Origin of the sequence: Sinisalibacter lacisalsi (assembly GCF_014640115.1) — a bacterium.
Classification (GTDB): Bacteria; Pseudomonadota; Alphaproteobacteria; order Rhodobacterales; family Rhodobacteraceae; genus Sinisalibacter; species Sinisalibacter lacisalsi.
The window spans coordinates 111,954-167,385 of sequence record NZ_BMGI01000005.1 but is presented as its reverse complement, the minus strand read 5'-3'; the positions used below and the strand labels follow the sequence as shown (position 1 = coordinate 167,385).

54 protein-coding genes (2 of these 54 only partly in view) are annotated in these 55,432 nt (G+C 68.5%); 34 read left to right on the top strand and 20 right to left on the bottom strand.

Annotated elements, in window-relative coordinates; genetic code table 11:
* From IEW01_RS14800 to hypB, 18 genes are all read left to right on the top strand, one after another.
* Window positions 1-118, top strand: partial view of a V-type ATP synthase subunit F gene (locus IEW01_RS14800; RefSeq protein ID WP_188529121.1) — the 3' portion only. The gene continues 179 nt to the left of window position 1, outside the view; the window shows 118 of its 297 coding nt (coding positions 180-297); the start codon falls outside the window, past its left edge; its stop codon occupies window positions 116-118.
* Between the two features lies 1 nt (window position 119).
* Window positions 120-749, top strand: a complete 630-nt coding sequence (locus IEW01_RS14795) for a hypothetical protein (protein WP_188529119.1) — start codon at window positions 120-122, stop codon at window positions 747-749.
* Complete coding sequence (locus IEW01_RS14790; RefSeq protein WP_188529117.1) at window positions 746-2,464, top strand: V-type ATP synthase subunit A; 1,719 nt, start codon at window positions 746-748, stop codon at window positions 2,462-2,464. Before IEW01_RS14795 ends, IEW01_RS14790 begins: the two co-directional genes overlap by 4 nt.
* Window positions 2,454-3,872 carry a V-type ATP synthase subunit B gene (locus IEW01_RS14785; RefSeq protein WP_188529115.1) on the top strand — a complete coding sequence of 473 codons (1,419 nt, stop codon included), beginning with the start codon at window positions 2,454-2,456 and terminating at the stop codon, window positions 3,870-3,872. Before IEW01_RS14790 ends, IEW01_RS14785 begins: the two co-directional genes overlap by 11 nt.
* On the top strand, window positions 3,865-4,467 hold the full coding sequence (locus tag IEW01_RS14780; RefSeq protein WP_188529113.1) for a V-type ATP synthase subunit D: 603 nt from the start codon (window positions 3,865-3,867) through the stop codon (window positions 4,465-4,467). Before IEW01_RS14785 ends, IEW01_RS14780 begins: the two co-directional genes overlap by 8 nt.
* Before the next feature lie 60 nt (window positions 4,468-4,527).
* Window positions 4,528-5,052 carry a methyl-accepting chemotaxis protein gene (locus IEW01_RS14775; RefSeq protein ID WP_229738295.1) on the top strand — a complete coding sequence of 175 codons (525 nt, stop codon included), beginning with the start codon at window positions 4,528-4,530 and terminating at the stop codon, window positions 5,050-5,052.
* A gap of 306 nt (window positions 5,053-5,358) precedes the next feature.
* On the top strand, window positions 5,359-6,507 hold the full coding sequence (locus IEW01_RS14770) for an efflux RND transporter periplasmic adaptor subunit (RefSeq protein WP_188529109.1): 1,149 nt from the start codon (window positions 5,359-5,361) through the stop codon (window positions 6,505-6,507).
* An 18-nt stretch (window positions 6,508-6,525) separates the two neighbouring features.
* Window positions 6,526-10,566, top strand: coding sequence for an efflux RND transporter permease subunit (locus IEW01_RS14765; RefSeq protein ID WP_188529106.1), 4,041 nt, complete (start codon window positions 6,526-6,528; stop codon window positions 10,564-10,566).
* Window positions 10,559-11,071: a hypothetical protein gene (locus IEW01_RS14760; RefSeq protein ID WP_188529098.1), complete on the top strand. Its 513-nt coding sequence runs from the start codon at window positions 10,559-10,561 to the stop codon at window positions 11,069-11,071. Before IEW01_RS14765 ends, IEW01_RS14760 begins: the two co-directional genes overlap by 8 nt.
* Window positions 11,068-11,778, top strand: a complete 711-nt coding sequence (locus tag IEW01_RS14755) for a hypothetical protein (protein WP_188529096.1) — start codon at window positions 11,068-11,070, stop codon at window positions 11,776-11,778. The genes IEW01_RS14760 and IEW01_RS14755 overlap by 4 nt, the downstream gene beginning before the upstream one ends.
* A gap of 109 nt (window positions 11,779-11,887) precedes the next feature.
* Window positions 11,888-12,418, top strand: coding sequence for a hypothetical protein (locus IEW01_RS17805; protein ID WP_188529580.1), 531 nt, complete (start codon window positions 11,888-11,890; stop codon window positions 12,416-12,418).
* A gap of 94 nt (window positions 12,419-12,512) precedes the next feature.
* Window positions 12,513-13,286 carry a hypothetical protein gene (locus tag IEW01_RS14745; protein WP_188529094.1) on the top strand — a complete coding sequence of 258 codons (774 nt, stop codon included), beginning with the start codon at window positions 12,513-12,515 and terminating at the stop codon, window positions 13,284-13,286.
* A gap of 14 nt (window positions 13,287-13,300) precedes the next feature.
* A complete protein-coding gene (locus IEW01_RS14740; RefSeq protein ID WP_188529092.1) occupies window positions 13,301-13,915 on the top strand; it encodes a nucleotide-binding protein in 615 nt (204 codons plus the stop codon).
* A gap of 32 nt (window positions 13,916-13,947) precedes the next feature.
* A complete protein-coding gene (locus IEW01_RS17790) occupies window positions 13,948-14,592 on the top strand; it encodes a hypothetical protein (RefSeq protein WP_188529090.1) in 645 nt (214 codons plus the stop codon).
* Between the two features lie 22 nt (window positions 14,593-14,614).
* Window positions 14,615-16,138 (top strand): dynamin family protein, encoded by a 1,524-nt coding sequence (locus IEW01_RS14730; RefSeq protein ID WP_188529088.1) that lies wholly within the window; start codon window positions 14,615-14,617, stop codon window positions 16,136-16,138.
* Entirely contained in the window at window positions 16,131-16,700 is a 570-nt protein-coding gene (locus tag IEW01_RS14725) for a hypothetical protein (RefSeq protein ID WP_188529086.1), read from the top strand. Before IEW01_RS14730 ends, IEW01_RS14725 begins: the two co-directional genes overlap by 8 nt.
* A 64-nt stretch (window positions 16,701-16,764) precedes the next feature.
* Window positions 16,765-17,763 (top strand): hypothetical protein, encoded by a 999-nt coding sequence (locus IEW01_RS14720; RefSeq protein ID WP_188529084.1) that lies wholly within the window; start codon window positions 16,765-16,767, stop codon window positions 17,761-17,763.
* A 96-nt stretch (window positions 17,764-17,859) separates the two neighbouring features.
* On the top strand, window positions 17,860-18,702 hold the full coding sequence (hypB, locus tag IEW01_RS14715) for a hydrogenase nickel incorporation protein HypB (RefSeq protein WP_188529082.1): 843 nt from the start codon (window positions 17,860-17,862) through the stop codon (window positions 18,700-18,702).
* Window positions 18,703-18,709: 7 nt separating this feature from the next.
* Here hypB and IEW01_RS14710 read toward each other — a convergent pair whose 3' ends face one another.
* Both IEW01_RS14710 and IEW01_RS14705 read right to left on the bottom strand, forming a co-directional pair.
* On the bottom strand, window positions 18,710-19,015 hold the full coding sequence (locus IEW01_RS14710) for a hypothetical protein (protein WP_188529080.1): 306 nt from the start codon (window positions 19,013-19,015) through the stop codon (window positions 18,710-18,712).
* Window positions 19,016-19,135: 120 nt separating this feature from the next.
* Window positions 19,136-19,600 (bottom strand): MarR family winged helix-turn-helix transcriptional regulator, encoded by a 465-nt coding sequence (locus tag IEW01_RS14705; protein WP_229738293.1) that lies wholly within the window; start codon window positions 19,598-19,600, stop codon window positions 19,136-19,138.
* A 103-nt stretch (window positions 19,601-19,703) separates the two neighbouring features.
* Here IEW01_RS14705 and IEW01_RS14700 point away from each other — a divergent pair, with 103 nt between their 5' ends.
* From IEW01_RS14700 to IEW01_RS14685, 4 genes are all read left to right on the top strand, one after another.
* Entirely contained in the window at window positions 19,704-20,735 is a 1,032-nt protein-coding gene (locus IEW01_RS14700) for a cupin domain-containing protein (protein ID WP_188529078.1), read from the top strand.
* Complete coding sequence (locus IEW01_RS14695) at window positions 20,732-21,430, top strand: fumarylacetoacetate hydrolase family protein (protein ID WP_188529076.1); 699 nt, start codon at window positions 20,732-20,734, stop codon at window positions 21,428-21,430. The genes IEW01_RS14700 and IEW01_RS14695 overlap by 4 nt, the downstream gene beginning before the upstream one ends.
* 97 nt (window positions 21,431-21,527) lie before the next feature.
* Window positions 21,528-22,742: a 3-hydroxybenzoate 6-monooxygenase gene (locus IEW01_RS14690; RefSeq protein WP_188529074.1), complete on the top strand. Its 1,215-nt coding sequence runs from the start codon at window positions 21,528-21,530 to the stop codon at window positions 22,740-22,742.
* 95 nt (window positions 22,743-22,837) lie between these two features.
* Window positions 22,838-24,688, top strand: a complete 1,851-nt coding sequence (locus tag IEW01_RS14685) for a phospholipase D-like domain-containing protein (RefSeq protein WP_188529072.1) — start codon at window positions 22,838-22,840, stop codon at window positions 24,686-24,688.
* Window positions 24,689-24,710: 22 nt separating this feature from the next.
* Here IEW01_RS14685 and topA read toward each other — a convergent pair whose 3' ends face one another.
* The 4 genes from topA to tldD form a co-directional block, all read right to left on the bottom strand.
* Entirely contained in the window at window positions 24,711-27,242 is a 2,532-nt protein-coding gene (topA, locus tag IEW01_RS14680; RefSeq protein WP_188529070.1) for a type I DNA topoisomerase, read from the bottom strand.
* A 115-nt stretch (window positions 27,243-27,357) separates the two neighbouring features.
* Window positions 27,358-28,101 (bottom strand): DUF4344 domain-containing metallopeptidase, encoded by a 744-nt coding sequence (locus IEW01_RS14675; RefSeq protein WP_188529068.1) that lies wholly within the window; start codon window positions 28,099-28,101, stop codon window positions 27,358-27,360.
* A 168-nt stretch (window positions 28,102-28,269) separates the two neighbouring features.
* Entirely contained in the window at window positions 28,270-29,421 is a 1,152-nt protein-coding gene (dprA, locus tag IEW01_RS14670) for a DNA-processing protein DprA (RefSeq protein WP_498049903.1), read from the bottom strand.
* A gap of 107 nt (window positions 29,422-29,528) precedes the next feature.
* On the bottom strand, window positions 29,529-30,956 hold the full coding sequence (tldD, locus tag IEW01_RS14665; RefSeq protein ID WP_188529064.1) for a metalloprotease TldD: 1,428 nt from the start codon (window positions 30,954-30,956) through the stop codon (window positions 29,529-29,531).
* 187 nt (window positions 30,957-31,143) lie between these two features.
* On the opposite strand from tldD, the gene coxB reads away from it, so the two are divergent.
* The 11 genes from coxB to IEW01_RS14610 all read left to right on the top strand — a co-directional run bounded on the left by coxB (window position 31,144) and on the right by IEW01_RS14610 (window position 41,172).
* Window positions 31,144-31,992, top strand: coding sequence for a cytochrome c oxidase subunit II (gene coxB, locus IEW01_RS14660; protein ID WP_188529062.1), 849 nt, complete (start codon window positions 31,144-31,146; stop codon window positions 31,990-31,992).
* Between the two features lie 43 nt (window positions 31,993-32,035).
* The gene (gene cyoE / locus IEW01_RS14655; protein ID WP_188529060.1) at window positions 32,036-32,980 is read left to right on the top strand and encodes a heme o synthase; all 945 of its coding nucleotides are present in this window, start codon (window positions 32,036-32,038) and stop codon (window positions 32,978-32,980) included.
* 1 nt (window position 32,981) lies between these two features.
* A complete protein-coding gene (locus tag IEW01_RS14650) occupies window positions 32,982-33,158 on the top strand; it encodes a cytochrome c oxidase system small membrane protein (RefSeq protein ID WP_188529058.1) in 177 nt (58 codons plus the stop codon).
* Window positions 33,155-33,736, top strand: coding sequence for a cytochrome c oxidase assembly protein (locus IEW01_RS14645; protein WP_188529056.1), 582 nt, complete (start codon window positions 33,155-33,157; stop codon window positions 33,734-33,736). The genes IEW01_RS14650 and IEW01_RS14645 overlap by 4 nt, the downstream gene beginning before the upstream one ends.
* A 75-nt stretch (window positions 33,737-33,811) precedes the next feature.
* Window positions 33,812-34,612, top strand: a complete 801-nt coding sequence (locus IEW01_RS14640) for a cytochrome c oxidase subunit 3 (RefSeq protein ID WP_188529055.1) — start codon at window positions 33,812-33,814, stop codon at window positions 34,610-34,612.
* A gap of 82 nt (window positions 34,613-34,694) precedes the next feature.
* Window positions 34,695-35,363 (top strand): SURF1 family protein, encoded by a 669-nt coding sequence (locus IEW01_RS14635; protein WP_188529053.1) that lies wholly within the window; start codon window positions 34,695-34,697, stop codon window positions 35,361-35,363.
* Between the two features lie 149 nt (window positions 35,364-35,512).
* The gene (gene thrC / locus IEW01_RS14630; RefSeq protein WP_188529051.1) at window positions 35,513-36,898 is read left to right on the top strand and encodes a threonine synthase; all 1,386 of its coding nucleotides are present in this window, start codon (window positions 35,513-35,515) and stop codon (window positions 36,896-36,898) included.
* On the top strand, window positions 36,895-38,154 hold the full coding sequence (locus IEW01_RS14625) for a M16 family metallopeptidase (protein WP_188529049.1): 1,260 nt from the start codon (window positions 36,895-36,897) through the stop codon (window positions 38,152-38,154). Before thrC ends, IEW01_RS14625 begins: the two co-directional genes overlap by 4 nt.
* On the top strand, window positions 38,154-38,738 hold the full coding sequence (locus tag IEW01_RS14620) for a GNAT family N-acetyltransferase (RefSeq protein ID WP_188529047.1): 585 nt from the start codon (window positions 38,154-38,156) through the stop codon (window positions 38,736-38,738). Before IEW01_RS14625 ends, IEW01_RS14620 begins: the two co-directional genes overlap by 1 nt.
* A 161-nt stretch (window positions 38,739-38,899) precedes the next feature.
* Window positions 38,900-39,709, top strand: a complete 810-nt coding sequence (locus tag IEW01_RS14615) for an MBL fold metallo-hydrolase (protein WP_188529045.1) — start codon at window positions 38,900-38,902, stop codon at window positions 39,707-39,709.
* 38 nt (window positions 39,710-39,747) lie between these two features.
* Window positions 39,748-41,172 carry an FAD-binding oxidoreductase gene (locus IEW01_RS14610; protein ID WP_188529043.1) on the top strand — a complete coding sequence of 475 codons (1,425 nt, stop codon included), beginning with the start codon at window positions 39,748-39,750 and terminating at the stop codon, window positions 41,170-41,172.
* A 160-nt stretch (window positions 41,173-41,332) separates the two neighbouring features.
* Here the strand turns inward: IEW01_RS14610 and IEW01_RS14605 are convergent, their stop codons facing one another.
* From IEW01_RS14605 to IEW01_RS14565, 9 genes are all read right to left on the bottom strand, one after another.
* Entirely contained in the window at window positions 41,333-41,887 is a 555-nt protein-coding gene (locus IEW01_RS14605; protein WP_188529041.1) for a DUF2231 domain-containing protein, read from the bottom strand.
* 2 nt (window positions 41,888-41,889) lie between these two features.
* Window positions 41,890-43,209 carry an ethylbenzene dehydrogenase-related protein gene (locus IEW01_RS14600; RefSeq protein WP_229738291.1) on the bottom strand — a complete coding sequence of 440 codons (1,320 nt, stop codon included), beginning with the start codon at window positions 43,207-43,209 and terminating at the stop codon, window positions 41,890-41,892.
* A gap of 441 nt (window positions 43,210-43,650) precedes the next feature.
* On the bottom strand, window positions 43,651-44,091 hold the full coding sequence (locus IEW01_RS14595; RefSeq protein WP_188529037.1) for a VOC family protein: 441 nt from the start codon (window positions 44,089-44,091) through the stop codon (window positions 43,651-43,653).
* 192 nt (window positions 44,092-44,283) lie between these two features.
* Window positions 44,284-45,627 carry a TrkH family potassium uptake protein gene (locus IEW01_RS14590; RefSeq protein ID WP_188529035.1) on the bottom strand — a complete coding sequence of 448 codons (1,344 nt, stop codon included), beginning with the start codon at window positions 45,625-45,627 and terminating at the stop codon, window positions 44,284-44,286.
* 18 nt (window positions 45,628-45,645) lie between these two features.
* Window positions 45,646-46,308 carry a potassium channel family protein gene (locus IEW01_RS14585; RefSeq protein WP_188529033.1) on the bottom strand — a complete coding sequence of 221 codons (663 nt, stop codon included), beginning with the start codon at window positions 46,306-46,308 and terminating at the stop codon, window positions 45,646-45,648.
* Window positions 46,309-46,547: 239 nt separating this feature from the next.
* Complete coding sequence (locus tag IEW01_RS14580) at window positions 46,548-47,078, bottom strand: adenine phosphoribosyltransferase (RefSeq protein WP_188529031.1); 531 nt, start codon at window positions 47,076-47,078, stop codon at window positions 46,548-46,550.
* A 93-nt stretch (window positions 47,079-47,171) separates the two neighbouring features.
* Window positions 47,172-47,840 (bottom strand): DUF2927 domain-containing protein, encoded by a 669-nt coding sequence (locus IEW01_RS14575; protein WP_188529029.1) that lies wholly within the window; start codon window positions 47,838-47,840, stop codon window positions 47,172-47,174.
* Window positions 47,837-48,700, bottom strand: a complete 864-nt coding sequence (locus IEW01_RS14570; protein ID WP_188529027.1) for an S-methyl-5'-thioadenosine phosphorylase — start codon at window positions 48,698-48,700, stop codon at window positions 47,837-47,839. The genes IEW01_RS14575 and IEW01_RS14570 overlap by 4 nt, the downstream gene beginning before the upstream one ends.
* A 159-nt stretch (window positions 48,701-48,859) precedes the next feature.
* Window positions 48,860-49,465 carry a flavin reductase family protein gene (locus IEW01_RS14565; protein ID WP_188529025.1) on the bottom strand — a complete coding sequence of 202 codons (606 nt, stop codon included), beginning with the start codon at window positions 49,463-49,465 and terminating at the stop codon, window positions 48,860-48,862.
* Window positions 49,466-49,702: 237 nt separating this feature from the next.
* Between IEW01_RS14565 and IEW01_RS14560 the strand changes: the two genes are divergently transcribed.
* Entirely contained in the window at window positions 49,703-50,194 is a 492-nt protein-coding gene (locus tag IEW01_RS14560; RefSeq protein ID WP_188529023.1) for a GNAT family N-acetyltransferase, read from the top strand.
* Here the strand turns inward: IEW01_RS14560 and IEW01_RS14555 are convergent.
* The 5 genes from IEW01_RS14555 to IEW01_RS14535 form a co-directional block, all read right to left on the bottom strand.
* Complete coding sequence (locus IEW01_RS14555) at window positions 50,181-50,408, bottom strand: hypothetical protein (protein ID WP_188529021.1); 228 nt, start codon at window positions 50,406-50,408, stop codon at window positions 50,181-50,183. The two genes, IEW01_RS14560 and IEW01_RS14555, sit on opposite strands and share 14 nt — an antisense overlap.
* A gap of 70 nt (window positions 50,409-50,478) precedes the next feature.
* The gene (gene ptsP, locus IEW01_RS14550; protein ID WP_188529019.1) at window positions 50,479-52,737 is read right to left on the bottom strand and encodes a phosphoenolpyruvate--protein phosphotransferase; all 2,259 of its coding nucleotides are present in this window, start codon (window positions 52,735-52,737) and stop codon (window positions 50,479-50,481) included.
* A 9-nt stretch (window positions 52,738-52,746) separates the two neighbouring features.
* A complete protein-coding gene (locus IEW01_RS14545; RefSeq protein ID WP_188529017.1) occupies window positions 52,747-53,985 on the bottom strand; it encodes an aspartate kinase in 1,239 nt (412 codons plus the stop codon).
* A 73-nt stretch (window positions 53,986-54,058) separates the two neighbouring features.
* Window positions 54,059-54,958 (bottom strand): glycosyltransferase, encoded by a 900-nt coding sequence (locus IEW01_RS14540; protein ID WP_188529015.1) that lies wholly within the window; start codon window positions 54,956-54,958, stop codon window positions 54,059-54,061.
* A 68-nt stretch (window positions 54,959-55,026) separates the two neighbouring features.
* A protein-coding gene (locus IEW01_RS14535) for a DUF1178 family protein (RefSeq protein WP_188529013.1) crosses the window boundary here: on the bottom strand, window positions 55,027-55,432 show its 3' portion. It continues 23 nt past the right edge of the window; 406 of the gene's 429 nt are visible here — the last part of the coding sequence; its start codon lies off the right edge, out of view; it ends in the stop codon at window positions 55,027-55,029.

Here is a 55,432-nt window from a genome sequence, read left to right as displayed (position 1 = left end):
GCGCGTATTGGAGGCCGGACCGGCGCCGCTGCTCGCGCTGGTGCCGGATGCGCAGGGGCAGGCGGGGGTGCCCGACATGGAGGCCGAGGTGCGCCGCGCCCTCGGGATCGAGGTGTGAGATGGACGACGTGAACGGGCCCGACCGGGCCGAGGCGCTGATCGCGCGGATCGAGGCGGAGACCGAGGCGGAACTGGCCCGGATCCGGGCCGAGGCCGAGGCCGAGGCGGCGGCGGAGATCAAGGCCGCCCATGCTCAGGCCCGCGCCCGGGTGCAGGCGGAGATCGCCGGGCTCAGGCGCACCCGGTCCGAGGCCCTGCGGTTCGAGGCCGCCCGGCTCGACACCGCCCGCCGCCAGTTGCGCGGGCGCGAGGCGCGCGCCGAGATCGAGGCCGGGCTGCCCGCGCTCGAAGCTGCGCTCGCCGCGCTCTGGGGCGAGGCGGAAACGCGGATCGGTTGGGCCCGCGCGGCGCTGCGGCTGGCCGTGGCGCGGCTCGGGCCGGGGGACTGGACCGTGGCGCATCCCGGCGACCTGACGCCGGGCGAGATCGACAGGCTCGCAGGCGAGGTGACGCAGGCCACCGGCACCGCGCCCGCCTTCGAGACCGACACCACGATCGGCGCAGGGCTGCGCATCCGCACCGCCACCGCATGGCTCGACGCGAGCCTCGCCGCGCTGATCGCCGACCGCGAGGCGACGGGGGCGGCGCTGCTCGCCGAGATCGCGCGCGAGAAGGAGGACAGGGCATGAGCGAAGCTGTCATCACATCGGTGGCCGGGCCGGTGATCCGGGCACGGCGCGAAGGCGGGTTCAGCCTCGGCGAGGCGGTGCACGTGGGCGATGCGGCGCTGCTTGGCGAGGTGGTGCGGCTGTCGGGCGACGAGATCACCGTGCAGATCTACGAAGACACCACCGGGCTTGCCCCCGGCGATGGCTTGCGCGGCAGCGGCCTGCCGCTCTCGGTGCGGCTCGGGCCGCACCTGCTTGGCAATATCTTCGACGGGCTGCTGCGCCCGCTCGCGCCCGAGGCGGTGGCCCAGCGTTACCAGCTGCGCCCGCTGGTCGAGCCCGGCGAGCGCCTGCGCGCCGGGGCTGTGCTCGCCGAGGTCGAGGGCCCGGCCAAGGCGCAGAGCCTGCTCGTGCCGCCCGATGTTGCCGAGGCGGAGCTGACCCATATCGAGGCGGGCGAGATCGGGCTCGACGATCCTGCGGCGCGGCTCGCGCTGCCCGATGGCTCCACCCGCGAGATCACACTTGCGCATGACTGGCCGGTGCGCCGCCCGCGCCCGGTTACCCGCCGCCTGCCGCCCGACGAGATGATGGTCACCGGCCAGCGCATCCTCGACAGCCTGTTTCCCATCGCCCGGGGCGGGCGCGCGGCCATTCCCGGCGGGTTCGGCACCGGCAAGACGGTGCTGCAGGAGACACTGGCCAAGTGGTGCGACGCCGACGTGATCGTCTATGTCGGTTGCGGCGAGCGCGGCAACGAGATGGCCGAGGTGCTGCACGAGTTTCCCGAACTGGAAGATCCGCGCACCGGCCGGCCGCTGATGGAACGCACGGTGATCGTGGCCAATACCTCCAACATGCCGGTCGCCGCGCGCGAGGCCTCGATCTACACCGGGGTGACGGTGGGCGAGTATTTCCGCGACCAGGGCTTCAACGTCACCCTGATGGCCGACAGCACCTCGCGCTGGGCAGAAGCCTTGCGCGAAGTCTCGGGTCGGCTGGGCGAATTGCCCTCGGAAAGCGGCTACCCGGCTTACCTTTCGTCGCGGATGAGTGAGTTCTACGAGCGCGCCGCCTCGGTCGAGACGCAGGGCGGCCGCCGGGGGTCGCTCACCGTGATCGGGGCGGTCAGCCCGCCGGCGGGCGATTTTTCCGAGCCCGTCACCAGCCACACCAAGCGTTACGTGCGCACCTTCTGGGGGCTCGACCGGGGCCGGGCGCAGGCGCGCTTCTACCCCGCGATCCATCCGCTGCAGAGCTACTCGGAAGACGCCGCAGGCCTCGTTGAATGGTGGACGGCGCATGGCAACCCCAACTGGCGCGCACAGCGCGGCCGCATCCTCGACCTGCTCGAAGCCCAGGCCGGGCTTGAACGCATGGCGCGCATCGTCGGCAAGGACGCGATGCCGCCGACGCAGCAGCTCACCCTGCTCTGCGCCGGTCTGGTCGATGACGCCTTCCTGCGCCAGTCCGCCTTCTCGCCCACCGACCGCACCTGCTCACCGGACAAGCAGACCGAGATGCTCGGCACGCTGATGCGGTTCTTCGATCTCGCCGAGGCCGCGGTGGCGCGCGGCGTGAAGGTGGAGGCGATCGCGGCGGCGGGGTTCTACCGCCGCCTCGCGCGGATGGGCGAAGAGATCGCCGACGGCGACCCGGCCCGCTTCGCCGCCCTCGTCGAGGAGATGGAAACCGAAATGGCCGCGCTCGGCCGGGAGGTGAACGATGCGGTTTGATCTGGGGGCAGGGGGCGCCGTCACCGCCATCGAGGGGCCGCTGGTGTTCCTGCGCCGGGTGGTCAGGGCCGGGCTGGGCGAGGCCGTCGCGGTCGAGGGCGCCGATGGTCGCGCCCGGCTCGGGCGGATCGTCGGGCTCGACGAGGAGCGCATCGTGGTGGAACTGCTCGAAAGCACCGCGGGCCTCGGCATCGACGACGTGACCGTGCGCTTTCGCGGCGAGCCGATGACCATGGCGCTCGGCCCCGGCCTGCTCGGCCGGGTGTTCGATGGCGTCGGCCGGCCGCGCGACGGCGGGCCGCCGGTGCCCGAGATGGTGCGCCGCCGGGTCGATACCGGCACGATCAACCCCGCCACCCGGGGCCTGCCGAAGGACTTCATCGAAACCGGCGTGTCGTCGATCGACATCCTCAACAGCCTCGTGCGCGGGCAGAAATTGCCGATCTTCTCGGCCGGCGGCCTGCCGCACGACCGGCTCGCCGCCGGCATCGCCCAGACCGCGCGGCTGCGCGGCGAGGATGAGGCGGGCTTCGCCGTGGTCTTCGCCGGCATCGGGGTGAGCCATGACAGCGCCGAGAGTTTCCGCGCCGCGATGGAGCAATCGGGCGCGCTCGAACACACCGCGATGTTTCTCAACCTCGCCTCCGAACCGTCCGCCCAGCGCCTGCTCACCCCGCGCTACGCGCTGACGGCGGCGGAATACCTCGCCTTCGACGAGGGCCGCCACGTGCTGGTGATCCTCACCGACATGACGAACTATTGCGAGGCGCTGCGCGAGGTCTCGGCCAGCCACGGCGAGATCCCCTCGCGCAAGGGCTACCCCGGCTACATGTATTCCGACCTCGCCACCATTTTCGAGCGCGCGGGCTGGATCAAGGGCCGGGCGGGCACGCTCACGCAACTGCCGATCCTGACCATGCCGGCGGATGATATCAGCCACCCGATCCCCGATCTCACCGGCTACATCACCGAAGGCCAGGTGGTGCTCGACCGGGCGCTGGAGCATCGCGGCATCTACCCGCCGGTGAACGTGCTGCCGTCGCTCAGCCGGCTGATGGATCAGGGCATCGGCGAGGGCTTCACCCACCCCGATCACCCCGCGCTGGCCCAACAGCTCTTCGCCGCCTACGCGCGCGCGGCGCGGGTGCGGGTGCTTTCCAGCGTGGTCGGGCGCGACGGGCTGACCGAGACCGACCGGCTCTATCTCGATTTCGGCGACCGGTTCGAGGCGGATTTCGTCAGCCAGGAGGCGATGCGGGGCTTCGAAGAAAGCTTCGCGCTGGGCTGGGAGATCCTCGCCATGCTGCCGCCGGGCGAGCTTGCGCGGCTGTCCGATGCGCAGATCGCCGAGCATATCGCGCCGGTTCTGGCGCGGGCAGAGACGGCGACGGAGGCGGGCGATGGCTGAGGTCATTCCCACCCGCGGCGCGGCGCTGGCGCTGGCCGAGGAAAAGCGGTTCATCGAGACCGGCTACGAGTTCCTCGACGAAAAACGCATGTTGCTCGCGGCGACGCTGCTGGAGGAACTTTCCGCCTGGCGGGCGTCGCGCGCCGCCTACGACGAGGCGATGGCGGCGGCGGTGGCGGCGCTGAAGGCGGCGATCGCGCGCCATGGCTTCGCGGCGCTGCAGCACTACCCGGCGGGCGCGGGGCAGGGCGAGGCCATGGATTTCGGCCACCGCAACTTCCTTGGCCTCGACCTGCTCGAACCGCCCGACGCCAGCTGGCACCCACCGGCGCCGCAAGCGGCGCTCGACGCCTCCGAGGCCGCCGAGGCCTGCCGCGCCGCCTTCGCCGCCCTGGTGCCGCACGCGCTGCGTGTGGCGGCCCGCGCGGCCAATATCCAGAGGCTGATCGCCGAGTATCGCGCCACCGAGCGGCGCGCGCGGGCGCTGGAAAACGTGATCCTGCCCGAGACCAAGGCCGATCTCGCCGCGATCACCGAATACCTCGACGAAAGCGACCAGGAGGAGGCGCTGCGCATCCGCAACGCCCGCCGCTGACCCGGGCTTCGCTGCGCTGCCGCGTCGGATTTGCTTGCCTGACCGGGTCATCTCGAAATATTGCAGTATGATAATGTGACCGGCGGACATGGCCCCGCGCGGCGCACCTACGGGCCGGATGGCGGGGGAGGACAGATGTATCGGCGGGTCAACAGCGGCGGTTTCATCGGCGCGATGACGCTCGGGATCGTCATCGTGATGGCGATTTTCACCTGGGTGATGTGGGGCATGGCCCGGCAGGTTTATGTTCTGACCGACGTGATGGTCGACCTGAACGGCAGCTTCAAATCCATGGTCACCGACATGAACGGCATGAACGAGAACATGGTGGCGATGCGCGGCGCGATGGACCGGATGGATGCCTCGATGGCGACGCTTTCGGCCGACATCGGCGAGATGAACGCCAGCATGGACGGAATCACCGCCGACATGGGCGAGATGACCGCGATGATGGGCGGGATGACTCACTCGATGCAGGTGATGAATGCCAATATCGGGCGGATGACGAACGATGTGGGGCGCGCGTCCTACGCGTTTTCGAACCCGGCGTCCTACATGTTCGGCGGCGGCCCCTTCCCGTTCTGAGTCAAAAACTCAGGTTATAGCTAACTCATTGATCTTTCATGTTTCACGCCGGGCGCGTGGCTTCGGCGCGCGATCATCGTGCGCCGTTTCACAACTTATGCGGTCAAAAGAATGCGTGCGCCGCCGGCGCGCGGCCCGCGACTGATTCGTTCAATGATTATCGCAGCTTGATGTGTGTCATGGTGCGAAACTGTGCGTTGCGGAAAAAAAAGTAATGAAATTACCGATTCGTGTGCTAATGAATAATTATATTCCGATTTGTGCACGTGTTGCGACGGTATCGAATCGTGGTCAGGGAGGACGGACATGAACAGGGCGCTTCGAATCGCGGCGACAACGGCGTTTTGCGTCCTGTGCGCACCCGGTTTGCAGGCCCAGTCCACTGCCCCTGCGTCAACCTACGGCCAGTTCCTCACCGCGCCCGTCGTCAGCACACAGATCGGTGGCAGCGCCACCGTCGGCGGCACGGTGATCCCGTTCAAACAGGTCACGCTTTCGGCCCAGGTGCCGGGGCAGGTGATCTTCATCGCCGGGGCCGAGGGCTATCAGGCGGCCGAGGGCGAGGTGCTGGTGCGGATCGGTGACGAAAACCTCGCCGCGCAACGCCGCGCGGCGGAAAGCCAGGTGCTGCAGGCCGAGGCGGCGGTGCGCAATTCCTACATGCAGTATTCGCGCGAGCTCTACAGCCCGCGGGTCAACTCGATCACCGGCATGCCGGGCATGGGCGCGCCGGCGATGTTCGACCAGTTCTTCACCCGCGGCTTCGCCTCTGCGGCGGGGCAGACCAATCCCGGGCTCGAACGCCAGGCCGATCTCTACGGTGCCGGCGTGGGCGTCGACCAGGCGCAGAGCGCGCTGGCGGCGGCGCAGGCCAACCTCGAGGCGCTCGACGCCTCGCTGAAGGATTTCCAGTCGGTCGCCGGGTTCGACGGGATCGTGATGGCCAAGCATGTCGAGGTTGGCGACACGGTGCAGCCCGGCATGCCGCTCATCACCTATGCCTATGTCGAATACCTGCGGATCGAGGCCGACGTGCCGGTGCGCCTTGCGGCCGGGCTTTCCGAGGGCATGCTGGTGCCCGCCCGCCTCGACGCCGGTGCGCAGGTCGAGGCGCGGGTGGCGCAGATCTTCCCGGTGGCCGACCCCGGCCGCCACACCGTCACCGTCAAGTTCGACCTGCCGCTCGGCACCCCTGGGGGGCCGGGCATGTATGCCGAGGTGACCGTTCCCGACGCCTCGGTGCCGACGCAGGCGCAGACCGCCGTGCCGCAGGAGGCGCTGGTCTGGCGCGGCAGCCTGCCGTCCGTCTTCGTGCTCGACGCCGGGCGGCCCTCGCTCAGGATCGTGCGGGTGGGCTACCCGCTGCCCGACGGGCGCATCTCGGTCGTGTCCGGCCTTTCGGGCGGGGAGGTGGTGATCCTCAATCCGCCCGCCTCGCTGGTTTCGGGCCAGTAAGGGGCTGAGGGGACCGGCATGAGCGACCAGGCAACCCACGGTGACCAGAACCTCGGGCTCGCGGGCAAGCTTGCCCGGGCCTTCATCCATTCGCCGCTCTCGCCGCTGCTGCTGGTCGCCTGTCTCGCCCTCGGTATCGCCGGGCTCGCGCTTACCCCGCGGCAGGAAGATCCGCAGATCTCGGTGCCGATGATCGACATCCTGTTCGAGTATTCCGGCACCTCCGCCAACCAGGTGGCGGCGCTCGCCACCGATCCGCTCGAACGGCTGATGAGCGAGATCCCCGGCGTCAAGCACGTCTACTCGGTCTCCGAGCGCGACGGCGCGATGGTTACGGTGCAGTTCGATGTCGGCGAGGAGATGGGCCCTTCGCTGGTCAAGCTCAATGACAAGATCCAGTCGAACCTCGACAAGATCCCGCCCGGCGTGTCGATGCCGCTGATCAAGCCCAAGGGGGTCGACGACGTGCCCGTCGTCACCCTCACGATGTGGAGCCACGACCTCGACGAGGGCGCGCTCCGGGCGCTCGGCCTCGACGTGATGCAGCGCCTCAAGGAAGTGCCGAACACCGCGCAGAGCTTCGTCGTCGGCGGCCGGTCGGACGCGATCAAGGTCGAGGTTTTCCCCGAGCGCCTCGCCGGCTTCGGCATCGGGCTCGACGAGATCGCCCAGACCATCCGTTCGGCCAATTCCGAGCGCGGGGTGGGGCAGATCGAGGCCGGCGCCAGCGCCTTCACGCTCTATACCGGGGCCTTCCTGCAGAACGCGCGCGACATCGAGAACCTGATGGTCGGCGTGCACCAGGGCCAGCCCACCTATATCCGCGACGTGGCGCTGGTTACCGAGGCCACCGACGACGCCACCTCGATGGTCGCCTATTACACCGGGCCGGCCTATGGCGCGCACGGCGCCGACGCGGGCGCCGCCGCCGCCCCGCTCGCGCCCCTCGGCGCCCCCGCCATCACCATCGCGGTGGCGAAGAAGGCGGGGTCCAACGGCGTGAGCGTGGCCAACGAGGTACTGGCCTACGTCGAGCGGCTGAAGGGCGACCTGATCCCCGACAATGTTCACGTCGAGATCACACGCAACTACGGCGAGACCGCCAACGAGAAGGTCAACGAGCTGATCCTGAAGCTCTTCATAGTCACCGCCGCGGTGACCTTGCTGATCGGGATGGCGCTGGGCATTCGCGCCGCGGTGGTGGTGCTGGTGGTGATCCCGATCGTGATCCTGATCACCGTGTTCTCGGCCTGGCTCCTGGGCTACACCATCGACAGGGTCTCGCTCTTCGCGCTGATCTTCTCGATCGGTATCCTCGTCGACGACGCCATCGTGGTGGTCGAAAACATTTACCGCCGCTGGCTGGAAGAGGGCTCCTGCACCCCCGACTGCAACGTCGACGCGGTGCGCGAGGTCGGCAACCCGACGATCCTCGCCACCTTCACCGTGATCGCGGCGCTGCTGCCGATGGGCTTCGTCTCGGGCATGATGGGCCCCTACATGGAGCCGATCCCGGCGCTCGGCTCGGTGGCGATGCTGTTCTCGCTGTTCGCCGCCTTCATCTTCACGCCCTGGCTGGCCCAGCGCATCCGCCCGCCGATGCACCTGCTCGCCCGGTCGCAGGAGAAGGAGCACCGCCAGAACCTCGCGCTCAACCGCTTCTTCGTAAAGCTGCTGGTGCCGCTGATCACCAACCGCGTGGTGGGCTGGGCCTTCGGCCTCGGGCTGCTCCTCGTCTTCTTCCTCAGCCTGTTCCTGTTCTACACCACCAGCGTGACGGTGAAGATGCTGCCCAAGGACAACAAGCCCGAATACAACGTCACCGTTAACATGCCCGACGGCACGCCGCTGCCGGTCACGGCCAACGTGGTCGGGCGGTTGGCCGAGGAGCTGGTCCAGATCCCCGAGGTCGTGGCGCTGCAAAGCTATGTCGGCACCGCCAGCCCGTTCAACTTCAACGGCCTCGTGCGTCACTCCTACATGCGCTCCGACCCCTGGCAGGCCGATATCCAGGTGCAGCTGGTGCACAAGAAGGCGCGCAAGCGTTCGTCGGAAGACCTCGCGGCCTGGACGCGCGAACAGCTCACGCCGATCGCCTCGGCGATGGGCGCGCGCATCGAGGTGATCGAGATGCCGCCGGGGCCGCCGGTGCTGCAGACGATGGTGGCCGAGATCTACGGCCCCAACGACGCCACCCGCCGGCAGGTCGCGCGCGACGTGGAGGAGATGTTCCGCCAGGCCGAGGTGATCGTCGACGTCGACAGCTACATGCAGATGCCCTACACCTCCTGGCGCTTCGTGGTCGACCGTGAGAAGGCCTCGCGCCGGGGCGTCTCGGTCGAAACGATCAACCGCCAGCTCGAGATGGTGATGGGCGGCTACATCCTCGGCGACGTGAAGAACGAACGTGCTGTTGAGCCGCGCTTCATCTACCTGCAGATGCCGCTCGCGTTGCGCGGCCAGTTCGGCCGCCTCGGTCAACTGCCGGTTCCCTCGGCCAACGGCATGATGATCCCGCTCACCGAGCTGGGACATTTCGAGCAGTTCCAGCTCGACGACCCAGTCTATCACAAGGATCTGCGCGCGGTCGAATACGTCACCGGCGATGTCGCCGGCCGCCTCGGCGCGCCGATCTACGGCATCCTCCAGATGGAAGACCTGCTCGACGACTACATCGCCCCCGACGGCGTGCGCGTCGACACCAATTACATCGGCCCGCCCGAAGACAGCCTGACCTCGTCGCTGGAATGGACCGGCGAGTGGACCGTCACCTATGAAACCTTCCGCGACATGGGGCTGGCCTTCGGCGCGGCGCTGATCCTGATCTATATCCTCGTGGTCTGGGAGTTCGGCAATTTCACCCTGCCGGCGATCGTCATGGCGCCGATCCCGCTCACGCTCATCGGCATCGTGCCGGGGCACTGGATGCTCGGCGCGTCCTTCACCGCCACCTCGATGATCGGCTTCATCGCGCTTGCCGGCATCATCGTGCGGAACTCGATCCTGCTGGTCGATTTCTCCCGCCACGCGGTGGAAAAGGGGATGCGGGTGCAGGATGCGGTGATCAACGCCTGCCAGACCCGCACCCGGCCGATCCTGATCACCGCCGCGGCGCTGATCGTCGGCTCCTCGGTGATCCTGTCCGACCCGATCTTCCAAGGCATGGCGATCTCGCTGATGTTCGGCGGGCTGGTCTCGACGCTGCTCACCCTCGTGGTGATCCCGATGGGCTGCGTGAGTTTCCGCAAGGCGCTGATCGCCGACCTGCCGAATGGCGGCGGCGACGACGGCGCGGCGCTGATGGCGACGACGGGCGGCCCGGTCGGCCCCGAGCCCGGCGACAGCAACGCGGCGCTGGCCCGCGCCCGCGCCGAGCGTGGCGCCGGCGGCGGCATCATGCGCAGCCTGTCGAAGGGGTTGGGCGGCCTGGTCGGCCTGCTCGCGATGATCGGTGGCGTCATCGCCAGCGGCGCCAGGGCGATCGGCGCCGCGCTGAGCGCGGGCCATGCGCGGCGCGAGGCGGCGATGCCGCGCGCGGTGGGCACGCCCGCTCCGGCGGCCACCGCACCCGCCCCGGTGACCACGCCGGGTGCGACCGACACCGCGCCCGAGCCGCAAGCGCAGCCCGAGGCCGCCCCCGCCCCGACGGCAAAGAGCACGCCCGAGCCGGAAGCGCCGGCCGCCCCGGCGCCCAAGCCGAAGGCAAAGACCAAGTCCAAGCCCAGCGCGTCCAAGGCGGTGGCTCCCGCGTCGAAGGGCAAGACCGCCACGCCGAAGACAGCGACCAGCGCCGCGAAATCCAAGACGGCGACGCCGAAGGCGGCAGCCAGCGCCCCGGCGAAGGCCAAGACGAGTGCGCCCAAGGCTGCGCCGGCGAAGGCCACTGCCACGAAACCCGCATCGAAACCCGCCGCGAGCAAGGCCAAGTCGGCCCCGAAGGCCAAGCCGGCCAGCAGTAAACCTGCCGCGACCAAACCAGCGACCAAACCCGCAGCCCGGCCTTCCGGCGGGCGTCGCGGGATCCGGCTCAAGGGTCAGGAAGGAGAGAGCGATGTCTAGGATCGCAGCTTTCGCAGGGATCGGCGCGGGTCTGCTGACGCTCTGGCTCGCCGTGCCGCTGGCCGCGCAGGGGCAGATGCCCGCGCCGCCGGTGCCGGGGCCCTATCCGCTGATGCCGGTGCCCCTGTCCGTGGCGCCGGGGAACGCACCGGCGCAGCCGCCGGCGATCGGGCAGCGCCTCGCGCCGCCGCCGGGCATGCAGCTGCCCTACTGGATGCAGCCGCCCGCCGCCGGGGCCGACACCGCGCCAACCGCGATGGCGGAGGAGAATGCCCCGCGCTTCGCGCCGCCGTCGCCGGCCACGCCGCAGCGCCCCGGCTACGGCCGCGCCGCCGCGCCGGGCTATTTCCCCGGTTATGCCGCGCCGATGCAAGGTATGGGCGGCGGCACGGGAGTCATCGCCGCCCCGCCGATGGCGGGGCCGGGCGGCTATCAGCCCGCCCCCTACCTTCCGGTTCCCGGTTGGGGCTGGGGCGCGCCGCAGGGCTGGGGAGGCGGGCAATGAGGCTCACCCCTCGGCGGACATCGAAGGGCGCGCGCGCGCCCGGGCTGCGCAGCGCCGCGCTTGCCCTCGCGAGCCTCGCCACCGCCGCCTCGGCCGCGGCGCAGGTGACCAATCCATGGAGCCCGCAAACGGTGGTGCCCGGGGCGAGCTATGCCACGACGCGTCCCGCGCCGCTGGTCCCGCGCGGGCCCGCCCCCGGCAGCTACGCGCCGGCCGATCTCGAACAGCGCCTCGCCACCGGCCGGGCCGGAGCGGCGGCAAACGCAGCTGGGCCGACGACTTATCCCGCTCCGCAGATGCAGTCCGGCCCGCCGATGCAGCCCGGCCAGCCGGTGACCCCGGCGCCGCCGCGCGCCGCCGCACCGCAGGCCGGCGCGGCACCGCAGACCGGGGCGATCCCGGCGCCGGGCGGGTTGATGCCGGGCTATGGCGGCGTGCCCTACGCGGGCGGCTACGCCAATGTTCCGCTCTACCCCGGCGTGCCGGGCGCGGGCTACCCGCTGGCAGGCTATGGCGCCGGCGTGCCCTACGGTCTTGGCGGCTATCCTGGTCTCGGCGGTTACCCGGGGCTCGGCGGATATCCCGGGCTTGGATACGGCGCCGGCGCGCCCGGGCTCGGCAGCGGATGGAACAACGGCCTCGGTGGCTGGAGCCCGGGTGGCACCATGTCACCGATGGGAGGATTTTCGCCTTTCGGCTTCTGGTAGGCCGAGGGAGGAGAATGGCGCCATTCTGGCGTCGATTGATGGAGCAAGGCATGCGTCCCGGTGCCTCCCTCCAGATTGAACTCGGGACGTTGAAAATGGAGATGGAACTATGCGCAAGCTTATCGCGACCGCCGCCATTGCCCTGGGCCTCGCTGGCGCGGCAACCACCGCCGCTCAGGCGCAATACTGGGGTCCGGGCTACGGTGCTGCCCCGGGCTACGGTGCTGCCCCGGGCTACGGTGCCCCCGGTTACGGCTACGGTGCTCCCGGTTGGGGCGGCCCCGGCTGGGGCAACAACTGGGGTCCGGGCTGGGGTGGACCCGGCTGGGGCAACAACTGGATGCCCTGGGGCGGCGGCAACAACTGGGGCAACAACTGGGGCCCGTTCATGGGCAACTCCGACGGCACCGGGTCGTTCAACTTCGGCATGTCGGGCAGCGCCGAGGGCGCCGGCCGCGGTCAGGGCCAGGGCCAGGGTTACGGCTACGGCTACCAGAACCCCTACGGCTACGGCTACCCCTACGGCCAGATGCCCCCGGGCCAGATGCCCCCTCCGGGCATGATGGCGCCCGGCCAGGAGGCACCTGCTGCCCCGGGTTACGGCGACGGTGAGCCGCAGGAACCGGCCGCCGAGGAATAAGGCCGTGACGGCCTGACATCACCGCCCGCTCCCGGCCACCCGGGGGCGGGCCTTGCCGGTCCGCCCGAGATGGTCCGGCCAGAGGAGACCCGCCATGTCGATCTTTCCGCTCCGCGCGCTCGGCGCGCTTGTCCTCTCGCTCGGCCTGACCGGCGCGGCGCTGGCCCAGGCCAGCGAGCCCCCGGCCTATACCGCCCGCGCGGTGCACCGGCTGCCCGACGGCAGCGTCGACACCGGCGCGGTCGTCAAGTCCGGCCCCGACATGCGGCTCGAATACACCGAGAACGGCCGCGACGTCGTCCAGATCATCCGCCGCGCCGAGGGGGTGATGTACCTGCTCGATCCGGCGAAGCAGACCTATTTCGAGATGCGCGGCGCGCCCGCGCCCGACCCGACCGGCGCGGGCTACATGCCGCCCTGCCAGGAAGGCGACCCGGGGCTGAGCTGCACCTTCAAGGGCACCGAGGTGATCTCGGGCATCACCGCCGAGATCTGGGAAATCGGGATGCCGGGCCAGCCCGGTGTTTCCACCGTTCTGTGGGACGGCGCGCGCCACCGCGCCCTGCGCCAGACCGGGCCCGATGGCAGCGTGATGCGCATGGCCTTCCTGTCGATGGTCGAGGTCGCCGGGCGCCGCGTCGAGCACTGGAGCATGAGTTTCGAGGCGCCGGGCCAGCCGGCGCAGAGCGGCGCCTGGTTCTACGACCCCGAACTGCGGGTGGAGATCCGCGAGGAGATGATTACCGGCGCTGTGCGCGAGCTGGAGGATATCCGCGTCGGCCCCGTCGATCCCGCCTTGTTCGAAGTGCCCGCGGGCTGGACCAAGCTCGACGGGCCTGCCGGGCCGGTGCCGGGCCAGGGTAACTGACGAGGGGAGGGGGGATGTTCACGCTCTACGCCAACTTCAAGGGCGGCACCGGCAAGAGCACGGTGGTGTTCAACATGGGGCTCTGGCTCGCGGCGCGCGGCAAGGCGGTGACGATCTGCGATCTCGATCCGCAGCGCACCGTTTCGGACGTGGCCGAGATCCGCGCAGAGATGGGCTACCAGCCGCCCCTCGAGATCGCCCACGGCCTGCCCGGCAAGGGTGGCGCCGGCGGCGAGTGGCTGGCCGACGTGGGGCTGTCCGACACCGAGGCGATGCGCGCCGCGATCCGCGCGGCGGGCCGCATCGTGGTGCCGGTGACGCCGTCGCAGGCCGATATCTGGGCGACGCAGCATTTCCTCGAAATCATCGCCGAGGAGCGTGGCACCGGCCGCAAGCCGCAGGTTTTCGGCTTCATCAACCGCGCCGATCCGCACCCGCGCTCGCGCGAAAACGCCGAGACCCGGGCGGCGCTGCGGCTCCTGCCGGGGATCAAGCCGCTCGGCCCCAAGCTGGTGCAGCGGCTGGCCTTCCGGCGCTCGTTTTCCGAGGGGCTCGCGGCCTTCGAACTCGAGCCCGGCGGCAAGGCGGCAAAGGAACTCGACGATCTCGCCCGGGCGATCCATGGCTGACCGCCCGCGCCCCATCTGGAAGGACTGATCCCGTGCTGATGCCGATCCTGCGCCTCGTTGTGATCTATGTCGTGCTGATCCTCGCCGTGCTCGCGGTGTTCAACCGCGACAAACTGGGCCGCCTCGTCTTCGGTGACTCGCCCGCCGAGGTGAGCGCCGCCCCCGCTGCGCCGGCCGCGCCCATGCAGCCGGCCGCCCCGGCACAACCCTTGGCGGCGGCCCAGACGGTTCCGGCGCCCACCGCCTCGGCGTCGCAGTCTCAACCCGCGCCGCCGCCCGCGCCGGGCGTGCTGCAAACCCCGCAAGCCGCGCCCGCCGCGCCGGCGCCCTCCGCCCCCGCGCCGCAGTCGGCCCCGGCCGGCGGCACCGACCCGGACCTCTCCGAGGCGCTCAACGCCGCGCGCGCGGCCTACTGGGCGGGCGACATCGCCGGCGCCGGCGACCGGCTCGCGGCGCTCGTCGCCGCCCATCCCGACAACCCTGACCTGCTGGGCGAACTTGGCAACTTCCGCTTTGCCAGCCGCGATTACGAGGCCGCGGCCGCGGCCTTCCTGCGCGCCGGTGAATTGCTCATCGCCGAGGGGCGGGCAGGGCAGGCGGCCGGGCTTCTGCCGGTGCTGGGACAGATCGCCCCGGACAAGGCTCAGGCCCTCGCCACGCGTCTGCAGAACCGCTAGGACGGATGCGAAGGATGCCGCCATGAACCAATCGCTCGCCAACCGCCTCGCCCGGCTCGAACAGCACCTCAAGGCCGAAAACCCGGTTCTGCTCGAGGTGCTGCCGACCTATTACAAATTCGACAAGATCCTGCGCCGCATGGGGCTGATCGGGCGCGAAAGCTCGCTGGCCTCGCGGATCTCGTGGTGGCCGCTGATCTCGGTTCTGGGCACGTTTTCGAGCGGCAAGTCGTCCTTCATCAACGCCTATATCGGCGAGAAGGTGCAGGACACCGGCAACCAGGCGGTGGACGACAAGTTCACGGTGATCTGCCAGCGCACCTCCGATACCGACGCCAACCGCACCCTGCCGGGCACCGCGCTCGACGCCGATCCGCGTTTTCCCTTCTACCGGATCTCCTCGGAGATCGAGAAGGTGGCGAAGGGCGAGGGCAAGCATATCGAGAGCTACCTGCAGCTGCGCACCACCCGCAACCCGGCGATCGAGAACAAGATCATCATCGACAGCCCCGGCTTCGACGCCGACGACCAGCGCCGCTCGACCCTGCGCATCACCGATCACATCATCGATCTGTCGGATCTCGTGCTGGTGTTCTTCGACGCCCGCCACCCCGAGCCGGGCGCGATGCAGGACACGCTGGAACACCTCGTGCGGCGCACCGCCAAGCGCACCGATGCCTCCAAGTTCCTCTACATTCTCAACCAGATCGACACCGCGGCCAAGGAAGACAACCCCGAGGACGTGGTCGGCGCATGGCAGCGGGCGATGGCGCAGGCGGGGCTTTCGGCCGGGCAGTTCTTCACCATCTACAACGAGGCCGCGGCGGTGCCGATCGAGAACCACGCGTTGCGCGAGCGGTTCCGCGAGAAGCGCGATACCGATCTCGCCCGCATCCATGCCCGGATCGCCGAGGTCGAGCTGCACCGCAATTACCGCATCGTGAGCTTCCTCGAAACCGTGGCCAAGGAGATCGAGCACGACGTGCTGCCCCAGCTCAAGGCCGCGCGCGGGCGCTGGCGGCGCGGCGTGGCGGTGATCGACGTGCTGGCCTTCGCCCTCGTGGTCGCCGCCACCGGCGGGCTGCTCTATGCCCTGGGCTGGACCCCGCCGGAGGGGATGTTCGGCTTCGACTGGATGATGGCGCACCGGATGGAGGCGGGCGCGGTGCTGATCGCGGCGCTGGTCATGGCCGGAACGGTGCATTTCTGGGCGCGCGGGATGATGACCCGGCGCATCGCACGCGGGCTGCCCGAGGCCTACGGCGAGGTCGATCTCGATCTGCGCGCCGCCTTCCTCAAGGGCACGCGCTGGTTCCGCACCATCTTCCGGCGCGCGCCGGTGGGATGGAGCCGGCGCACGGCGACCCGGCTGCAGGTGATCCGAGACACCGTCGCGGGCCATATCCAGAACCTCAACGACCGTTACGCCGATCCTTCCGCCAAGGCCCGCCCGGTGGATCTGCCGGGCGAGGTGGTCACGCGCGCCGCGGCGGTCGAGGGCGAGGCCACCGGAGATGCCACACAGGAGCCGCTCAAGGATGTATGAATACCAGGTTTGCCCCGTGCCCGAGGGGCGTTGTTCCGATCTCTCCTATCGCCTGGCGGTCTACGAAGCGGGCCACGCGCTGACCGCGCGGGCGCTGGGCTTCAAGGTTCTGAGCGTGAAGATGCTGCCGCGCCCGCCGATCCTGGAGAGCGACAAGGTTCTGCACGGCAGTTCGCTGCGCGCGCTCTCGGCGGTGCTGGAAAACCGCTGCATCGAGCTGTTCGGCGGCCAGATCGCCGAGGAACACGCCTGCCAGACCTCGTCGTGCTGCTCGGGCGACGTGGCGCGGATCGACGAGCTTACGCGGCTGGTCTCGGGCCTCGACGGCCGCCGCACACCGGAGGATATCTGGTTCGAGCTGGAAGACGTGGCGCAGGAGATTTTCAGCCACGAGAAGATCCGCGAGGCGATCCTGCCGCTTGCCGATTTCCTCCATGACGAGGTCGACAGCGGGCATCACGTGGTTTCGGGCCAGCGGGTCGAGGCGCTGATGAACGAGCTTCTCGGGCCACCGGAGAAGGCGCGCGGCGGGTTTCTGGCGCGGCTGATGAACCGGGCTTGACGCAGGTCAAGGCGTGGGGGTGGGGCACCGGCCTATCCCGGCGCAAGGCAGACCGGGCGCGCGCATGACCAGACCTTCCCCAGATATCGCCGGCACCATCCGGGTGACGCTCACCCCCGAAAACGGGCGCGTGGGCGGCGTCGTCATCGCCTCGACCCGGCCGGTGGCGGCGGCACGGATGTTCGAGGGGCTGCAGGCCGCCGAGATGACGCGGCGGATCGGCCGGGTGTTCTCGCTCTGCGGCGCGGCGCAGACGGTGGCCGCGCTCGACGCGGTGGAACAGGCGCTCGGGATCGCGCCCGCGCCCGGCGTGGCGGCAGCGCGCGAGGCGGCGCGGCTGGCCGAGATGCTGACCCAGACGGTGATGCGCCTTGCCCTGCACTGGCCGCGCGCGCTTGGGCTCGATCTGCGGCCCGACCTCGTGCGCGCGGCGCTGGAAGCGGAGCGCGGCCTCGAGGCGCGGGTTCTGGGCGAGGGCTGGCGGCAGCCGGGGGCAGCCCTCGGGGCACCTGGCGCGCTCGACGACCGGCTGGCGCCGCTGATGGCGCTGGCGGATGATCCTTTGCCCGGGGCGCTGGCCGAGGCCCTCGCCGCGCGCGGGATCGAGGGGTTCGGCGCGCTTGCGCCGGGGCAGGGGCCGGAGGCCGGGGCCCTGTCGCGCAACTGGGACAGCCCCGCCGTCGCCGCCCTGCGCGCGCGCCACGGCGCCGGGCTCGCCGTCCGGCTCGCGGCGTCGCGGCATGATCTGGAAGCCCTGCCGGATGCCCTGGCCGCGGCGCTGGCGCGAGTCGCCGAAACCCCGCCGCGCCCGGCCACGCGAGACACCGGCCGGGGAGCGGCGACGGTGGAAACCGCGCGCGGACCGCTCACCCACCGCGTGGAGATTGCCGACGGGATCGTCACCGCCTGCGAGACCGAGGCCCCGACGGAGGCGAATTTCACCGCCCGAGGGCCGGTCGCCACCGGGCTGACCGGTGCGCCGCTCGACCCGGTCGCGGCCGAGTTGCACGTGCTGGCGATCGACCCTTGCGTGGCCTGCAGCGTGGAGTTCGCCGCGGGCTGAGGCCGAAAAATCCCGTGCGTCGCGCGGCGCGCGGTGCGATACTCGGCGTGAACAGGATGAACCCCGGGCCTTGCCGGGGCGAAGGAGGAAGCTGCGATGTGCACCACGTGCGGATGCGGACATGGGGATGTGACGATCGAGGGCGAAAGCCACGGCCACGATCATCACCACCACGGCCATGATCACCACCACGAGCACGGCCACGACCATCATCACCACGATCACGGCCCCCTCGGCGCGGCCCATGCCCCGGGGTTGAGCCCGGCGCGGATCGTCGAAATCGAGGAAAACATCCTCGCCCATAACGATCATCTGGCCGCCCACAACCGCGAAGACCTCGCGGCGGCCGGCGTGCTCGCGCTCAACCTCGTCTCCTCCCCCGGCTCGGGCAAGACCACGCTGCTCGCCCGCACCGCGCGCGATCTGGCCGCGCGCGCGCCGATCACCGTGATCGAGGGCGACCAGCAGACCAGCCTCGACGCCGACCGCATCCGCGAAACCGGCGCGCGGGCGGTGCAGGTCAACACCGGCAAGGGCTGCCACCTCGACGCCGACATGGTGCGCCGCGCGCTCGGCACGCTGGAGATGGAGCCGGGCGGGGTGCTGTTCATAGAGAATGTCGGCAACCTCGTCTGCCCGGCGGGGTTCGACCTTGGCGAGGCGGCGAAGGTGGTGATCCTCTCGGTCACCGAAGGCGAGGACAAGCCGATCAAGTATCCCGACATGTTCGCCGCCGCCCGGTTGATGGTGCTCAACAAGTCCGACCTCTTGCCTTACGTGCCCTTCGACGTGGAAAAGTGCATCGCCTACGCGAGGCAGGTGAACCCGAATATCGGTGTGCTCACCGTCTCGGCGCTCACCGGCGAGGGGCTGGACAAGTGGTATGCCTGGATCGAGGCGCTGCGCGCCGAGCGGGCGGCGCTGGCCGCGGCGGGCTGAACCGGGTTCAGGCCATCAGCGGCGGCAGCGGCGCGGTGGGCAGCAGGTGCGGCGGCAGGCGGCGGGCCGAGCCCGGCCGGTCGTCGGCGGTGACGAGCACCAGCCGGGGCCATTCGCTCGCGCGCAACTCGCGCGCCAGGCCGGGCGGCAGGGCTTCGAAGGTTTCGGGCGTCATCGCCAGCCTGCGGCACCGCTTGCGCTCGGCAAGCACACGTTCAACGAGGTGCTGCTGCGCCGGCGCGAAGCTTGCGATCCCGGCGGCGCGATACTGCGCTGCATCGCGGCGGCGTCCGATGAAGATCACGTCGTGCATGCTGTCCTCCGCAAGATCTCGCGGTTGCCTTGGACCGATACTGGGTGACGCAGGGTAAGGGCGCCTTGATCTGAATCAGAATGAGTTTTTGATAACCTCGCGCGAGCGGCGAAAGACCGCCTATTTCATGACGGCCGCGTCCGCGTCGGTGCCGTTAGCGTCGACGGCCCCGGTCAGGCGCGCGAGCAGGCCGAGAAAACAGCTCCGCTCATCCTGCGAAAGCCCGCCGAGAATATCGTCCTGCAGCGCCCAGACGACGGGCCGCACGCGGACGAGCAGCGCCGTGCCCTCGGGCGTGAGGCTCAGCGCCTTGGCACGGCGGTCGGTGGGCGAGGGGCGGCGGTCGACGAGCCCCTTGGCGGCGAGCCGGTCGATGACGCCGCCGATGGTGACCTTGTCATAGGCGATATCGGCGGCGAGGCTGGCCTGGTCGAGCCCGGGGCGCTCGGCCAGCGTGGCCAGCGCGGCGTATTGCACCGGCGTCAGCTCCACCCCCGCCGCAGCCATCCGCTCGCGGAACAGTGCCTGGCTGATCTGGTTGAGCCGGCGGATCTGGTGCCCCGCCATGCGGTGGATTTCGTTCATCCCGGTCTCCTTCACGGTCAGACTAGCGACGCGGGATGGATTTGACAAGTATACGTATCATACGTATACACACCAAAACGACTCGGGGGAGAGGGAGAATGCCATGACCCAGCTGGGAACGCTCGAAGACCTGCCGCAGGATTATCGCGACGCGATGACGGAGGCGGGGGTGGCGCCGCTCTGGCCGATGATGCGCAACGTGCTGCCGCATGACGCGCCGAGGCCGGTGACCCGTCCGGGCTACTGGAACTACGAGGCGATCCGCCCGCTGCTCCTGCGCGCGGGCGAACTCACGCCGGTGGAAAAGGCCGAGCGCCGGGTGCTGGTGCTGTCCGATCCGGGGCGCGGGGCCGGGGCGATGCAGGCCACCGCCTCGATCTACCTCGGGCTGCAACTGCTGCTACCGGGCGAGACCGCGCCCGCCCATGTCCACACGCCTTCCGCCGTGCGCATCGTCGTCGAGGGCAAGGGCGGCTTCACCGTCGTCGACGGGGAAAAGCTGCCGATGGAGGAGGGCGACCTCGTGCTCACGCCGGGCGGCGAATGGCACGATCACGGCCACGAGGGCGAGGAGCCCGTGGTCTGGCTCGATGCGCTCGACCTGCCGCTCTTCGTCTATCTCGAAGGCTCCTATGCCAAGGAAGGCCCGCTACAGGCCCAGCGCAACCGGCCCGACGCGAGCCAGGTGGAATACCTTTCCGCCGGCCTCGCCCCGAGCCGCCGGCCGGGGCGCGGCCCGCGCCGCTACCCGATGATGCGCTACCCCTGGGGCCGCACCGAGGCGGCGCTGCGCGAGATGGCGCGCTATACCGACGGGCCGATCGAGCTCGATTACGTCAACCCCGAAACCGGCGACGACGTGCTGCCGACGATGGGCTTCACCGCGATGATGATCGCGGCGGGCGCGAAGGACGCCCCCCCCCTGCGCTCGTCCTCGGCTGCCTACCACGTGGTCAAGGGCCGGGGCCGGGCGCAGATCGACGGCGAAAGCTTCGCCTTCGGCCCGAAAGACACGTTCAGCGCGCCGGTGTTCGCCCGGATCGCCTTCGAGGCCGAGGAGGAATGCTTCCTCGTCCGGGTCCATGACCGGCCGCTGCAGGACAAACTAGGCTACTACGAGGAACGCGCACGATGACCGATACTCTCTTCCCGATCCCCGAAACTCCCGTGATCCCGGTGAAGGGCGCGGCGGCGGGCTACCCCGTGGTGCGCATCTTCTGCGTCGGGCGCAATTACGCCGCCCATGCCGCCGAGATGGGCGTGGAGGTGGACCGCGAGGCGCCGTTCTACTTCACCAAGTCGGCGCAGCACACGCTGGCGAGCGGCGCCACGCTGCCCTATCCGCCGGGCACGGAGAATTTCCACTACGAGATGGAACTTGCGCTGGTGATCGGCGCGCCGGTGTTCCGCGCCACGATGGACCAGGCGCAAGCCGCGATCTACGCCTATGGCGCGGCGCTCGACATGACCCGGCGCGATCTGCAACTCGCCGCCCGCGAGAAGGGCAGGCCGTGGGACACCGGCAAGGACGTCGAGGGCTCGGCGGTCTTCGCAGACCTCACCAGGGCGGAGGAGATCGGCGAGATCGGCCCGCAGCGCATTCACCTCGCGGTCAATGGCGAGGTGAAGCAGGACGCGCTGCTCTCCGACCTGATCCATGGCTGCGCCGAGATCGTGGTGGACCTGTCGAAATACTACCACCTGCGCCCCGGCGACGTGATCATGACCGGCACGCCCGCGGGCGTCGGCCCTGTGGTGGCCGGCGACGAGATCACCGGCGGCATCGACGGGCTCGCCCCGATCTCGCTCACCGTCGGCACGGCGGAATAACGGCACCGGGCGGAAATCGGACGATTTCCGCAACGGATCCCGTCCGGGATCCGAAGCGTTTTCCGTACGGAAAACGGCCCCGAGAAGGAGACTACGCATGGCACAAGATCGCATCATCATCGCCGGCGGCGGCATCGGCGGCCTCGCCACCGCCATCGGGCTCGCGCAGAAGGGCGTGGCGTCCATCGTGCTGGAAAAGGCCGGCCGGCTGGGCGAGATCGGCGCCGGCATCCAGCTTGGCCCCAACGCCTTCCACGCTTTCGACTACCTCGGCGTCGGCGACGCGGCGCGCGAGATGGCGGTCTATATCGACAACCTGCGCCTGATGGATGCGATCGAGGGCCACGAGATCACCCGCATCCCGCTCGGCGACGATTTCCGCGCCCGTTTCGGCAACCCTTACGCCGTGGTGCATCGGGGCGATCTGCACGGCGTCTTCCTGCGCGCCTGCGAGGCGGAGCCGCTGGTGGAGCTGCGCACTTCGGCGGAAGTGGTGGACTACGACCAGGACGAAAAGAGCGCCACCGCGATCCTTGCGGATGGCGACAGGGTGACCGGCAGCGTCATGATCGGCGCCGACGGGCTGTGGTCGAACGTGCGCCGCAAGGTGATCGGCGACGGTGCCCCGCGGGTGTCGGGTCACACCACCTACCGTTCGGTGATCCCCACCGAGGACATGCCCGAGGATCTGCGCTGGAACGCCGCCACCCTCTGGGCCGGGCCTAAATGCCACATCGTGCATTACCCGCTTTCGGGCTGGAAGGTGTTCAACCTCGTGGTCACCTACCACAACAACGCGCCGTCACCCGAGAACGGCGTGCCGGTCAGTCATGACGAGGTGCGCAAGGGCTTCGAACACGTCGCCCCCGTCGCCCGCCAGATCATCGACCGGGGCGAGAACTGGAAACGCTGGGTGCTGTGCGACCGCGACCCCGCCGACAACTGGGTGGATGGCAGGGTGGCGGTGCTCGGTGACGCGGCGCACCCGCAATTGCAGTATTTCGCGCAAGGCGCCTGCATGGCGATGGAGGATGCCGTGGCGCTGGCCCACGTGATGGCTGAGGGCCTTGGCGACGCCGAGAAAAAGCTAAACGATTACCAGAAGATGCGCCGCGCCCGCACGGCGCGGATCCAGCTGCAAAGCCGCGAGATCGGCGATCACATCTACCACCCCGCCGGCGCCCATGCCGAGCTGCGCAACCAGATCATGTCGAACAAGCGGCCGGAAGACTGGTATGACATCCTGTCCTGGGTCTACGGCTCGAACGGGCTCGACGGCGCGGTGTCGACCGAGACGCTGGCGACGCGTTGAGGCCCGCCGCGGCGCGTCTTGTGCTGCCTGTCGGGGCGGTCTAGCTTCGGGGCCAGGTGGACGTGTGGCAAGGTGCGGGGGTTCGGGTGAATCGGGTGACGATCAGGGCGCGCGCGCTTGCCGCATTGGCCGGGCTGGCGGTGCTTGCCGCCTGCGCGGTGCCGGTGGTCACACCGCCGCGCGGGCCCGATCCGGGCGGGGCATTGCTCGAGGCCACCATCTACCTCTCCGCCGCCGGGCCGGATCGCGCCGATGCGCGGTTCGATTTCCCCCGCCACGGCGCGGCGGAAACCCGGATCACGCTTGCCTCGTCGCTGCCCGCGGCCACCGGCGCGCGGCTCTCCTGCGATGGCCCGGCGCGGCTCGTCACCGGGGCCTTGCCCGGCCTCTACCTGCGGCCCGGCGCCGAGCGCCGCTTCACCCTGCCTGGGCGCCACGGCGAGGTGATGCCCCGGATCGTTCTGCCGCCCGAAACCGGCGCCTGCCGGCTCGACTGGGCCGGCCACAGCCTCGCGCTCGTGGCCGAAGACCGGGCCGACCCGGTCAACGTCCGGCGCGACCTGCGTAGCGATACCTGCATCCGCCCGCCCGACGAGGCGCTCGACCCTCTGGCGCGCGCCTTCTTCGCGGCGCGCCCGCTGTCGCTGACCTGCGCGCGCCCCACCGGCGAAACCCGGCTGCTCGGCGACGAGATCGAGGCCCTCGCGATCCGGCTCGAACGGCTCACCGGCGCGCCGATCTCGCGCGCGCGCCTCGCCAGCGGCGATCCCGACATGCCGCTCGATTTCTCGCGCGCGCCCCGGTTCGAGCAGATCGTGGTATCCACCCTGCACATCCGCGCCGATCTTTCGGGCTACCTGCTCGCGCGCGCGCTCGCCTTCCACGCTGCGCGTGGCACCAAGGTGCGCCTGATGGTCTCCAACGGCTTGATGTTCGGCAAGGACCGGCGGCTGATCGAGGCGCTTGCCTACCAGCACCCCAACGTGCAGATCCAGTATTACCGCTGGGAGCCCGAGGGACCGATCGCGTCCGGCGGCACGTTGCTTGATCGCTACCAGCGCTCCAACCACGTGAAGCTCTTCGCTGCCATCGCCGAAGAGCCGGGGCACGATTTCGCCATCGTCGGGGGGCGCAACCTGCACGACATGTTCTTTCTGCCGGAGTTGACCAACCGGCCGACCCGGCCGTTCCTGCACGATTACGAAAACGCCCGCGGGCTCGACAACATCTTCGCCTTCTTCTCGCCCTACGAGGATTTCGAGATCGCGCTGCTCGACCGCGCGGTGGTCGGCGATGTCATCTCCCAGTTCGGCAAGTTCTGGCACCGGGACCGGCGGGGCTCGCTCAGCGCGGCCCAGGTTGCGGGCGAGGTCGTTCGGTCCGACGCGCCGCGCGAGGGGCTGGTGCGCCATTTCCTCTCGCTGCCCTGGGCCGACGCCCAGACCCAGGAGGCGCTCTACGTCGACCTGATCGACGCGGCGCGCTCCGAGATCGTCTCGATCTCGCCCTTCACCTATCCCACCCCCGCGATCGACGCCGCGCTCGCGCGCGCCGCGGGGCGCGGGGTGCGGGTGCGGCTGATCACCCGCGAGGTGGGCGGCGAGCCGCCGGCGGTTTTCGTGAACGGTCTCAACACCAATTACTTCCAACGCCGCGCCGAGCTTTTCGACATGCGCGTCTACACCCCCGAGAACCGGCTGCTGCACACCAAGATTTTCGTGGTCGACCGGCGCGCGGCGATCGTGGCGTCGACCAACCTCAACATCCGCAGCTTCCTGCACGATACCGAGAACGGCTTCGTCTTCCTCGACCGCGCGGTGGCGGAGCGTCTTCACGACATGGTGGAAGAGACGGCGAAGAAGGGCAAACGCGAACAAACCCCCGGCTGGTGGGAGGGGCTGGGCGATTTCCTCGCCCGAACCCCGGAGCTTCGGCAGTTCTTTTGAAGCGGCCTCGCCGAGGGGCGGCTCAGGCCTTCTTCTTGCGCGCGGGGGCCTTCTTGCCGCCCTTCGCCGCCTTTTCGTCGATCAGCGCCACCGCCTGCTCCAGCGTCACCGATTGAGGATCAACATCCTTGGGCAGCGTGGCGTTGACCTTCTCCCACTTGACGTAAGGCCCGTAGCGGCCTTCCATCACGTTGATCGCGCTGCCTTTTTCGGGGTGCTCGCCGAGTTCGCGCAGGGGCTTGGCCGCCGCACCGCGCCCGCGCCCGGGATTGGCGCGCTTGTGGTCGATCAGTTCCACCGCCCGGTTCATGCCGATCTCGAACACATCGTCGGGATCTTTCAGGTTGGCATAGACCGGCTTGGCCTCGTCGGGCTTCTGGTGCATCAGGTAGGGGCCGAAGCGGCCGAAATTGGCGCTGATCGGCTGGCCGTCTTCGGGGTGCTTGCCCACTTCGCGCGGCAGGCTGAGCAGCATCAGCGCCTTTTCGAGGTCCATCGCATCGGCGCTCCAGCCCTTGGGCAGGCTGGCGCGCGGCGGCTTCTTGTTGTCCTCGGTCGCCTCGCCGCGCTGCACGTAGGGGCCGAAGCGGCCCGAGCGCAACGAGATCTCGTCGCCGTTGTCGACGCCAAGCACCCGGTCGCCGCCGTTGCCGTCCTCGCCGCCGCCGATCGGGCGGGTGTAGCGGCATTCGGGATAGTTCGAACAGCCGACGAAGCCGCCGGAGCGCGAGGTTTTCAGGTGCAGCTTGCCGTCGCCGCAAAGCGGGCAGGCGCGCGGGTCCGAGCCGTCTTCGCGCTCGGGGTAGAGCTGCGGCGCGAGCGCGGCGTCGAGTTTGTCGAGCACCTCCGAGATGCGCAATTCGCTGGTTTCGGCGATCGCGGCGGAGAAATCGCGCCAGAACCGCGCCAGCACTTCGCGGTAATCGAGATCACCGGCCGAGATCTCGTCGAGCTCCTCCTCGAGATGAGCGGTGAACTCGTAGCCAACGTATTTGCGGAAGAAGTTGAGCAGGAAGATGGTGACGATCCGGCCCTTGTCTTCCGGGATCAGGCGGTTCTTGTCCTTGCGGACGTATTCGCGCTCCTGGATCGTGGTGACGATGCTGGCATAGGTCGAGGGCCGGCCGATGCCAAGCTCTTCCATCCGCTTCACCAGGCTTGCCTCGGTGTAGCGCGGCGGCGGCTGGGTGTGGTGCTGCTCGGGCGTCACGGCGCGCTTGGGCGCGGCTTCGCCCTGCGCAATCTGCGGCAGGCGCTTGTCGTCGTCCTCCTCGGCGAGCACGTCGTCGCGGCCCTCCTCATAGACCTTGAGGAAGCCGTCGAACAGAACCACCTGCCCGGTGGCGCGCAGGCCCACCTGGCCGTCGGCGCTGCCGATCTCCACCGTGGTGCGCTCGAGCCGCGCGCCCTCCATCTGGCAGGCCAGCGTGCGCTTCCAGATCAGGTCGTAGAGCTTGCGCTGGTCGGCTTCGAGCCGCCCGAGGGCGGAGGCGTCGAGGCTCATGTCGGTCGGCCGGATGCACTCGTGCGCTTCCTGCGCGTTCTTGGCCTTGTTCTTGTAGATCCGGGGGCTGCCGGGCACGTAGTTGGCGCCGTAGCGGGTCTCGATCTCGGCGCGTGCGGCCTCGATGGCCTCCGGCGCCATGTCGATCCCGTCGGTCCGCATGTAGGTGATGTAGCCCGCCTCGTAGAGCCGCTGCGCGGTGCTCATGGTCTGGCGCGCGCCGAAGCCGAACTTGCGGCTGGCCTCCTGCTGCAGCGTCGAGGTCATGAACGGGGCGGAGGGGTTGCGGCTGGCGGGCTTGGCCTCGACCGACTGCACCACGAGATCGCGCGAGGTCACCGCCTGCACCGCGAGGCTCGCCTCGGTCTCGTTCGGAATGTCGAATCGGTCGAGCTTCTTGCCGCCGAGGCTGACGAGGCGGGCGGAATAGGCTTGCCCGCGCGGGGTTTCCAGCTCGGCGGTGACCGACCAGTATTCGCGCGCCTTGAAGGCCTCGATCTCCATCTCGCGTTCCACGATCAGCCGCAGGCAGACCGATTGCACCCGGCCGGCCGAGCGCGCCCCGGGCAGCTTGCGCCAGAGCACCGGCGAAAGGTTGAAGCCGACGAGGTAGTCGAGCGCGCGGCGCGCGAGGTAGGCATCAACAAGCGGCTGGTCGACCTCGCGGGGGTTCTGCATCGCCTGCGTCACCGCCGCCTTGGTGATCGCGTTGAACACCACGCGGGAAACCGGTGTGTCCTTCTTGATCGCCCGGCGCTTGCGCAGGGTTTCCTCGAGGTGCCAGGAGATCGCCTCGCCCTCGCGGTCGGGGTCGGTGGCGAGAATGAGCGCGTTGTCCTTGGCGAGCGCGTCCGCGATGGCCTTGATGTGCTTCTTGCTGTCGGCCCCGACTTCCCACGTCATCTCGAAACCGTGATCGGGATCGACCGATCCGTCCTTCGGCGGCAGGTCGCGCACATGCCCGTAGGAGGCCAGAACCGTGTAGTCGGAACCGAGATACTTGTTGATCGTCTTGGCTTTGGCCGGGCTTTCGACAACGACGACGGGCATGAACTTCCTTTCGACTCGCCCCGCAGGGCCATGGGGCCGTTAGATGGGTGACGCGGTGGGGCAATGTCAATGCCGGGCGATTTGCCGGGGCCTCGCCATCGGCGCGCCGAGGGCTTCAGGGCTCCATCAGGCGGTAGAGCGCGCGCAGGTGATCCTCGAACTCGGCGCAGAACACGATCTCGGTGGTCTCGGGGTCGTAGAAGGCGTTGGGCTCGTCGCAGGCCTCGACCGATACCGCGAGCGGCAGGGCCAGCCGCAGATCGGCGTTCAGCGCGGCGATCTCGTCGCGCAGGATGTCGGCGGCGAAGCCGTCGCCCGACGCGAAAACGATCTCGTGGCCGTCCTGCCGTTCGCTGATCTCGTCGAGCACGCCGCCCCAGCTCTCCGCCGCCAGCCAGTATTCCTCCGCGCAGGTTTCGGCGCGCTCTTCCGGCAGGTCGAGATCGGCGGCGAAATCGTCGCGGTCCTCGGGGGCGGCGCCGTAGAACAGGCAGACGGTGTTGTAGAACCGCTGCTCGTCGGGGCCGTGCACGTCCCACCAGGCGGTTTCGAACCCCTCCTGCGCGCTCAGAAGCGCCTCGGCCCAGAAGCCGAAGGCGGCGTTATAGGCGAGGTCGACGGCGGTTTCTTCCTCGAACAGAACGTCGATCAGGAAGATCGAGAACACGTCCGCCGCGTCTTCTTCCTGGCCGAAGATCGGGATGCCCTCGATGTCGACGAGGGCGTGGCCGAGTTCGTGGTAGAAAATGCCGAGCACGTTGTCGGCCACGAACCAGTCCTCGCCGTCGTGGTCGGAGGCGCCGGCCGCGGTGGCGACACCGATCATTGCGGCGGCGCGCGCCAGGGCCGAACGGAGCATGTTTTCACCCTTCCAGGAGAGGACCGGCGAAGTGTAAGCACCGGATCGGCAGGCTGGCAAGAAGATGCGCGCTGCCTGCGTCGGGCGGGGGCGGAAATCATGCGATTTCCGCACCGGAATTCGCATCGAATTCCGTGGCGTTTTCCGCGCCGGAAAACGCGGGCGCAATCACTCCAGCCGGTTCACCAGGCCGCCGGGCTGGCGCTGGATCCGGCCTTCAAGCTCGAGGTTGACCAGTTCGGGGGTGATCCGGGCGGCGGGCAGGGCAAGGTCGCGGATCAGCTGGTCTTCGGCCACCGGGCTGGGGCCGAGGCGCTCGAGGATCTGCCGGTGCAACTCGCGGGTCTCGCCCGGGGTGCGGGTTTGCGGCGGGGGGGCGGGGATTTCGGGATTTTGCGCCGGCGCTGTTTCGGTCGCGACCGCCGGGGCCGGAATTTCCCCCAGCAGTTCGATCACGTCGGCCGCGCTGCGCACCAGCGTCGCGCCGTCACGGATCAGCATGTTGCAGCCGGCGGCGCGGGCATCGAACGGGTGGCCGGGCACGGCGAGCACGTCACGCCCCTGGTCGAGCGCGCCGCGCGCGGTGATCAGCGAGCCGGACCGGCTGGCGGCCTCGACGACGACGACGGCGCGCGCCAGCCCGGAGATGATCCGGTTGCGCTGCGGGAAGTGGCGGGCCTGCGGGCTCATGCCCATCGGCGCCTCCGAAAGCCGCAGCCCCTCGCGGCCGATCTCCTCGCCGAGCACGGTGTTTTCCGTCGGGTAGATCACGTCGACCCCGCTGGCGAGCACGGCGATGGTGCCAGTGGGGAGCGCGGCCTTGTGGGCGGCGGTGTCGATCCCGCGGGCGAGGCCGGAGACGACGACATGGCCCTTCTGCCCCAGTTCCTCGGCCAGCCGCCGCGCCATGCGGGTGCCGAGCGAGGAGGCGTTGCGCGCGCCGACGAGCGCGACGGTGGAACGCTGCAGCAGGGTAACGTCGCCCACCGCCCAGAAGAACGGCGGCGGATCGGCGATGTCGGAAAGCTGGGCGGGGTAGTCCGGGCTGCCGAAGGCGATGAAGCGCGCGCCGGCGTAGCGCGCCGCGCGCAGTTCCTGCTCGGCCACCGGCAGCGGGCAGGGCTCATAGGCCTCGACCCCGGCGACGCGCGCAATCTCGGGCAGCGCCTCGAGCGCGGCCTGGGCCGAGCCATGTTCACGCATCAGTCGGAAAAAGGTGGTCACGCCGACACGGCGTGAGCGCAAGAGTCGGAGCCAGGCGAGCACATCTTCCTCGCTTCGGGGTGGGGTGAGGGGGTGGGGGGAAGGGAAAAGATCCAACTGGCACACCTGATTCCGTCTCTTGCCCCTTAACCATGCGCCCGAAATGGTTAACGCCCGGTTACCGGGGGGCAGGAGGCGGAAGGCTCGTTTCCCTCGCAGCCCCCTCAGGCCGCCGCCGAGCCCCCCACCGTCAGCCCGCCGATCAGCAACGTCGGCTGGCCCACGCCCACCGGCACCCATTGCCCGGCCTTGCCGCAATTGCCGATGCCGGGATCGAGTTCCATGTCGTTCGCGATGGCGCGGATGCGCTGCATCGCCTCGGGGCCGTCGCCGATGATCGTGGCGCCCTTCACCGGCGCGCCGATCACACCGTTCTTCACCCGGTAGGCCTCGGTGCAGGAAAACACGAACTTGCCGTTGGTGATATCGACCTGTCCGCCGCCGAAGCCCACGGCGTAGATCCCGTCCTTCATCTCGCCGATCACCTCCTCGCGGCTGGCGTTGCCGCCCTCCATGATGGTGTTGGTCATCCGCGGCATCGGGGTGTGGGCATAACTCTCGCGCCGGCCGTTGCCGGTGGGGGAAACGCCCATCAGCCGGGCGTTCTGGCGGTCCTGCATGTAGCCCACGAGCACGCCGTCCTCGATCAGCACGGTGCGGTTTGAAGGCGTGCCCTCGTCGTCGACGGTGAGCGAGCCGCGCCGGTCGGGCAGGGTGCCGTCGTCGACCACGGTGACGCCCTTCGCCGCGACCTGCTGGCCGATCATGCCGGTGAAGGCCGAGGTGCCCTTGCGGTTGAAGTCGCCCTCAAGCCCGTGGCCGACCGCCTCGTGCAGCAGAATGCCGGGCCAGCCGGCGCCGAGCACCACGTCCATCATCCCGGCGGGGGCGGGTTCGGCCGAAAGGTTGACCAGCGCGATGCGCAGCGCCTCGTCGGTGGCCGCCTTCCAGTTTTCCGGCGCGATCAGGTGGGCGAGCCCGGCGCGCCCGCCGCCGCCGTGGCCGCCGCTCTCGCGCCGGCCGTTCTGTTCCACGATCACGCTCACGTTGAGCCGCGCCATCGGCCGGGTGTCCGACACCAGCGTGCCGTCGGGGCGCAGGATGGTGACCTCCTGCAGGCTGGCGGCGATGGTGGCGGAAACCTGCACCACGCGCGGGTCTTTCTCGCGGGCATAGGCGTCGATCTCGCGCAGGGTTTCGACCTTCACCGGGAAGCTCGCATCGGCCATCGGGTCGGCATCGGCATAGAGGCGGCGGTTGGTGCGGGCGGGGGACTCGGCCAGGGTGCCGCCCCCGGCGCCCACGGCGAGGCGGGTGGTCTCGGCCGCCCGCTTGAGCGCGGCCTCGGAGATCTCGGTGGCGTGGGCATACCCTGCGGTGTCGCCGTTGACCGCGCGCAGCCCGAAACCCTCGGAGGCGTCGTAGCTGGCCGTCTTCAGCCGGCCGTCGTCGAACACCAGCGCCTCGGAGCGCCGCCGTTCGAGGAACAACTCGCCATCGTCGCCACCCTCGGTCGCGGCGCGCAGGGTGGTCAGCGCGCGGGATTCGTCAAGATGCGTGTCGAAGGGGCGAAACGGAGCGGCGTCGGTCATGTTTTTCCTTTCACATGCGTCAAAATGCATAGGTGTGTCATAGTGGCGCAGGATTTTCCTTGTTCCCGTCCGGTGAATATGGTTTCACCAAGGTCGGGAGACAACGGGATTCCCGCTTATCTTGCGGAGTGCCCGGGAGAGTGGCGCCAAAAAACGCCTCGAGACAGGAAGTTACGGAATGCACGCGATGAAAAAGACCCTGTGGCCCATGGCCTTTCTTTCGGCAACCCTCGGTGCGGCTGCGGCCCGGGCCCAGGATCTTGAAGTGCTCGGCAAGCCGGTTCCCGGTGGCCTTTCGCTTCAACCCGCTGCAACCGACGTTGCCGCCGCGACCTACGCGCTCGACCACATGCTGCTCTACATCATCGTTGCGATCTCGGCCTTCGTCGGGCTGCTGATGCTCTGGGTGATCGTGCGTTACAACCGCCGCATGAACGCCGAGCCGAAGCGTTTCACCCACAACACCCCGATCGAGATCGCCTGGACGCTGATCCCGATCCTGATCCTCGTGTTCATCGGTGCCAACTCGCTGCCGGTGCTGTTCAAGCAGCAGGAAATCCCCGAGGGCGACGTGGTGATCAAGGCGATCGGCAACCAGTGGTACTGGAGCTATGAATACGTCGATCACGAGTTCGGCTTCGACAGCTTCATGCTGGCCAAGGACGCCCTCGCCGAGCACGGCTACACCGACGATCTCTACCTGCTGGCGACCGACACCGCCGTGGTGGTGCCGACCGGCAAGAAGGTGGTGATCCAGGTCACCGGCGCGGACGTGATTCACTCCTGGACGATCCCCGCCTTCGGCGTGAAGCAGGACGCCGTGCCGGGCCGCCTCGCCGAGCTTTGGTTCACCGTCGAGGAAGGCAAGGAAGGCGTGTACTTCGGCCAGTGCTCCGAGCTTTGCGGCAAGGACCACGCCTACATGCCGATCACCGTGAAGGCGGTATCGCAAACGGCCTATGATGCGTGGCTGCGCGGTGCGATCGACGAATACGCGGGCAACCCGGCGACGCTGACGCTGGCCGCGGCCGAGTGATCGGCCGGCGCGCAGCGGGCAGAACGACGGGCAGGGCGATCCGATGACCGATACCTCCACCAATTCCAGCGCCTTCGACGCCGAGAAGGAAGCGGGCTTCGGCGATTACTTCGCGCTGCTCAAGCCGCGGGTGATGTCGCTCGTCGTGTTCACCGCGCTGGTGGGGCTGATCGTGGCGCCGGTTTCGGTGCACCCGATGGTGGCGCTCGCCGCGATCCTGTTCATCGCGCTGGGCGGCGGCGCCTCGGGGGCGCTCAACATGTGGTGGGACGCCGATATCGACCGGCTGATGAACCGCACCCGCAAGCGCCCGATCCCGGCCGGCAAGGTGGCCGAGGGCGAGGCCTTCGCCATCGGCATCGCTCTGTCGTTCATGGCGGTGGTGATGCTGTTCCTCGCCGCCAACGCCGTCGCCGCCGGGCTGCTGGCCTTCACCATCTTCTTCTACGTCGTGATCTACACGATGTGGCTCAAGCGCGCGACGCCGCAGAACATCGTGATCGGCGGCGCGGCCGGGGCCTTCCCGCCGATGATCGGCTGGGCCGTGGCCACCGGCAGCGTCAGCGTCGAGGCGGTGCTGATGTTCGCCCTCACCTTCGCCTGGACCCCGCCGCATTTCTGGGCGCTCGCGCTGTTCGTGAAGAACGACTACGCCAAGGCCCACGTGCCGATGCTGACGGTGACCCATGGCCGCGCCGCCACCCGGCGCCACATCCTCGGCTACACCCTCGCGCTCGCCGTCGTGGCGCTGGCGCTCGGGCTGACCTCGATCGGCGGGCCGGTCTACATGACCGTTGCGGTTGTTCTGAACGCGATGTTCATCAAGGGCGCCTTCGCGATCTCGCGCCGCGACGACGCCGCCTGCGAGGCCGACCAGCATCTCGTCGAGCGCCGGTTCTTCAAGCTGTCGCTGGCCTACCTGTTCGGCCATTTCGGGGCGCTGCTGGTCGAGGCCACGCTCGCGCCCTACGGGCTGGGAGGCTGGTAGGATGGCTACGCAAATCCGCGCCGAACACGAGCTGCACCGCCGCCGCCTGAGCCGCAATGTCGGTCTCGGGGTGGTGCTGTTGCTGCTGGTCGCGCTGGTCTTCGGGCTGACCATCGCCAAGGTGGGCACCGACCCGTCGGACGAACTGGGCGTGCCGGGCACGGAGGCAACGCAATGAAGCTGAACGCGTTCCAAAAGACCGCGGCCAAAGCCGCCGGCGTCGTGGTGTTCATGGGCGCGCTGGCCTGGGCGGCGGTGCCGATGTACGACTGGTTCTGCCGCGTCACCGGTTACGGCGGCACCACCAACGCCGCCACCAGCGGCTCCGACGTGGTGCTCGACAAGACCATCAAGATCCGTTTCGACGCCTCGCTCGAGCGCGACATGCCGTGGGAATTCAAACCGGTTCAAAAACAGATGGAAGTGCGGATCGGCGAGACCGGGCTGGCCTTCTACGAGGCCTACAACCCGTCGGACGAACCGGTGGCAGGCACCGCGAGCTACAACGTCGCGCCGTTCTCGGCGGGGGCATACTTCACCAAGATCGATTGCTTCTGCTTCACCGAGCAGGTGCTGCAGCCGGGCGAGCGGGTGATGATGCCGGTGACTTTCTACGTCGATCCCGAGATCGTCGGGGACGTCGAAGCGAAATACGCCAAGTCGATCACGCTGTCCTACACCTTCCACCAGACGCCGCTGCCCGAAGATTACGCCGGGCTCGCGCTGGACGAGGCGGCAGGTAGCGCGACGAACTAGGACAAGGACATATCCGGGCGGGCGGGCGCGGCCTGCACGCCCCAACAGGAGAACCAGAAGGTCAGGGACGGAAACATGGCTCACGCGAAAAACCACGACTACCACATCTTGCCGCCCTCGATGCACCCGTTGCTCGCGTCGGTGGGTGCTTTCATCATGCTGTTCGGGGCGGTGCTCTGGATGCAGGGCATCACCCCCTGGATGTTCGCCGTCGGGCTGCTGCTCGTGCTCTACACCATGTTCGCATGGTGGGCCGACGTGGTGGACGAGGCGCAGACCGGCGATCACACCCCGGTGGTGCGGATCGGCCTGCGCTACGGCTTCATCCTCTTCATCATGTCGGAAGTGATGTTCTTCCTCGCGTGGTTCTGGAGCTTCTTCAAGCACGCGTTGTATCCGATGACCGAAGGCTCGCCGGCTGTCGACGGCGTCTGGCCGCCGGCGGGAATCGAAACCTTCGATCCCTGGCACCTGCCGCTGATCAACACGCTGATCCTGCTGCTGTCGGGCGCGGCCGTCACCTGGGCGCACCACGCGCTGGTGCATGAGAACAACCGCAAGGACCTGGTCAACGGGTTGATCCTTGCGATCATCCTCGGGGTGCTCTTCACATTCTTTCAGGCCTACGAATACAGCCACGCCGCCTTCGGCCTGTCGGGCAACATCTACGGCGCCAACTTCTTCATGGCGACGGGCTTCCACGGCTTCCACGTGATCATCGGAACGCTGTTCCTGTTCGTCTGCCTGATCCGGGCGATCAAGGGGCACTTCACCCCCGAGCATCACGTCGGCTTCGAGGCCGCCGCCTGGTACTGGCACTTCGTCGACGTGGTCTGGCTCTTCCTGTTCGCCTCGATCTACGTCTGGGGTGCCTGAGCCGGGCTTGCGCCGGGAGGCGCAATCTGAGAACACCAAGGGCGCGGGGGGCAACTCCCGCGCCTTTCGTTCGGGAGCGTCCATGACACGCCAGATCATCGCCGGGTTCCTGCTCTTCGCCGGCCTTGCCGTCTTCATCGGGCTGGGCACCTGGCAGGTGCAGCGGCTGGCCTGGAAACAGGGCGTGATCGCCGAGATCGAGGCGGTGATCGGCGGCGCGCCCACGGCCATCCCGGACTCGCCCGACCCGCAGGCCGATCGTTACCGCCCGGTGCGCGTGGCGGGCAGCTTCGAGCCCGGCGAGCTGCTGGTGCTGGTCTCTTCGCGCGATCTCGGCGCGGGGTTCCGCGTCATCGCGCCCTTCGTCACCGACGCGGGGCGGCGGATCATGATCGACCGGGGTTTCGTCCGCACCGAGGCGCGCGAGGCATCCCGCTCCCTCGGCGCGGCCGAGATCGAGGGCAACCTGCACTGGCCCGATGACCGCAACAGTTCGACGCCGGAAGACGACGTGGCGGGCAACTGGTGGTATGCGCGTGACGTGGCGAAAATGGCCCGCGAACTGGGCACCGAACCGGTGCTGGTGATCGCACGCACCTCGCCCGACCCGACGATCCTGCCGATGCCGGTGAGCACCGAGGCGATCCCCAACCGGCACCTCGAATACGCGGTGACATGGTTCCTGCTCGCGGCCACATGGGTGGTGATGACAGGCTTCGCGCTTTGGCGTATACGGCGCCGGACACAATGATCGGATGCCCCGGCCACCCGCCGGGGCCGCGCCGATTTCTTGGAAGAAATCGCCACGGAAAACCTGCGTTTTCCGACCCCGATTTCCGCATCGGAAATCGCAGGTGTTTTCTTTCAAGAAAACGGACGCGCAGGAAAGGACGAGAGCGGATGAAATACGTATCGACCCGTGGCAACGCGCCGAAACTGAGCTTCGAGGAAGCGATGTTGACGGGGCTTGCGCGCGACGGCGGGCTTTATGTGCCGCAACGGGTGGCCGAGCGCCGGCCCGACGAGATCGCGGCGCTGCCGGGGATGAGCTACGAGGAGATCGCCTACTGGGTGATCAAACCCTTCGTCGGCGAGAGCTTCGGCGACGACGAGCTGCGCGAGATCATCGCGCGGGCCTATGCCGGGTTCGGCCACGCCGCCCGCGCGCCGCTGGTGCAGCTTGGCCCCAACCACTTCCTGCTCGAACTGTTCCACGGGCCGACGCTGGCGTTCAAGGATTTCGCCATGCAGCTCATCGGCCAGATGTTCCAGACCGCGCTGGCGCGCCGGGGCGAGCGGATCTGCATCGTCGGCGCCACCTCCGGCGACACCGGCTCCGCCGCGATCGAGGCCTTCCGCGGGCTCGACAACGTCGATGTCTTCATCCTCTTTCCCGATGGCCGGGTGTCGGACGTGCAGCGCCGCCAGATGACCACGCCGACCGAGGCCAACGTGCATGCGCTGGCGATAGATGGCACCTTCGACGACGCCCAGGCGCGGCTGAAGGACATGTTCAACCATTTCGAGTTCCGCGACGCGGTGAAGCTCGCCGGCGTCAACTCGATCAACTGGGCTCGGGTGCTGGCGCAGGTGGTGTATTACTTCACCGCCGCAACCTCGCTCGGCGCGCCCTTGCGCCCGGTCAGCTTCACCGTGCCCACCGGCAATTTCGGCGATATCTTCGCCGGCTACATCGCCCGCAAGATGGGCCTGCCGATCGAGAAGCTGGTGATCGCCACCAACCAGAACGACATCCTGCACCGCACCCTCGCCACCGGCGCCTATACCACCGCCGAGGTGGTGCCCTCGCTCTCGCCCTCGATGGATATCCAGGTCTCGTCCAACTTCGAGCGCGTGCTGTTCGACGCCTACGGGCGCGACGGGGTGACCGTGGCCGACCAGATGGCCGATCTCGCGCGCGGCGGCTTCACCATCAGCCAGGGCGCGATCGACTACCTGCGCGCGCAATTCGCCTCCGGCCGCGCTTCGGAGGAGGAGACGCTGGCGACGATCCGCGAGATCTTCGAGACCACCGGCGAGGTGCTCTGCCCGCATACCGCCGTGGGGGTGAAGGTGGCCTCCGAGCACCTCGGCACCACGCCGATGATCACGCTCGCCACCGCCCACCCGGCCAAGTTTCCCGACGCGGTGAAACAGGCCAGCGGGCAGGATGCGCCGCTGCCGCCGCGCATGGCCGATCTGTTCGACCGGCCCGAACGGATGACGCATGTGCCCAACGACCTTGCCGAGCTGGAAGCGCTCATCCGCGAGCGGGTGGGCGCATGATCCGGCTCGACACCCTTTCCAACGGCATGCGCGTCGTCACCGAACACATGCCGGGGCTTGAATCGGCCTCGCTCGGGGTCTGGGTCGCCGCCGGCACCCGCCACGAGCGCGCCGAGGAAAACGGCATCGCGCATTTCCTCGAACACATGGCATTCAAGGGCACCAGCCGGCGCTCGGCACTGCAGATCGCCGAGGAGATCGAAGACGTCGGCGGCTATCTCAACGCCTATACCTCGCGCGAGGTGACCGCCTATTACGGCCGGGTGCTCAAGCAGGACGTGGGCCTCGCGCTCGACGTGATCGCCGACATCGTGCTCAACCCGGTGTTCGACCCGCGCGAGATCGAGGTCGAGCGCGGCGTGATCCTGCAGGAGATCGGCCAGGCGCTCGACACCCCCGACGACGTGATCTTCGACTGGTTGCAGGAAGTGGCCTTTCCCGGCCAGCCGATGGGCCGCTCGATCCTCGGCCCCGCCGAACGGGTGCGCGGCTTTTCCCGCGACGATCTCGCGCGCTTCGTGGCGCAGCACTACACGCCCGAGCGGATGATCCTCTCGGCCGCGGGGGCGGTGGACCACGACGAGATCATGCGGCTTGCCGAGGCCGCCTTCGGCCATCTTTCCCCGAGTGGCGGCGAGATCTACGAGCCGGCCGGGTTCATCGGCGGCGAGCGGCGCGAGATCAAGACGCTGGAACAGGTGCATTTCACCCTCGGCCTCGAAGGCCCGGGCTATGACGATGCGTCGATCTACACCGCGCAGATCTATGCCGGGGCGCTCGGCGGCGGGATGTCGTCGCGGTTGTTCCAGGAGGCGCGCGAGAAGCGCGGGCTTTGCTACACGATCTACGCCGCCGCCGGGGCCTATTCCGACACCGGGATGATCACGATCTACGCCGGCACCTCGAAGGAGGAAATCGAGGGGCTGGCGCTGCTCACGGTAGACGAGCTTCGCCGCGCGGCCGATGACATGACGGCGATCGAGGTGGACCGGGCGCGGGCGCAGATGAAGGCGGGATTGCTGATGGGGCTCGAAGGCGCCTCGGCCCGGGCCGAACGGCTGGCGCGGCAGGTGGCGATCTGGAACCGGGTGATTCCGGTGGAGGAAACCGTGGAGCGGATCGACGCGGTCGATCTGAACGCGGTGCGCGGCTTTGCCGAGGCCATCGCCACGGGCGCGAAATCGGCGCTCGCGCTCTACGGGCCGGCCGAGACCGCGCCGGATCTGGCGGCCCTGCGCGAAAGGCTCGCCGCGTGATGTTCGGCCGGGCTACCAGGCTCCGGATCGAAACCGCGCGGATGAGCCTGCGGCCGCCGCAGCACGGCGATTACCACGCTTGGAGCGCGCTGCGCGCCGAGAGCCGCGACTTTCTCACGCCATGGGAGCCGAGCTGGGCCGCCGACCACCTCAGCCGCAAGAACTTCACCAACCGGGTCTACTGGTCATCGCGCGCGATCGCGCAAGGCTCGGCGCTGCCGCTGTTTCTGGTGCGTCGCGACGATGGCGGCTTGCTCGGCGCGCTCACGCTCGACAATATCCGCCGCGGCCCGGCGCAGGCGGCGACGGCGGGGTATTGGATCGGCGCGCCCTTCGCCCGGCACGGCTATATGCGCGAGGCGCTGGAGGCGGTGGTGCACTACGCCTTCACCACGCTCGATCTGTCGCGCATCGAGGCCGGCTGCCTGCCCGAGAACACCGCCTCGCGGGGGGTGCTGGAAAAGGTCGGGTTCAAGTACGAGGGGGTGGCGCAGAGCTATCTGCAGATCAACGGCCGCTGGCGCAATCACGTGCTCTACGCCAACCTGCGCGCCGACCGGCGCGGCCGCACGGACGTGGGCTGAAGGCAGGCCGGCGCGCGGCGCGAAGGCCCTGGTGCGGCGCAGAGGCGAGGCGTCGGCAACAGGTATTTCAGCCAGGATGAAGCGGAAAGCCTTCACGCGGGCGTGAGATGGCACGGTGCCGGGATGTGCTAGGCTGGGCGGAGCCGCCGGGAGGCCCCGCGATGATCCGTTTCGTGCTCGCCATGCTCGTTTTCGCCCTGCCTGCCGCCGCGCAGGAGCGGATCCCCTCGCATTGCATCGCGCTTGCGGGCGACATTCCCGGCGCGCGCTACCTGTACCTTGCCGCGTATGGCGATGCTTTGCCCGCGAACGAGGTGCGGATTTCCTACATCGACCACGCCTCTTTCCTGATCCAGACCGGCGACGGGCTTGCGGCCGTCACCGACTTCACCGGCAACCTCGGCGGCGCCGATCTGGTGCCCGACGTGGTGACGATGAACAACGCCCATATCACCCATTTCACCCATGCCCCCGATCCGCGCATTCCCCACGTGCTCGAAGGCTGGGGCCTGGGCGGAGAGGCGCGGGAACATCGCGTCGACCTCGGCGGCATGCTGGTGCGCAACGTGCCCACCGATCTGCGCGGGCGGGGCGGCGGCGTGGTGGAAAACGGCAACTCGATCTTCGTCTTCGAGGCGGCGGGGCTGTGCATAGGTCATATGGGCCACCTGCACCACGAACCCGACCCGGGCCAATACGCCGCGATCGGGCGGCTCGACGTGGTGATGGCCGCGGTCGATGGCGGCATCACCCTCGATACCGCCTCGATGATCGGGGTGATGCAGCGCTTCCGGGCGCGGGTGGTGCTGCCGATGCACTGGTTCGGGCGCTTCACGCTCGACCGTTTCCTTTCCGGCATGTCGGGCGAGTTCGACGTGGTCGAGGCGGGGATGCGCGAGATCACCCTCTCGCTCGACAAGCTGCCCGCGCGCCCTACGGTGATGGTGCTGGAGCCGGGGCGGTTTGACTGACTTGCACGGGCTGCGAAACGGTGCATGCTCGCGGGGCCATGACCACGCCGCCGCTCAACCCCGCCGATGATGCCTTCGCCGCCCGCCTGCGCGCGGCGGGGCTGCCCGAGGATGCCTTTCGCCCGGTCGAGCCGCGCTATCTCGAGGAACGGCGCGGGCTGCTGCAGGGGCGGGCCGGGCTGGTCGTCGCGCCGCGCGTGACCGAGGAGGTGGCCACGGTGATCCGGGCCGCGAACACGGCGCGGGTGGGCGTGGTGCCCTATGGCGGCGGCACCGGGCTGGTGGGCGGGCAGGTCTGCGCCGATGGCCCCGCGCCGCTGGTGCTCTCGCTGGAGCGGATGGGGGCGATCCGGGGCGTCTGGCCGGAGGAGAACGTGCTGGTGGCCGAGGCGGGCGCGGTGCTCGCGGAGGTGCAGGCGGCGGCCGAGGCGGTGGACCGGCTGTTCCCGCTCTCGCTCGCCTCTGAGGGCACGGCGCGGATCGGCGGCACGCTCGCCACCAACGCCGGTGGCGTGAACGTGCTGCGCTACGGCAACGCGCGCGAGCTGTGCCTCGGGATCGAGGCGGTGCTGCCCGACGGCTCGGTGATGCACGGGCTGAAGCGGCTGCGGAAAGACAACACCGGCTACGATCTGCGCGGGCTCCTGGTCGGCGCCGAGGGCACGCTCGGGGTGATCACGGCGGCGGCGCTCAGGCTGTTCCCGCGGCCGGCGCGCGAAGGCACCGCGCTGATGGTGGTGGCAAGCCCGCGCGCGGCACTCGAACTGCTGGCGCTCGCCGGCGCACGGGTCGGCCCGGGGCTGAACGCGTTTGAACTGATCTCCGGGCAGGGGATGGGCTTCTTGGCCGAGACCGGCTGCACCGCCCGCGTGCCCTTCACCGATCTCCCCGACTGGGCGGTGCTGATCGACCTCGGGCTGGGGCCGGGGGACGACCCCGAGGCGGCGCTGGCCGACCTGTTCGAGGCGGGGGCCGCGGCGGGGCTGGTGTCGGACGGGGTGATCGCCCATTCCGAGGCGCAGCGCGCCGGGCTCTGGGCGATGCGCGAGCAGATCCCCGAGGCCAACAAGCGGGTGGGCGCGATCGGCTCGCACGACATTTCGCTGCCGCTCTCCGCGATTCCGGATTTTCTCGTGGTGGCGGGTGAGGCGGTGGCCCGGCTCGGTCCATACCGCGTCAACGCCTTCGGCCACCTCGGCGACGGCAACCTGCATTACAACGTCTTCCCGCCCGAGGGCCGGACGAAATCCGATTTCCCAGGCGCGCGGGAGATCGTGGCGCGCACGGTGCACGACATCGTGGCGGGCTTCGACGGTTCGTTCTCGGCCGAACACGGCGTCGGCCGCTTCAAGGTGGACGACCTCGCCCGCTACGGCGACCCGGCCCGGCTCGCGGTCATGCGGGCGATCAAGGCGGCGCTTGACCCGCAGGGGATCATGAACCCGGGCGCGGTGCTTGGGTAGGGGGGATGTGTCCTGGAAAGGGGGGTCCAGGCAAGCGACGACCGCTGCAGAATGTGGTGCCTTGTTTCAAATCCGCCCGGCCGAGCCTCTCCGGCAGGTGACCGCCGCAAGAAAATGGGGGGCAAGGCCCCCCATTTCGGCTTCGTTCAAACCGTTCGTGTCAGTTCTGCGCCTTGCCCCGCCCGAGGAAGCCCAGGGCGAGAAGAGCGGCAGCGACGACCACGATGATGACCAGGGTCAGGTTCGGCACGTAGTAGGTCGAGTAGATCTCCCAGCCCAACAGGCGCAGGACATCCCCCACCTCGGTGTAGATGCCGACCAGGTGCCCGCCCAGCGTTCCGGTGATACCGACCAGCACGACGCCGATACCGGCCACCGCGACCATCACCCAGCGCGACAGACCGGTCCAGATCTCCTCGCCATGCAGGTAATGGACCACGGCGAGCAGCGCGTAATAGGCCAGCGACCAGCTCGCCAACAGCATGTGGTTGCGCCCCATCGGCGTGGAAGAAAGCGTTGCCCAGGGCCAGACCAGCAGGCCGACCGTGTAGGCAGCCGCCCCGAGGATCACGCCAAGGATGAGAAACACCGGCAAGGCCCGGTCCATCGCCAGCCCGAGCGGGCCGGAGTTCAGGGCCCGTATGACAATCGCCAGCGAGGCGACCATCCAGAGGGCAATCGGGAAGTGGACCAATACGACATGATAAGCGGCCATTTTCAGGCTCCTTTCCGGGAAGCGATCGTTGCATTCAAGGCAAAGCCGAAGGCGAAGATCAGGGCGACCCCTGCGATCAGCGTCAGCAGCCACTGGCGGCGGATCTCGTCTCGGAACTCGACCTCGACACCATAGACCGCGAGTTGTTCCGGGCTGTGCCGGGCTTCGACCGGGATACCCTCGGCGATGCTCGACGCCCCGGCGTGGTGGGCGCTGTTGAGCATCGCCCATGTCACCTGGCCCGGGTAGAACAGGGTCACGTCGGTCCATGCGTCACCCCAGACCGGCGTCGTGCCGGTGAAGCGCGCCGCGTTGATGTCGGCCTCGTGCGCGAGCCCCAGCGTGCTGGGCAGCGACACATAGTGCCAGCGCCCGCCCGTGGCGTTGCGGTGGATCGCGAAAGCGACGTCATAGGTGCCGTGATCCTTGAGGATCTTGTCGTCCATCGGGTTGCCGGTATCGAGCCTGCGCGACAGGGTCACGTCCCAGAAGCCATCGGCCCAGCGGCCATCGGCGCTGATATCCCCGCGCGATCCGCTGCCGGGGCGCACGATCCGGCGCGGCAGCACGTCGCCGTCCTGCCAGCCGGCCTCGGGATCGAAGGGCACCGCGGCGTCCGCGATCAGGGCATAGGTCTGGTCTTGCGAGATCCGGCCTTCGCGCACGTCCTCCCAGTTCAGCGCCCGATACCCGGTTGCGTCGGCATCGAACATCACGAGCGGCTGACCGGCGTCGGAATCCCAGTTGGTGGTGTAGGGCGATGATCCGGCGTCGCCGCCGCGATCGGCAGCGACGTTCTGGTCATCGGCCTCGTCGATCGGGTTGGACCGCGCGCCGCGCCAGTGCCACAGGTCGATGAAGTAGCCGGCCCGACGCAGGCTCATCTGATCGCTTTCGGGAGCCATGTCATCCCAGGCCCCCAGGCTGTTGCGGGTCAGGGGAAGGTATTTGGAAACTTCCTCGGGCGCCTCGTCGGTCAATCCGGCCAGACCGTCGCCGATGGTGATATAGCCGCCATAGCGGCCGAATTCGGGCACGCTGCCGTCATCGAGCATCATCGCCACGCGGTCTTCGTGCATCCCGAACGGGTTCGGTCCGGGCATGCCGCCGCCCTCGCGGACCCACTTTCCATCCTCGTAACGCACGATATCGTGGAAAATACCCGGCCGCTCCGCGGGCCAGCGGTAGCGCATGAACATTGTCGTGCTGTTGTAGGCGGCCTGCACCTGCATGGGCACGGTCAGTTGATCTGGTATGCTGATGTTGCGGTCGTGGTCATCCACGACAACGCCGGTTCCATGGGTGACCCATGAAATCAGCAATGCGCCGGAAAATAATCCGATGGCGCCTAAAAGCTTGATATTTGACACTTTTTCCCCTCCTGCACGCGCGTTGCCGGATGGGAACGGAGGAGAGCCAACCTCCTCTCGATCAAATTTCAGAGCCGGGGTCACACGATGTAGTGAGTGATACAGGCTGCCATCAAGTCGCGCCGGACAGTCTGATCCATTGTTACGTTAAATCAATTGCACTGGTACGGACCCGTCCAGCCTTCGTTCCCCGCGGGGACACCGAACGGTTGTATTGTGTCCTTCCTCCCCTTCTCGATCAAGCATCTTCTGCCGATCAGGGTTTTTCGCGCGCCCCGCGGGAGCCGAAAAACCGGCCCGGCGTCGTGCCCCTCGGGTGGGCGGAGCAGCATCGGAGGGGTATTTTTTGCGGCTCAACCGCTCGCCGGTTTCGATGCCGCGCGAGGAAAGAGCTCAGCGCGGATCTTTTGCAACGAGCTCGACGGTGTTGCCATCCGGGTCGAAGGTGAAGACACCACGCCACCCGACCCAATCAAATGTTTCCACGTTGTATTCCAGGCCGAGTTTCTCGTACCAGGCGATAACCGCGTCCTGTTCTTCCCAGGGCAGACTGAGCGCAAGGTGATGGAGCGAGGAGCCCGGACCCGTTGCAGGGGGCGTTTCGCCGGCCCGGGTGTGGCCTGCGCCTTCGATGTCGTGACGGAACAGGGCCAGCACCGCCGTATGGCCGCCGAAACCCTCGGAGATACGAAAGAAAACGATGTGGCCGTTGTCGGGATCGTTGAACGGTTCGAGCCCGATCACATCGCGATAGAAAGCGACCATCGCGTCGAGATCGATGCACCGGATGGCGATTTCACCCAGTCCGCGGACAGTGAAACCTCGTTGAGACATGGACCTCCTCCTGATTGTTCATGCTGGGAGTAAATCGAGTTTTCTGAAAACTGCACCATGGGGGCAGGCTAGTGGATTTTCGGCTGGCGGCCAAATCGGTCTCGCGAGCCATCGAGAGCGATCTTTCCATCCGGCTTCTTTCGGTTCGAGGCCGCCGCTTGGCGGATCGGCCCCGCGTGCTCCGATCCGGCATCAGCCGAGATAGACCTTGCCTTCCGGGTATCGCACGCGCGGGGTTGTTCTCGTGGCGAGGAAGAAGCCGAGGGTGAGCGGTCCGACGCGGCCGAGGAACATGATCGCGATGATGACCGCGCGCCCGAACCCCGACAGTTCGCCGGTGTAGCCGCGCGAGAGGCCCACTGTGCCGAAGGCGCTGGCAACCTCGAAGCTCACATCGAGGAAATGGCCGTCGTGCGACGCCGCGAGCACGAACACCCCGAAAAACACAAGGATCGCGCTGATCGCCGTCAACGCCATCACCTTGAGCACCTGGTCCAGCCCGATGCTGCGCCCGAAGGCGTGAAGCTGTTGCTGGCGGCGGAAGAAGGCGACCGTGGCGATGATCATCACCACGAAGGTGGTCACCTTGATGCCGCCGGCTGTCGAGGTGGGTCCGCCGCCGATCAGCATGAGCGAGATGAACATCATCGAGGTGCTGTCGTGCAGAGCGCCGATATCGGTGGTGTTGAACCCGGCGGTGCGCGTCGTCACGCCCTGGAACCAGCTCACCGTCAGCCGCGCCAGCGCGCTCTGATGCTGGCCGAGCGTGCCGGGGTTGGTCCATTCCAGAACGGCGAACATCCCGACCGACCAGGGGATCAGGATCGCGGTTCCCAGGAGCATGATCTTGGTATGAAGCGACCATGCCCGCCAGCCCTTCTGGGTGAAGATATCGTGCAGAACCACGTATCCGATGCCGCCGATGATGAAGAGCGCGGGGATGACGGTATTGACCACAGGATCAGTGGCGAAGGGCACGAGGCCATTCGGAAAGGTCGAGAAACCGGCGTTGTTGAAAGCCGAGATCGAGTGAAAGATCGCCTCCCACGCCCCCGGCCAGAAGCCGAAACGCGGAATGAAGGTCAACCCAAGCAGCATCGCGCCCGCCACTTCGCAGAACAGAACGACCTTGAGGATCGTGATGACCAGCTTGGAAAGCTGGTGCAACGAGCTCTGGTTGAGGTCCTCGCGCAGATAGATCTTGCTGGTCAACCCGACCTGCAGCCCGAGCGCGCCGAGGATCAGGACGGCAAAGGTCATCAGGCCAAGGCCGCCCATCTGGATCAGGAACGCCACCACGATCTGGCCGAACAGGGTCAGGTCCGATCCGGTATCGAGCACGACGAGGCCGGTCACGGTCACGGCCGAAGTCGAGGTGAAGAACGCGTCAGACCACGAGATCGGAACCGTGCGGGCAAAGGGCAGCATGAGGGCGGCCGCGCCGAGCACGATCAGAACGCCGTAGAGCGCCGACAGGATCAGCGGCGGCGGAACGCTGGCCGCCTTGCCCGCCACCTTCTTGAAAAAAGCCTCCATCGCGGTGAACCAACGCGCCTAGAGCGCATCGCCGAAGCGGCGAAGCTCCGGCCGCTTGCCCAGCATGATAAGCTTGTCGCCGAATTCGAGAACCTGATCCGAGTTGTCGCAGGGCCGGTATTCGGTGCCCCGCATCAAACCGAGCAGCCGAAGATCATAGGTCGAGCCGATGCCGAGCGCTGCCACATCCTTGCCCTGCAGGCGCTCGGGTATCCCGATATTGACGACGCTGAAGCCATTGCCGAGGCTGACATAATCCTGAACCACCGGATTGTTGAGCATCTGCGCGATATGCCGGCCCATCTCCTGTTCGGGCAGGATCACGCGGTCGACCCCGAGTTTGGAGAGGATGCGGTGATGCGTCTTGTTCGAGGCCTTCACCCAGATCGTTTCCACCCCCAGCATCTTGAGGTTCATCGTTGTCAGGATGCTGGCCTGAATGTCGCGGCCGATGGCGATCAGGGCCACATCATACTGGTCCACGCCCGCTTCGCGCAGGGCCGCCTCGTCGGTGGTGTCGAGAATGACGCTGGAGGCGAGTGTTGATGCCATCTGGGTCACGCGTTTTTCGTCGAGATCGACGCCGATGACCTGGTTGCCGAAGCGGGCAAGCTCCGCCGCCACCGCGCCGCCGAAAGCTCCAAGCCCGATGACCGCGAAGGTTCGCGTTTCCTTGGCCATCAAAGTCTCCCAAGACCGTTAACGGAACTCGGACGCTGCAGCGCGGCGTTATCAAAGTCAACCCTGCAGAGCCCGGGCCAAGCTGGCGAGAAATCAGGTGGGTGCCCCACCACCACCCCAAAAAAAACCGCCCCGCCGCGGGTGACGGCGGGGCGGGCCACGTGGGTAAACGTGTGCACAAGCAGCGGCCCGCTCCCACGGGCCACGCTCTGTCTAGCGCAGGGGGGTTAACGCGAGGTTCACGCGCCCTCGAATTCGCACAGAACATGCACGTCGATGCCCATGTCCTCGAGCAGCGCGCGGCCGCCAAGCTCGGGCAGGTCGACGATGAAGGCGCAGCCGACGATCTCGCCGCCGAGTCGTTCGATCAGCTTGATCCCGGCCGCCGCGGTGCCGCCGGTGGCGAGAAGGTCATCCACCACCAGCACGCGCTCGCCGGGCTGGATCGCGTCGTCGTGGATCTCCATCACCGCCTCGCCGTATTCGAGCTGGTAGGCCTCGGAGAGCACCGCGCCGGGCAGCTTGCCCTTCTTGCGGATCGGCACGAAGCCAAGCGTGAGTTGGTGGGCGATGGCGCCGCCGATGATGAAGCCGCGCGCCTCCAGCCCCACCACCTTGTCGATGCGCTGCCCGGCGTAGGGGTGCAGCATCTGGTCGATCGTCATTCGAAAGCCGCGCGGGTCGGCGAAGAGCGTGGTGACATCGCGGAACATGATCCCTTCGTGGGGGAAATCGACGATGGTGCGGATGTAGTCTTTCACGGTTTTCATCGCGGGGCGTTCTCCGTGTTGCGGGCGATGGGAATGATGGAAGCAGGGGCGGGCGTGGGCAGGAGCGGGCCGCAGGTGGCGTCGGGCATGGCCTCAGGCTCCCCCGTAATGGCGGCGCAGCGCCATGATGTCTTGCGGCGCGAGGTCGGTGGCGCTGTTGGTTCCCTGGTCAAGCACCGAGACACCGCGATAGGCGGGGCCGCCGATATCGGTCAACAGCCCCATGGCCTGGGTCAGCTCCTCGAGCATGACGCTTTCGTAGGCGCGGGTTTCCAGCGTGGTGGAAAACACCACGGCGGCGCGGGTGATGAAGCCGGTATCGTGGTCGAACAGCACCCGGGTGGAGGCGCCGCCGAGCCGCCCGCCGTCGACGCCTTCGATCCCGGTGCCCGCGATCGGCTGGCCGCGCGCGATGCCGAGAAAGAAGATCTCGATCTCGGCGGGCGCGTCCGCATCCACCCGGGCGAGACGAAAGCCCGCGTCGGCCGCGTTGAGCGCCTGCATCGCGCGTTCGAGCGCCGCGTCGGCGCGCAGTTTCGGGCGGCCGAGGTAGGCGTCGTCGATCTGCCGCAGCGCCACCCTGATCGGCCGCGTCGCATCCCAGCGCACGAAGGGCTTCTGGCAGTCGCCGCCGGGCGGGGCGGCGCAGGCGACGGCGCGGTAGAAATCCTCGTCCGAAAGCCGGCCCGGCGCCTCGATGGCCTCCTGCGCCCCCGCCGGAACCGCGAGCAGGGCGAGCGCGAAGGCGGCGCGCGCGGTCACAGCACCCGGCCCGCCACCGCGTCGAGCCGGGCGACGAGGTCCGGGTCGCGCCGCTCGGGCGCGGTCATGATGGCGTGGTCGAGGGCGTGGTCGCAGCCATGTGGGCAGGGCGCGCGGGCGGCCCCGACGAGCGCCGGCAGCCGGGCGACGAGGGCGCGGGCGTGGTTGGCATTGGCGCCGAGAATGGCGATGATATCGGAGATATCCACCTCGCCGTGGTGCGGGTGCCAGCTGTCGTAGTCGGTGACCATCGCCACCGAGGCATAGCAGATCTCGGCTTCCCGGGCGAGCTTGGCCTCGGGCATGTTGGTCATCCCGATCACGTCGGCCCCCCATTGCTCGCGGTAGAGCCGCGATTCCGCCAGCGTGGAGAACTGCGGGCCTTCCATCGCGAGGTAGGTGCCGCCCATGTGCACCGTCACCCCCTCGGCGGCCTCGAAACAGGCGCGGGAGAGATCGGGGCAGGTGGGATGGGCGAGGCTCACATGCGCCACGCAGCCGGTGCCGAAGAAGCTCTTCTCGCGCGCGAAAGCGCGGTCGATGAACTGGTCGATGATGACGAAATCGCCCGGCGCGAGCTCCTCGCGGAACGAACCGCAGGCCGAGACGCTGACGATATCGGTCACGCCGAGCCGCTTCAACGCGTCGATATTGGCGCGGTAGGGCACGCTGGAGGGGGAATGCACGTGGCCGCGCCCATGGCGGGGCAGGAAGGCCATCCGCACCCCGTCGAGCCGGCCGGTGAGGATCGCGTCGGAGGGTGGCCCCCAGGGGGTTTCGACCGTCACCCAGTCCGCCCCTTCGAGCCCGTCGATCTCGTAGAGGCCCGAGCCGCCGATGACGCCGATCACACGTTCCATGCCGTTCTCCTGTCTGGCCTGCACCGAGGATGCAAAAGCGGTACCCGAATGCAACTTGAAAGCGCCTTGCGCCGGGGCGAGGCCGGCTCGCGCCGGGGGCGGGGGCCAAGAATTTTTGAAAAACCTTGCCACGATCCCGCGCAGGATCGTGGCCCGGCCTCAATCGTTCGGGCGGGCAAGCTCGAAGTAGTCGCGCACGATCGTGTAGTCGCGGTAGCCGAGGCGCGCGACGAGGCCGAACCGGGCGATGTCGAACTTGCCGTCGGAGAGGCAATCGTCGCGCAGGTGCACACCCACGACCTCGCCGAACACCACGAAGTTGTCGGTGCCCTTGAGCTTGACGACCTGCGTCATCCGGCATTCGAGCGCGGCCGGGGCCAGCGCCACGCGCGAACAGGCGATCTCCTTGCAGGCCGCCTTGGTGACGCGGGCGGCGGCGAATTCATCGGTGCGCGCGGGGAAGGCGGCGGAGGAGGCGTTCATCTCGTTGATCCCCTCTTCTTCCACCACGTTGACGCAGAACACCCCGGTCTGCTCGATGTTGCCCAGCGTGTCCTTGCCGCGCAGCCGGTCGGGCTTGGCGCCGGTGGTGGAAAACATCACCTGCGGCGGATCGTAGGCGGCGCCGTTGAAGAAGCTGTAGGGCGCGAGGTTGTCGTGGCCGTCGCTGCCGCGGGTCGAGATCCAGCCGATTGGGCGCGGCGCGATGATCGCGTTGAACGGGTTGTGCGGCAGGCCGTGGCCGTCTTCGGGGCGGTAGAACATCCGGTTTCCTCATTCTCGCTTCGAGGCCGTGATAGAGCAGTGCCGCGCCGACCGGAAGGGGGCTCGGGGCCGCGCTGGAAAAGCTCACGAGCCCGTGTTAAGGCCTTCGCCTGAAAACGGGATCCTGTTTTCGGACAACATGGCGCGAAACACCGGGCGCCCCGGAGACCAGGCGCGAGGCGGCCCTCGCGCAGGGCGGGGTTTGGCCGAAGGCGGCGCGGGCACGGGGGGCGAGCGGTGTTCACGCTGGCAGAGGAAAAACCGGACGACTGGTGGGAGGTCGAGGCGCTGTATGACCTGTGCTTCGCGCCGGGGCGCGAGGCGCTGTCGTCCTACCGGCTGCGCGACGGGATCGACCCTGTCCCCGGACTTTCGCTCACCGCGCGCGACGCGGAGGGAATACTCGCCGGCGCGATCCGCTATTGGCCGGTGCGTGTCGGCGATGCCCCGGCGCTGCTGCTCGGCCCCGTCGCGGTGCACCCCACGCGGCAGGGCGAGGGGCTCGGCGGGCTGCTTATTCGCGAGAGCCTCGCGCTGGCCGCCGCGTTGGGATGGCAGCGGGTTCTGCTGGTGGGCGACCAGCCCTATTATTCGCGCTTCGGGTTCGAGCGGCTCGATGGCGTGATCATGCCGCCCCCGACGAACCCCGACCGGGTGCTGGGCGCGACGCTGGTGCCGGGCGCCTGGGACGGGATCACCGGCCAGGTGGGCCGGGTTACCGGGAAATGACCGGCGCCCGCGATCCTGCCGGCCGCTCGGCCCGGGCGCGCGCGGTGGGCCAGACCGGCGCCAGCGCCACGATCAGGGCGGTGAGCACCACCGCGCCGAGGCTGAACAGGCCATAGGCCGCAAGCGCCGCCAGCATGCCGCCGCCGCCCGCGAGCGCCATCACCGCGGCGCTGCCGCCGACCGCGAAACCGATCATCACCAGAACGAGAATCATCTTTCACCTCCACTGTCTGCCGAGGCAGGTTGGGGGGGAAACCTTAAGGCGGCGCTAATGCGGGGCGGCCTCAGGGGGTCGGCGGATGTGGTTTGTAGAGGTACTCGATCACCGCCGGGCGCACCGACTGCGCCCCCGATCCGCGGGCGGTATCAATGACCTTGCGCAATTGCGCGAGGTTGGTGCGCCGGATCAGGTGCTTGACCGGCCCGATCGACGCCGGGCGCATCGACAGGCTGCGCAGCCCGAGCGCGGCGAAGGTCACCGCCTCGATCGGCCGGCCGGCATCTTCGCCGCAGAAGCTCAGCGGCGTGCCGGCCTCGGCGCAGCGGCGGATGATCATCTCGATCATGTTGAGGAAGGACACGTTGAGCGTATCGTAGCGCCGCCGCACGCGTTCGTTCTCGCGGTCGGCGGCGAAGAAGAACTGCTTGAGATCGTTGCCGCCGATCGAGATGAAATCGGCCTCGTCATAGAATTGCGCCGGCGAGAAGGCCAGCGAGGGGGTTTCGAGCATCGCGCCGATCTTGATCTCGGTGGGCAGGATGTGACCCATGCGCCGCTCGCGTTCGACCTCGCGCAGGAACAATTCGCGCGCGTCGCGGAACTCCTGCAACTGCGCGATGAAGGGAAACATCACGGTGAGCTTTCGGCCGGTCGCGGCGCGGATCATCGCCTGGGCCTGCATCCGCATCACGCCGGGCTTGTCGAGGCCGAGGCGGATCGCCCGCCAGCCGAGCGCCGGGTTGGGCTCGTCCTGCGGCTTCATGTAGGGCAGCACCTTGTCGGAGCCGATATCGAGGGTGCGGAACACCACCTGTTTGTCGCCGGCCCGGTCGAGCACGCGGGAATAGAGCTGCGCCAGCTCGCCCCGGCGCGGCACCCGCGATTGGGTGAGAAACTGCAGCTCGGTGCGGAACAGCCCCACCCCCTCGGCGCCGGAACTTTCCAGGCTGGGCAGGTCGGCCATCAGCCCGGCGTTCATCGTCAGCCGCACGCGCACACCGTCGTCGCTTTCGGCCGGCTGGTCGCGTAGCGAGACGTAACGCTCCTGCTGCGCCGCCTCCATCGCCATCTTGTCGCGAAAGCTGTCGATCACGGCTTCCTCGGGCCGCAGGTGGACGATGCCGTGCTCGCCGTCGACGAGGATGAGATCGCCGTTCAGCGCCTCTGCCGTCACCGGCCCGGCATGAACGATCAGCGGGATCGCCCAGGCGCGGGCGACGATCGCGGCATGGCTCGCCACCGAGCCCTCTTCCAGAACGATGCCGCGCAACTTGCGGCGGCCGTATTCCAGCAGTTCGCCGGGGCCGATGTTCGAGGCCACGAGGATCGGGTCTTCCGGCATTTCGGCCCCGGTTTCCTTGCCCTGTCCGGTGAGGATGCGCAGCAGCCGGTTGGAGAGATCGTTGAGATCGTGCAGCCGCTCGCGCAGGTAGGGGTCGGGCACCTGGCTCATCCGGGCGCGGGCCGAGGTCTGTTCCTTCTCGACCGCCGCCGCCGCCGAGAGGCCGCGCGCGATGTCTTCCTCCATCCGCCGCCGCCAGCCGCGCGAATTGGCGAACATGCGGTAGGCCTCGAGCACCTGCATCTGTTCCTTGTCGGCGCCATCGGCGGTGGCGAGCAGCTCGTCGACCGAAACGCGCAGGGTTTCGATCGCGGCGTCGAGCTTCTTGAGTTCTTCCGCCGGGTCGTCGGCGATCGGGTTGGTGACCACCACGCGCGGCTCGTGCAGCCAGACGTGGCCCATGGCGCTGCCTTCCTGGCCGATGCCGCCCTTGAAGGTGGCCGGGCGCTGGTGCAGCGCCGCGAGCGCCGCGCCTTCACCGACGAAGGCGCCAAGCTCGGTCATCTCGGCGATGACCATGGCCACCACCTCCATGCCGTAGATCTCGTCTTCGGAGAAGCTGCGCGCCTCCTTCGATTGCACCACCAGCACGCCGAGCGTTTCGCCCAGCCGCTGGATCGGCACGCCGAGGAAGGAGGAATAGATTTCCTCGCCGGTCTCGGCCATGTAGCGAAACCCGCGCTCGGAAGGGGCATCGGCGCTGTTGATCGGACGCTTGGTGCGCGCGACGCGGCCCACAAGGCCCTCACCGACGCGCATCCGCGTCTTGTGCACGGCCTCGGGCTTGAGGCCCTCGGTGGCGGAAAGCTCGAGCGTATCGGCATCGCGGAACAGGTAGATCGAGCAGACCTCGAGCCCCATCGATTCGGCGATGATGGTGGTGATCCGGTCAAGCCGTTCCTGCCCGGCCGAATCCTCCGCGAGCGCCGCTTTCAGGCGGCCGAGCAGTTTTCGGCTGTCACTTTCGCGGTTTTGGGGCATGCCGGGCGTTCACGATGCTTTCTCCAGTTCGAAGGCATCATGCAGCGCCTGCACGGCAAGTTCCATGTATTTCCTGTCGATCAGAACGGAAATCTTGATCTCGGAAGTTGTGATGACCTTGATGTTGATCCCCTCGCGGGCGAGCACGTCGAACATCTTCGCCGCGATCCCGGCCTGGCTGCGCATGCCGATGCCGACGATCGACACCTTCGATACGTTGGTATCGGCGACGAGATCATGGAAGTTGATCTGGCCGGCCTCCTTGGCGGCGGTCAGCGCCTTTTCGGCACGCGTGACCTGCCCCACGGGGCAGGAGAAGGTCATGTCTGTGCGGCCCTCCTCGGAGATGTCCTGCACGATCATGTCGACGTTCACGCCGGCCTCGGCCAGCGGGCCGAAGATCGCGGCGGCAACGCCGGGGCGGTCGGCGACCGACACGAGGGTGAGCTTGGCCTCATCACGGCTGTAGGCCACGCCGGCAACGGCATTCTGTTCCACGATTTCCTCCTCGTCGCAGACAAGCGTGCCTGCCTCCGGGTCATATTCCGCAAAGCTCGAGAGCACGCGCAGCTTTACCTTGTAGCGCATCGCGAGTTCGACCGAACGGGTTTGCAACACCTTGGCCCCGAGCGAGGCCAGTTCGAGCATTTCCTCGAAGGCGATCTTGTCGAGCTTGCGCGCCTTGTTTTCGATCCGGGGGTCGGTGGTGTAGACCCCGTCGACATCGGTGTAGATATCGCAGCGTTCGGCGTCGAAGGCGGCGGCGAAGGCCACCGCGGTGGTGTCGGAGCCGCCCCGGCCCAGCGTGGTGATCCGGCCCTCGGGGCTGACGCCCTGGAAGCCGGCGACCACGGCCACCTTCATGCCCTCGGCGAACTTCGCCGTGATGTTGTCGCGCGGAATGTCTTCGATCCGCGCCGCCGAATGCGCGCCGGTGGTCTTCACCGGCACCTGCCAGCCCTGCCACGAGCGGGCGGGGATATCCATTTCCTGCAGCCTGAGCGCCATCAGCCCGGCGGTGACATTTTCGCCCGAACTCACCACCGCGTCGTATTCGCGCGCGTCGTAGAGCGGCGAGGTTTCCTCGACCCAGCCGACCAGCTCGTTGGTCTTGCCCGACATCGCCGAGACGATCACGATCACGTCGTAGCCATTGGCGACCTCGCGCGCGACGCGCTTCGAGGCCCGGGCGATCCGGTCGAGGGTGGCCACCGAGGTGCCACCGAATTTCATCACCAGAACTGGCATGGAGGCGGGCTCCCGTTACAATCCTGCGCCTGATAGGGCCAGTGCCGGCAAAGCGCAAGAGGCGCGCGCGCCGCTACTGCGCGGCGCGTGCGGCGGCTTTCGGCACCGCCCTGATCTGCGGCAGGCCGCGCTTGCGGCCCTTGCCCGTCACTTTCGGCGGGGCGCCGGTTTCCGGCTCGAAATGGTTGCGCAGGAAGGGGAAGTAATCGAGCGCCGCGTCCACGTCGCCGGCGCGCAGGTTCTCGCCGCCGGTATGGTGGGCGGAGGAATCGTTCAGGCCGTGAATGGCGCGCAGGTAATAGGGCCGCTTGTGGGTGATCATCATCGACGGATGGCGCTCGCCGACGCGCTTGTGGCTGGTCATGAACGGGTTGCGCCGGGTGTTGCCGGGCGCGACGAGGGCAAGGCCGAGGTTGGTATAGGGCACGTGGCGGCGGTCGAGCCAGCTCAGCGTGCCGCCTTCGATCCCGAGCGTCAGCCCGCGCGGGAAGGAGAGAAACACGTAATCGTCGGGGTTGTGATCGTCGGCGAGCGCGAGCGGGCCGTAGTAGCGCAGCATCTCGACGAAATCCTTCGCCACCGCGTCGTCGTCGTCGAGCACGGTCTGGGCCACGATCTTGTCGGCCATGTTCTCGTTCACCGCGTCGTGCAGGTATTGCCTGGCCGACCCCTTGGGCCGGAACATCAGCTGCACCCGGTCAGCGCCCAGCATGTCGTTGAGAAGCTCGCGCAGGCGCGCCTGGAACGGCTCGGGCATCAGCTCGGACGACAGCACCATCATGCGGAAATCGCGATCGGTCTGGTCGACGAGGCTGGGCAGCGTGATGGTTTCGAAATGCTTCAGCCGCCCGTCGAGCCGTTCGGGCTCGAACAAAAGCCCCGGATCGGCCGCCGCCTTCGATTTCCAGCCCGACTGGCCGTAGAACGAAAACCGGGTCTGGAAGACCACCTCGATCGGCCCCTCGTCGCGCATCTGCTCACCTCGTCACGCACCTTGTTTTTCCGGCAGACTAGCAGACCGGCGCCGGGCCGCAAAGCGGCTCAGTTGATCTTGCGCGTGGGGGTGAAGGGCAGGGGGGCGACCGGCACGCCATCCTCGATCAGCGCGATCGCCTCCTCGGGCTTCGCCTCGCCGTAGATCGGCCGCTCCGGGGCGGTGCCGTCATGCATCGCGCGGGCCTCGCGGGCAAAGCGGGGGCCCACGTAGTCCGCCTCGGCCTCGACCTTGCGCTTGAGCGCGGCGATCGCCTTCTCGCGCTCGGTCTGGGGCGCGAGCTGTTCCGTCGGGGCCGGGGGGCGCGCGCGGGCCGGGCGGACATCGGGCGTCATCAGGGATTTCTCGATCCGATCCGCGCCGCAATCGGGGCAGCGCAACTGCCCCGCCGCTGCCAGCGCCTCGTAGGCGGCGGCATTGTGGAACCAGCTTTCAAATCGGTGCCCCTCGGGG

Excerpts from the sequence above, each read along its gene's own strand:
- IEW01_RS14795 (WP_188529119.1), top strand. The coding sequence starts at position 120 with ATGGACGACGTGAACGGGCCCGACCGGGCCGAGGCGCTGATCGCGCGG.
- IEW01_RS14790 (WP_188529117.1), top strand. The coding sequence starts at position 746 with ATGAGCGAAGCTGTCATCACATCGGTGGCCGGGCCGGTGATCCGGGCA.
- IEW01_RS14785 (WP_188529115.1), top strand. The coding sequence starts at position 2,454 with ATGCGGTTTGATCTGGGGGCAGGGGGCGCCGTCACCGCCATCGAGGGG.
- IEW01_RS14780 (WP_188529113.1), top strand. The coding sequence starts at position 3,865 with ATGGCTGAGGTCATTCCCACCCGCGGCGCGGCGCTGGCGCTGGCCGAG.
- IEW01_RS14770 (WP_188529109.1), top strand. The coding sequence starts at position 5,359 with ATGAACAGGGCGCTTCGAATCGCGGCGACAACGGCGTTTTGCGTCCTG.
- IEW01_RS14765 (WP_188529106.1), top strand. The coding sequence starts at position 6,526 with ATGAGCGACCAGGCAACCCACGGTGACCAGAACCTCGGGCTCGCGGGC.
- IEW01_RS14760 (WP_188529098.1), top strand. The coding sequence starts at position 10,559 with ATGTCTAGGATCGCAGCTTTCGCAGGGATCGGCGCGGGTCTGCTGACG.
- IEW01_RS14755 (WP_188529096.1), top strand. The coding sequence starts at position 11,068 with ATGAGGCTCACCCCTCGGCGGACATCGAAGGGCGCGCGCGCGCCCGGG.
- IEW01_RS17805 (WP_188529580.1), top strand. The coding sequence starts at position 11,888 with ATGCGCAAGCTTATCGCGACCGCCGCCATTGCCCTGGGCCTCGCTGGC.
- IEW01_RS14745 (WP_188529094.1), top strand. The coding sequence starts at position 12,513 with ATGTCGATCTTTCCGCTCCGCGCGCTCGGCGCGCTTGTCCTCTCGCTC.
- IEW01_RS14740 (WP_188529092.1), top strand. The coding sequence starts at position 13,301 with ATGTTCACGCTCTACGCCAACTTCAAGGGCGGCACCGGCAAGAGCACG.
- IEW01_RS14730 (WP_188529088.1), top strand. The coding sequence starts at position 14,615 with ATGAACCAATCGCTCGCCAACCGCCTCGCCCGGCTCGAACAGCACCTC.
- IEW01_RS14725 (WP_188529086.1), top strand. The coding sequence starts at position 16,131 with ATGTATGAATACCAGGTTTGCCCCGTGCCCGAGGGGCGTTGTTCCGAT.
- IEW01_RS14720 (WP_188529084.1), top strand. The coding sequence starts at position 16,765 with ATGACCAGACCTTCCCCAGATATCGCCGGCACCATCCGGGTGACGCTC.
- hypB (WP_188529082.1), top strand. The coding sequence starts at position 17,860 with ATGTGCACCACGTGCGGATGCGGACATGGGGATGTGACGATCGAGGGC.
- IEW01_RS14710 (WP_188529080.1), bottom strand. The coding sequence starts at position 19,015 with ATGCACGACGTGATCTTCATCGGACGCCGCCGCGATGCAGCGCAGTAT.
- IEW01_RS14705 (WP_229738293.1), bottom strand. The coding sequence starts at position 19,600 with ATGAACGAAATCCACCGCATGGCGGGGCACCAGATCCGCCGGCTCAAC.
- IEW01_RS14700 (WP_188529078.1), top strand. The coding sequence starts at position 19,704 with ATGACCCAGCTGGGAACGCTCGAAGACCTGCCGCAGGATTATCGCGAC.
- IEW01_RS14695 (WP_188529076.1), top strand. The coding sequence starts at position 20,732 with ATGACCGATACTCTCTTCCCGATCCCCGAAACTCCCGTGATCCCGGTG.
- IEW01_RS14690 (WP_188529074.1), top strand. The coding sequence starts at position 21,528 with ATGGCACAAGATCGCATCATCATCGCCGGCGGCGGCATCGGCGGCCTC.
- topA (WP_188529070.1), bottom strand. The coding sequence starts at position 27,242 with ATGCCCGTCGTCGTTGTCGAAAGCCCGGCCAAAGCCAAGACGATCAAC.
- IEW01_RS14675 (WP_188529068.1), bottom strand. The coding sequence starts at position 28,101 with ATGCTCCGTTCGGCCCTGGCGCGCGCCGCCGCAATGATCGGTGTCGCC.
- tldD (WP_188529064.1), bottom strand. The coding sequence starts at position 30,956 with ATGACCGACGCCGCTCCGTTTCGCCCCTTCGACACGCATCTTGACGAA.
- coxB (WP_188529062.1), top strand. The coding sequence starts at position 31,144 with ATGAAAAAGACCCTGTGGCCCATGGCCTTTCTTTCGGCAACCCTCGGT.
- cyoE (WP_188529060.1), top strand. The coding sequence starts at position 32,036 with ATGACCGATACCTCCACCAATTCCAGCGCCTTCGACGCCGAGAAGGAA.
- IEW01_RS14650 (WP_188529058.1), top strand. The coding sequence starts at position 32,982 with ATGGCTACGCAAATCCGCGCCGAACACGAGCTGCACCGCCGCCGCCTG.
- IEW01_RS14645 (WP_188529056.1), top strand. The coding sequence starts at position 33,155 with ATGAAGCTGAACGCGTTCCAAAAGACCGCGGCCAAAGCCGCCGGCGTC.
- IEW01_RS14640 (WP_188529055.1), top strand. The coding sequence starts at position 33,812 with ATGGCTCACGCGAAAAACCACGACTACCACATCTTGCCGCCCTCGATG.
- IEW01_RS14635 (WP_188529053.1), top strand. The coding sequence starts at position 34,695 with ATGACACGCCAGATCATCGCCGGGTTCCTGCTCTTCGCCGGCCTTGCC.
- thrC (WP_188529051.1), top strand. The coding sequence starts at position 35,513 with ATGAAATACGTATCGACCCGTGGCAACGCGCCGAAACTGAGCTTCGAG.
- IEW01_RS14625 (WP_188529049.1), top strand. The coding sequence starts at position 36,895 with ATGATCCGGCTCGACACCCTTTCCAACGGCATGCGCGTCGTCACCGAA.
- IEW01_RS14620 (WP_188529047.1), top strand. The coding sequence starts at position 38,154 with ATGTTCGGCCGGGCTACCAGGCTCCGGATCGAAACCGCGCGGATGAGC.
- IEW01_RS14615 (WP_188529045.1), top strand. The coding sequence starts at position 38,900 with ATGATCCGTTTCGTGCTCGCCATGCTCGTTTTCGCCCTGCCTGCCGCC.
- IEW01_RS14610 (WP_188529043.1), top strand. The coding sequence starts at position 39,748 with ATGACCACGCCGCCGCTCAACCCCGCCGATGATGCCTTCGCCGCCCGC.
- IEW01_RS14605 (WP_188529041.1), bottom strand. The coding sequence starts at position 41,887 with ATGGCCGCTTATCATGTCGTATTGGTCCACTTCCCGATTGCCCTCTGG.
- IEW01_RS14595 (WP_188529037.1), bottom strand. The coding sequence starts at position 44,091 with ATGTCTCAACGAGGTTTCACTGTCCGCGGACTGGGTGAAATCGCCATC.
- IEW01_RS14590 (WP_188529035.1), bottom strand. The coding sequence starts at position 45,627 with ATGGAGGCTTTTTTCAAGAAGGTGGCGGGCAAGGCGGCCAGCGTTCCG.
- IEW01_RS14585 (WP_188529033.1), bottom strand. The coding sequence starts at position 46,308 with ATGGCCAAGGAAACGCGAACCTTCGCGGTCATCGGGCTTGGAGCTTTC.
- IEW01_RS14580 (WP_188529031.1), bottom strand. The coding sequence starts at position 47,078 with ATGAAAACCGTGAAAGACTACATCCGCACCATCGTCGATTTCCCCCAC.
- IEW01_RS14570 (WP_188529027.1), bottom strand. The coding sequence starts at position 48,700 with ATGGAACGTGTGATCGGCGTCATCGGCGGCTCGGGCCTCTACGAGATC.
- IEW01_RS14565 (WP_188529025.1), bottom strand. The coding sequence starts at position 49,465 with ATGTTCTACCGCCCCGAAGACGGCCACGGCCTGCCGCACAACCCGTTC.
- IEW01_RS14555 (WP_188529021.1), bottom strand. The coding sequence starts at position 50,408 with ATGATTCTCGTTCTGGTGATGATCGGTTTCGCGGTCGGCGGCAGCGCC.
- ptsP (WP_188529019.1), bottom strand. The coding sequence starts at position 52,737 with ATGCCCCAAAACCGCGAAAGTGACAGCCGAAAACTGCTCGGCCGCCTG.
- IEW01_RS14545 (WP_188529017.1), bottom strand. The coding sequence starts at position 53,985 with ATGCCAGTTCTGGTGATGAAATTCGGTGGCACCTCGGTGGCCACCCTC.
- IEW01_RS14540 (WP_188529015.1), bottom strand. The coding sequence starts at position 54,958 with ATGCGCGACGAGGGGCCGATCGAGGTGGTCTTCCAGACCCGGTTTTCG.